Source organism: Rhodobacter capsulatus SB 1003, from assembly GCF_000021865.1.
Classification (GTDB): domain Bacteria; phylum Pseudomonadota; class Alphaproteobacteria; order Rhodobacterales; family Rhodobacteraceae; genus Rhodobacter; species Rhodobacter capsulatus_B.
The window spans coordinates 1,337,173-1,394,843 of record NC_014034.1; the positions used below are offsets into that span (position 1 = coordinate 1,337,173).

The 57,671-nt window shown below is 65.0% G+C and carries 44 protein-coding genes and 2 pseudogenes (2 of these 46 only partly in view); 33 read left to right on the forward strand and 13 right to left on the reverse strand.

Annotated features, from left to right (window positions below):
* On the forward strand, positions 1-170 hold the end of the coding sequence (locus RCAP_RS06295; RefSeq protein ID WP_013066996.1) for a site-specific DNA-methyltransferase. 1,624 nt of this gene lie to the left of the window's left edge; only the last 170 of its 1,794 coding nucleotides appear in the window; its start codon lies off the left edge, out of view; it ends in the stop codon at positions 168-170.
* Positions 170-2,779: a DEAD/DEAH box helicase gene (locus RCAP_RS06300; protein ID WP_013066997.1), complete on the forward strand. Its 2,610-nt coding sequence runs from the start codon at positions 170-172 to the stop codon at positions 2,777-2,779. The genes RCAP_RS06295 and RCAP_RS06300 overlap by 1 nt, the downstream gene beginning before the upstream one ends.
* A gap of 52 nt (positions 2,780-2,831) precedes the next feature.
* Here RCAP_RS06300 and RCAP_RS06305 read toward each other — a convergent pair whose 3' ends face one another.
* Entirely contained in the window at positions 2,832-3,467 is a 636-nt protein-coding gene (locus tag RCAP_RS06305; protein WP_013066998.1) for a recombinase family protein, read from the reverse strand.
* Between the two features lie 365 nt (positions 3,468-3,832).
* Here RCAP_RS06305 and RCAP_RS20160 point away from each other — a divergent pair, with 365 nt between their 5' ends.
* The 5 genes from RCAP_RS20160 (at position 3,833) to RCAP_RS20110 (ending at position 7,913) form a co-directional block, all read left to right on the forward strand.
* Positions 3,833-4,483 (forward strand): SLATT domain-containing protein, encoded by a 651-nt coding sequence (locus RCAP_RS20160; protein WP_013066999.1) that lies wholly within the window; start codon positions 3,833-3,835, stop codon positions 4,481-4,483.
* A gap of 9 nt (positions 4,484-4,492) precedes the next feature.
* Entirely contained in the window at positions 4,493-5,836 is a 1,344-nt protein-coding gene (locus tag RCAP_RS18830) for an RNA-directed DNA polymerase (RefSeq protein ID WP_013067000.1), read from the forward strand.
* 461 nt (positions 5,837-6,297) lie between these two features.
* The gene (locus RCAP_RS06310; protein ID WP_309473934.1) at positions 6,298-7,305 is read left to right on the forward strand and encodes a DUF6538 domain-containing protein; all 1,008 of its coding nucleotides are present in this window, start codon (positions 6,298-6,300) and stop codon (positions 7,303-7,305) included.
* Between the two features lie 45 nt (positions 7,306-7,350).
* Complete coding sequence (locus RCAP_RS20105) at positions 7,351-7,563, forward strand: site-specific integrase (protein WP_309473933.1); 213 nt, start codon at positions 7,351-7,353, stop codon at positions 7,561-7,563.
* 23 nt (positions 7,564-7,586) lie between these two features.
* Positions 7,587-7,913: a hypothetical protein gene (locus RCAP_RS20110; protein ID WP_023911226.1), complete on the forward strand. Its 327-nt coding sequence runs from the start codon at positions 7,587-7,589 to the stop codon at positions 7,911-7,913.
* Between the two features lie 454 nt (positions 7,914-8,367).
* On the opposite strand, the gene RCAP_RS18375 is transcribed toward RCAP_RS20110, so the two are convergent.
* Entirely contained in the window at positions 8,368-8,769 is a 402-nt protein-coding gene (locus RCAP_RS18375; RefSeq protein ID WP_013067002.1) for a DUF6634 family protein, read from the reverse strand.
* 349 nt (positions 8,770-9,118) lie between these two features.
* Between RCAP_RS18375 and RCAP_RS19235 the strand changes: the two genes are divergently transcribed.
* Positions 9,119-9,328, forward strand: coding sequence for a hypothetical protein (locus tag RCAP_RS19235; RefSeq protein ID WP_131618292.1), 210 nt, complete (start codon positions 9,119-9,121; stop codon positions 9,326-9,328).
* 137 nt (positions 9,329-9,465) lie between these two features.
* Here RCAP_RS19235 and RCAP_RS06325 read toward each other — a convergent pair whose 3' ends face one another.
* Positions 9,466-9,777, reverse strand: a complete 312-nt coding sequence (locus tag RCAP_RS06325) for a hypothetical protein (protein WP_013067003.1) — start codon at positions 9,775-9,777, stop codon at positions 9,466-9,468.
* A 78-nt stretch (positions 9,778-9,855) separates the two neighbouring features.
* Here RCAP_RS06325 and RCAP_RS06330 point away from each other — a divergent pair, with 78 nt between their 5' ends.
* The 5 genes from RCAP_RS06330 to RCAP_RS06350 all read left to right on the forward strand — a co-directional run bounded on the left by RCAP_RS06330 (position 9,856) and on the right by RCAP_RS06350 (position 18,493).
* Complete coding sequence (locus RCAP_RS06330; RefSeq protein WP_013067004.1) at positions 9,856-10,113, forward strand: helix-turn-helix domain-containing protein; 258 nt, start codon at positions 9,856-9,858, stop codon at positions 10,111-10,113.
* Positions 10,114-10,309: 196 nt separating this feature from the next.
* Positions 10,310-12,112: a hypothetical protein gene (locus RCAP_RS06335; RefSeq protein ID WP_013067005.1), complete on the forward strand. Its 1,803-nt coding sequence runs from the start codon at positions 10,310-10,312 to the stop codon at positions 12,110-12,112.
* A gap of 647 nt (positions 12,113-12,759) precedes the next feature.
* Positions 12,760-14,226, forward strand: a complete 1,467-nt coding sequence (locus RCAP_RS06340; RefSeq protein ID WP_013067006.1) for a hypothetical protein — start codon at positions 12,760-12,762, stop codon at positions 14,224-14,226.
* Positions 14,223-15,869, forward strand: coding sequence for an RAMP superfamily CRISPR-associated protein (locus RCAP_RS06345; protein ID WP_013067007.1), 1,647 nt, complete (start codon positions 14,223-14,225; stop codon positions 15,867-15,869). The genes RCAP_RS06340 and RCAP_RS06345 overlap by 4 nt, the downstream gene beginning before the upstream one ends.
* Entirely contained in the window at positions 15,866-18,493 is a 2,628-nt protein-coding gene (locus RCAP_RS06350) for an RAMP superfamily CRISPR-associated protein (RefSeq protein WP_013067008.1), read from the forward strand. The genes RCAP_RS06345 and RCAP_RS06350 overlap by 4 nt, the downstream gene beginning before the upstream one ends.
* On the opposite strand, the gene cas2 is transcribed toward RCAP_RS06350, so the two are convergent.
* The 4 genes and pseudogenes from cas2 to cas6 all read right to left on the reverse strand — a co-directional run bounded on the left by cas2 (position 18,490) and on the right by cas6 (position 22,701).
* Entirely contained in the window at positions 18,490-18,780 is a 291-nt protein-coding gene (cas2, locus tag RCAP_RS06355; protein WP_013067009.1) for a CRISPR-associated endonuclease Cas2, read from the reverse strand. The genes RCAP_RS06350 and cas2 overlap by 4 nt on opposite strands.
* Before the next feature lie 573 nt (positions 18,781-19,353).
* Positions 19,354-20,424 carry a CRISPR-associated endonuclease Cas1 gene (gene cas1 / locus RCAP_RS20115; RefSeq protein ID WP_337999036.1) on the reverse strand — a complete coding sequence of 357 codons (1,071 nt, stop codon included), beginning with the start codon at positions 20,422-20,424 and terminating at the stop codon, positions 19,354-19,356.
* Between the two features lie 78 nt (positions 20,425-20,502).
* Positions 20,503-21,006, reverse strand: a pseudogene (locus RCAP_RS20120) (reverse transcriptase domain-containing protein); the annotation flags it as partial.
* Positions 21,007-21,792: 786 nt separating this feature from the next.
* On the reverse strand, positions 21,793-22,701 hold the full coding sequence (gene cas6 / locus RCAP_RS20165) for a CRISPR system precrRNA processing endoribonuclease RAMP protein Cas6 (RefSeq protein WP_013067012.1): 909 nt from the start codon (positions 22,699-22,701) through the stop codon (positions 21,793-21,795).
* Between the two features lie 112 nt (positions 22,702-22,813).
* On the opposite strand from cas6, the gene RCAP_RS06370 reads away from it, so the two are divergent.
* On the forward strand, positions 22,814-23,458 hold the full coding sequence (locus RCAP_RS06370; protein WP_013067013.1) for an NYN domain-containing protein: 645 nt from the start codon (positions 22,814-22,816) through the stop codon (positions 23,456-23,458).
* 3 nt (positions 23,459-23,461) lie between these two features.
* Here RCAP_RS06370 and RCAP_RS19790 read toward each other — a convergent pair whose 3' ends face one another.
* Positions 23,462-23,932: a 3'-5' exonuclease gene (locus RCAP_RS19790; RefSeq protein ID WP_013067014.1), complete on the reverse strand. Its 471-nt coding sequence runs from the start codon at positions 23,930-23,932 to the stop codon at positions 23,462-23,464.
* A 298-nt stretch (positions 23,933-24,230) separates the two neighbouring features.
* On the opposite strand from RCAP_RS19790, the gene RCAP_RS06380 reads away from it, so the two are divergent.
* The gene (locus RCAP_RS06380; RefSeq protein WP_013067015.1) at positions 24,231-24,443 is read left to right on the forward strand and encodes a hypothetical protein; all 213 of its coding nucleotides are present in this window, start codon (positions 24,231-24,233) and stop codon (positions 24,441-24,443) included.
* A gap of 92 nt (positions 24,444-24,535) precedes the next feature.
* On the opposite strand, the gene RCAP_RS06385 is transcribed toward RCAP_RS06380, so the two are convergent.
* The 4 genes from RCAP_RS06385 to RCAP_RS06395 form a co-directional block, all read right to left on the reverse strand.
* Entirely contained in the window at positions 24,536-26,656 is a 2,121-nt protein-coding gene (locus RCAP_RS06385) for a relaxase/mobilization nuclease domain-containing protein (RefSeq protein ID WP_013067016.1), read from the reverse strand.
* Entirely contained in the window at positions 26,653-26,946 is a 294-nt protein-coding gene (locus RCAP_RS19240; RefSeq protein WP_013067017.1) for a hypothetical protein, read from the reverse strand. The genes RCAP_RS06385 and RCAP_RS19240 overlap by 4 nt, the downstream gene beginning before the upstream one ends.
* Entirely contained in the window at positions 26,946-27,413 is a 468-nt protein-coding gene (locus tag RCAP_RS06390) for a hypothetical protein (protein WP_013067018.1), read from the reverse strand. Before RCAP_RS06390 ends, RCAP_RS19240 begins: the two co-directional genes overlap by 1 nt.
* Positions 27,414-27,666: 253 nt before the next feature.
* Positions 27,667-28,674 carry a helix-turn-helix transcriptional regulator gene (locus RCAP_RS06395; RefSeq protein WP_238530227.1) on the reverse strand — a complete coding sequence of 336 codons (1,008 nt, stop codon included), beginning with the start codon at positions 28,672-28,674 and terminating at the stop codon, positions 27,667-27,669.
* A 173-nt stretch (positions 28,675-28,847) separates the two neighbouring features.
* On the opposite strand from RCAP_RS06395, the gene RCAP_RS06400 reads away from it, so the two are divergent.
* From RCAP_RS06400 to RCAP_RS06420, 5 genes are all read left to right on the forward strand, one after another.
* Positions 28,848-31,265 carry an AAA family ATPase gene (locus tag RCAP_RS06400; protein WP_023911230.1) on the forward strand — a complete coding sequence of 806 codons (2,418 nt, stop codon included), beginning with the start codon at positions 28,848-28,850 and terminating at the stop codon, positions 31,263-31,265.
* A complete protein-coding gene (locus tag RCAP_RS06405) occupies positions 31,262-32,569 on the forward strand; it encodes an McrC family protein (RefSeq protein ID WP_013067021.1) in 1,308 nt (435 codons plus the stop codon). Before RCAP_RS06400 ends, RCAP_RS06405 begins: the two co-directional genes overlap by 4 nt.
* 60 nt (positions 32,570-32,629) lie before the next feature.
* Positions 32,630-33,352, forward strand: coding sequence for a hypothetical protein (locus tag RCAP_RS06410; RefSeq protein WP_013067022.1), 723 nt, complete (start codon positions 32,630-32,632; stop codon positions 33,350-33,352).
* Between the two features lie 96 nt (positions 33,353-33,448).
* Positions 33,449-36,064, forward strand: coding sequence for a PD-(D/E)XK nuclease family protein (locus RCAP_RS06415; RefSeq protein WP_013067023.1), 2,616 nt, complete (start codon positions 33,449-33,451; stop codon positions 36,062-36,064).
* Positions 36,057-39,206 (forward strand): UvrD-helicase domain-containing protein, encoded by a 3,150-nt coding sequence (locus tag RCAP_RS06420; protein WP_013067024.1) that lies wholly within the window; start codon positions 36,057-36,059, stop codon positions 39,204-39,206. The genes RCAP_RS06415 and RCAP_RS06420 overlap by 8 nt, the downstream gene beginning before the upstream one ends.
* Here the strand turns inward: RCAP_RS06420 and RCAP_RS19550 are convergent.
* Positions 39,188-39,409: a hypothetical protein gene (locus RCAP_RS19550; RefSeq protein ID WP_131725994.1), complete on the reverse strand. Its 222-nt coding sequence runs from the start codon at positions 39,407-39,409 to the stop codon at positions 39,188-39,190. The genes RCAP_RS06420 and RCAP_RS19550 overlap by 19 nt on opposite strands.
* On the opposite strand from RCAP_RS19550, the gene RCAP_RS06425 reads away from it, so the two are divergent.
* The 13 genes and pseudogenes from RCAP_RS06425 to cas1c all read left to right on the forward strand — a co-directional run.
* Entirely contained in the window at positions 39,408-41,453 is a 2,046-nt protein-coding gene (locus RCAP_RS06425; RefSeq protein WP_013067025.1) for a hypothetical protein, read from the forward strand. The two genes, RCAP_RS19550 and RCAP_RS06425, sit on opposite strands and share 2 nt — an antisense overlap.
* Entirely contained in the window at positions 41,453-42,457 is a 1,005-nt protein-coding gene (locus tag RCAP_RS06430; protein WP_013067026.1) for an OmpA/MotB family protein, read from the forward strand. The genes RCAP_RS06425 and RCAP_RS06430 overlap by 1 nt, the downstream gene beginning before the upstream one ends.
* Positions 42,454-43,788, forward strand: a complete 1,335-nt coding sequence (locus tag RCAP_RS06435) for an EH signature domain-containing protein (RefSeq protein ID WP_013067027.1) — start codon at positions 42,454-42,456, stop codon at positions 43,786-43,788. The genes RCAP_RS06430 and RCAP_RS06435 overlap by 4 nt, the downstream gene beginning before the upstream one ends.
* Before the next feature lie 2 nt (positions 43,789-43,790).
* Positions 43,791-46,883: a DEAD/DEAH box helicase gene (locus RCAP_RS06440; RefSeq protein WP_013067028.1), complete on the forward strand. Its 3,093-nt coding sequence runs from the start codon at positions 43,791-43,793 to the stop codon at positions 46,881-46,883.
* 115 nt (positions 46,884-46,998) lie between these two features.
* A pseudogene (locus RCAP_RS06445) lies at positions 46,999-48,028 on the forward strand (IS5 family transposase).
* Positions 48,029-48,067: 39 nt separating this feature from the next.
* Complete coding sequence (locus RCAP_RS06450; RefSeq protein ID WP_013067029.1) at positions 48,068-49,306, forward strand: DEAD/DEAH box helicase; 1,239 nt, start codon at positions 48,068-48,070, stop codon at positions 49,304-49,306.
* A 284-nt stretch (positions 49,307-49,590) separates the two neighbouring features.
* A complete protein-coding gene (locus RCAP_RS06455) occupies positions 49,591-50,217 on the forward strand; it encodes a WYL domain-containing protein (protein WP_013067030.1) in 627 nt (208 codons plus the stop codon).
* Between the two features lie 58 nt (positions 50,218-50,275).
* Positions 50,276-52,540: a CRISPR-associated endonuclease Cas3'' gene (locus RCAP_RS06460; protein ID WP_013067031.1), complete on the forward strand. Its 2,265-nt coding sequence runs from the start codon at positions 50,276-50,278 to the stop codon at positions 52,538-52,540.
* Between the two features lie 121 nt (positions 52,541-52,661).
* Positions 52,662-53,360 carry a type I-C CRISPR-associated protein Cas5c gene (gene cas5c / locus RCAP_RS06465; RefSeq protein ID WP_013067032.1) on the forward strand — a complete coding sequence of 233 codons (699 nt, stop codon included), beginning with the start codon at positions 52,662-52,664 and terminating at the stop codon, positions 53,358-53,360.
* Positions 53,357-55,096 carry a type I-C CRISPR-associated protein Cas8c/Csd1 gene (gene cas8c / locus RCAP_RS06470; protein ID WP_013067033.1) on the forward strand — a complete coding sequence of 580 codons (1,740 nt, stop codon included), beginning with the start codon at positions 53,357-53,359 and terminating at the stop codon, positions 55,094-55,096. Before cas5c ends, cas8c begins: the two co-directional genes overlap by 4 nt.
* Positions 55,093-56,043: a type I-C CRISPR-associated protein Cas7/Csd2 gene (gene cas7c / locus RCAP_RS06475; RefSeq protein ID WP_013067034.1), complete on the forward strand. Its 951-nt coding sequence runs from the start codon at positions 55,093-55,095 to the stop codon at positions 56,041-56,043. The genes cas8c and cas7c overlap by 4 nt, the downstream gene beginning before the upstream one ends.
* On the forward strand, positions 56,043-56,693 hold the full coding sequence (cas4, locus tag RCAP_RS06480) for a CRISPR-associated protein Cas4 (protein WP_013067035.1): 651 nt from the start codon (positions 56,043-56,045) through the stop codon (positions 56,691-56,693). Before cas7c ends, cas4 begins: the two co-directional genes overlap by 1 nt.
* Positions 56,690-57,671: the 5' portion of a type I-C CRISPR-associated endonuclease Cas1c gene (gene cas1c / locus RCAP_RS06485; RefSeq protein WP_013067036.1), read on the forward strand. 53 nt of this gene lie beyond the right edge of the window; the window shows 982 of its 1,035 coding nt (coding positions 1-982); it begins with the start codon at positions 56,690-56,692; its stop codon lies off the right edge, out of view. The genes cas4 and cas1c overlap by 4 nt, the downstream gene beginning before the upstream one ends.

Genomic DNA, 57,671 nt, shown 5'->3' on the forward strand with positions numbered 1-57,671 from the left:
CCGCGCTGACCCTTTCCTTCGCGCGCGGCATTCACGAACTGCGTCCCGACAAGAAGCACCTTGTCTTCGCGCCCGCCCGCCATGTCAGCCAACGGATGCTGGACAGTGAGGGCTTGGGGGTAGAGTTCGCGCCCTTGCCCTTTGCCCTTTACCGGGTGGAGCGGGGCTGATGCGGACGCTTGACTATCAGGAACGGGTTCTGCGCACGCTGGACGACTATCTGGACGAGTTGAAGGCGCAGAAGGTGCAGGCCGACCAGATCGACGCTGTGCGCGCGGCCAACCCGAACTTGGCCATCCCGCCCTTGGATTTCTGCGCAAAGGCTTGGGAGAACCTGAACGCGGTGAAGCCGCTGCCGGTGCGAAAGTTCAAGGACGGCACGGTTGTTCCCTTCTCGCCGCGTGTCGACGGTATCGGACGGGCGGTGCCCAATGTCACCTTCAAGGTGCCCACAGGCGGCGGCAAGACATGGCTGGCCGTGAATGCCGTTTCCCGCATCATGGGGCGGTATCTGGGCAAGAACGAGGGCTTCGTGCTGTGGGTGGTGCCGAACGAGGCGATTTACACCCAGACGCTCAAGCGCCTGAAAGACCGGCAGCACCCCTATCGTCAGGCGCTGGACCGCGCGGCGGCGGGCCGGGTGAAGGTGATGGAGAAGGGTGACCGGCTGGACGCGCGGGATGTGGAAACGCATCTGTGCGTCATGGTGCTGATGTTGCAGGCGGCGAACCGGCAGACGCAGGAAACCTTGCGGATGTTCCGCGACCGGGGCGATGTGCACGGGTTCTTCCCGCCCGAGGGGGATCAGGCGGCCCATGCGGCAGAGTTGAAAGCAGTGCCCAATCTGGACGGCTATCAGGGCATGTTCCCGATGGTGAAGGACAGTCTGGGCAACGCACTGCGGAAAATCCGCCCGGTGGTGGTGATGGATGAGGGGCAGAAGGCTACTTCAGACCTCGCCAACAAGACGCTTTACGACTTCAACCCGCTCTTTGTGCTGGAACTGACCGCCACGCCCAAGGATGTGACCGCCAAGGGCGGCGGGGCGCGCTATGCCAACCTGTTGGTGGAGGTGACGGGGCGCGAGTTGCACGCCGAAGACATGATCAAGATGCCGCTGAACCTTGAACCCCGGCAGGGCACGGATTGGCGGGGCACGCTGACGGCGGCGCTGGACCGGCTGAACACCTTGCAGGCGGCGGCAGACGCCTACCGGGCCGACAGGGGCGAGTTGGCCTATATCCGCCCCATCATGCTGGTGCAGGTGGAGCGGACGGGAAAGGATCAGCGCGACGGGGTGCATATCCACGCCGAAGACGTGAAGGAATGGCTGCTGCAAGCGGGGCTGGACGAGGCGCAGATTGCCATTAAGACCGCCGAACAAAACGACCTGAGCCAGCCCGAGAACCAAGACCTGCTTTCGCCAGCGAACCGAGTGCGGGTGATCGTCACCAAGGCGGCGCTGCAAGAGGGCTGGGATTGCCCCTTTGCCTATGTGCTGTGTTCGCTGGCCGCAGCATCGAACCTGTCCGCCATGACGCAGCTTGTGGGCCGCATCCTGCGCCAGCCCTATGCGCTGAAAACCAAGGTGTCCGCGCTGGACGAATGCTATGTCATCACGCACCATGCCGGAACGCGCGAGGTCGTGGAGGCCATCAAGGCAGGGCTCGAAAAGGACGGCTTGGCCGATCTGGTCATCGAAGTGCCAGCGGGCACGGGGGCTACAGCACCCGGAACGCAGCGCCGCGTTGAACGGCGGGCAGAGTTCAAAAGTCTGAAAGTCTATCTGCCCAAGGTCCTTTGCGACGATGGCGGAGCGTTGCGCGACCTGGACTACGAAACCGACATCCTGTCGGCCATTGACTGGCGCGATTACGACCCAAGCGCAGTGGCACAGGCCATCCCAGAAAACCCGTTGCTGGCCGCAGCGCAGTTGCAGCGGATCAGCCTGACGGATGGGGGGTCCGATTACTTCCGTCAGGAGGAAATCGCCGCCGCATCAGAGACGCTGCGCTACGATCCATCCTATGCTGTGCGCGTCATCTCCGACCTTGTTCCAAACCCGTTTGTGGCGCGGTCGATACTCGGTCGCTTGGTGGACGTGCTGAAGGCGCGCGGCTTTGACGACAAGAAGCTTGGGGCCGCGTCGGGCGTCATCGTGGATGCCCTGCGGCTTGCGCTCGATAAGGAACGCACGACACGGGCAGAGGCGCTGTTCAAGGCAGGGGTCAAAGCGGGCCGTATTCAGTTCCGGCTACGACTGGATGGCAACAACTGGGTGATGCCCGAGACAATAACGACCTTTGAGCCGGACCTTTCCCCGCACATGACAGGGGGCGATGGCGGGCCTCTGAAACGCAGCCTGTTCTCGCCAGTGTTCCGCAACGAACTGAACACCGAGGAACAAGGGGTTGCCGTCCATCTCGACGGGGAGGCCGCTGTGAAATGGTGGCATCGCAACGTCGCCAAGACCAACTATGGCATCCAAGGTTGGCAGCGCGGGCGCATCTATCCCGACTTCATCTTTGCAACGGGTTGCGCGGGCGGTAATGGGCGCATCGTGATGTTGGAAACCAAGGGCGACCATCTTCAGAACCCGGACACCGACTACAAGCGCGAGGTTCTGGACTTTTTGACGGAGAACTTCTCGTGGGATCAAGCCGTGCCCGCCGGTCAACTACAGATTACCCAAACAGGCGAAACTCTGGAGTGCGCGCTGGTATTGATGAGGGACATCCCGGCGCGGCTCCCCGTTCTGATTGCTGGCCACGAACCGTGATGTTGTAGGCCAGAACTGACACCCGAAGGGATGCAGATGCGCAACTTTCGCCTCACATCCCCCACCGTGCTAGAGCGGCCTCGGCCTGCGCCGGGTTCTCTCTTATCCGCAGGATGGCTTGCCGCGAAATTCCGGTCGCCTTGCTGATCTCGGACGCTCCCGCGCCGTTGTCGAGCATGTCTCGCACGACGATCAGCTTGCTGCGATCGAAGGTCGGCTTCTTGCCACGGTAGCGGTTGCCATTAGCCTTCGCCGCCTCGATACCAGCGCGCTGCGCCTCTCGCAGCGCCTCTGCTTGGGCTTGGGCCGTGGCAGCCATAAACGCGATCATCGAGTCCCGCACCGCCTGCTGCACCGGATCAGAGGTAGAGCCGTCGAAGGTCATGTTGTTGATGACCGTCCGGACGATGACCCCCTGCTGCATGAAATGCCGCACGACTTCGGTGACATCGGTGTAGTTGCGGCCAAGCCGGTCGAGCCAGCGCACGACCAGCACGTCGCCCTTCCGAAGGAGATCGAACAATCGACGCCCCTCGGCTCGCTCGCGCAATCGAGTGCTGACGCCGGACACACCGTGGTCGGCAACCACTTCGTCGATCACGAAGCCTGCCATCTCGGCTTGGGTGCGCTGGTGAGAGAGCGTCTGATCCGCAGTGGACACGCGGGCGTAAAGAACGGTGCGGCTCATGTTCCTCCGGATGTCCGTTAAGGTGATGTCCGTTAATTCGCATGTCCGTTGATGCGTGTCAACCTCTATGGATACCCCAGTTGGGCGGCTTCGGGGTGACCGTTGGGGTATGGTTGAGCGGACGACCGAATGCGAGGAGGATTGTAGGACGCGCTGTGTGCGAGAAGCAACGAATGTTCCATATTTGAAGACGCGTCGCTTTGTGGCTATGGACAGTTCATGAACGATGAAGCAAACAACTCCAGCGTGCGGGGAGACTCTGCAGTCGGTCCATGCGGGCTTTACTTGTGAAGGATAGGCGCTCAGCCTAGCTGGCATGCCTATAGGTTAGCTGATCCGTTTCGGAAAGGCCAACCTACTCTCGTATGAGGGGTAGATTATCTGATTTCTATGCCCCGCACGCACAGAGCTATTGGAGATTAAAGGTGACGAACGTTTCCGGCATAAACTCGCCGACCCCGGATAAATCCCTTGCAGATAAGATTTGGTTAACCTCTCATTGCAGAATGAACGCGGAGAGGAGGAATCGACGCTACGAAATTTGGGCTACAATCGAGTTGTCGTCGGTTTCAGTTGGAATAATTGGCCTGACCACATTCCGCGATCGACTGGGTGCCTTCCCTGTGGACGAATATACTTTGATACTTTCAATTATGACTCTTGTAATATCTACGCTGATTGCCGGAGCGAAATTTGGCGAGCGAGCGGCTACGTTCAGGGAATGCTACCTTCAACTTGAAAGGCTGAATGCCAGCAAGCAAGACCTGCAAGAAAAAACCTCAGAGTATAATGCGATACTGGCATCATACCCGAACCACTCGGACATTGATTACACATCTCTAATCATATCGAGAACTCTGTGGCGAAATCAGGAACTATGCGACCCACGAGGCAGATCAATCACATGGACGTGGGGAACTCTTGGTTCTTGGATATTGTATATTTTCGTGGAGGTGCTGGTATATTTGGTTCTTCCTGCCTTGGTTTTTCTGCCTGCCGCCGTTCTCGCTTGGTGAGTGCTGCAGATGGGGTCAAAGGAAACTTTTTGCGCGCTGTTTAACCCAAAGGAACTTCAAGACATATTTGATAAGTCTGTTGCGCTGAAGGGGGCCATCGGGCGCGATGGCCAATCAGTGGAAGCATTCAGAGGGCGCATAAAGGACGAGCTTTCCCTCATCGAACGGAAGGCGCTGAATTGCACATACAAATTCACCGCCTACAGTGAAAAATTGGTTTCCAAAGGTGCAGGGAAAAGGCCGAGACAGTTGTCTAAGCCGACCGTTCGAGACAAGGTAACACTCAAGGCGCTATCGAAGATACTGGTCTCATTATTCCCTTCTGCCATTCCCGCAACCCCCCACTCAATAGTGAGGGATGCTTTGGGCATTATAAGGGGTGAATTCGGTGAATTTTATTACGTTCGACTTGATATTCAAGAGTTCTTCCCGTCAATCGACCACGACATACTAATGCGGCTACTTAGGAGGCGCATTAGGTATCGCCCTATTCTTCATTTGGTTAAGGATGCAATTAGAACGCCAACAGGCGTGAAGAAAAGTGAGGGCTCGCTTAACCAAGTTGGCATCCCGCAAGGCTTGAGTATATCAAGCGCTTTGGCGTCAATATATTTGGCTGATATGGATGAGGAATTGAGTTCCCTATGCAGCGGTCGCTACTTTCGTTATGTTGATGATGTGCTGTTCGTGTGCAAGCCCTCGGAAGCTGAAGAAATAGCCAGACGCGCGACCGAAATATTACAAAAAAAACGCAAGATCAGTTGTCATCCTGTCGGGACTGGCGGCAAGAGCGTAATTGTTCCAGGTGCTCAAGGCATCGATTACATAGGCTATCACTTCTCGCCCGGTCTCCTGCGTGTTCGAACCTCGTCAGTGCGTAAGTATTTGGGCGTAATGGTGACGGAGTTCTCGAAGTGCAAACAGGCAGGACTTGCGGGGAGCAGGTTGTGGCGACTGAATCTTCGGATCACTGGCTGTATTTTTGATGGAAAACGAATTGGCTGGATGTTTTTCTTTTCTCAGACGGAGGACGTGTCACAGTTGAAGCGGATTGATGCGTTCATCAAGTCGCGTGCTGGTTTGGTTTCGGGTCAAGCGGAGGCTTCTAGGGTCAAAAGACTTGTTCGAGCTTATCATGAAATTAAATACAATCTGCACGGGACTAAATACATCCCCAATTTTGACAAATATGGGCTTGAGGATAAGAGGCGAGATATTTGTCTGCTGGCCCCCCACTTATTTTCTGCTCGTGTTGAAAGCATGACGGCAGACGAAATAAACGCTGCATTCCGAACTTGCATTAACAAGGAAATCTCGGATATCGAGAAAGACCTGCTTGAGGCATTTTCGTAATGTTCGCCAGAATGACGTAGGGCGTTGCCCGACGTCCATTTCGCGTCTGCCGCACATATTCGGTGTATGGAACCTGGCCATAGCAATTTTCTAATCGGACTTAGCCTAAATTCTGAATGCTACCGGCTTTTCCATCGGGCGGGGATGTCATCTCGTTCAGGAGCGCCCCGCCCATCTGGCCCGCCGAAGCGCTTCCGGTTGGGCGCTCAGGGGCATCGTGTGCGTATGACATCTTGCGTGACATTTTGGAGGGCGGGCGAACGATAACCTTTTGAAATATAAAGGAATCGTTGGAGCGGCGACGTCCACCGCTTCCGCCACCTCACATTGCCGCGCAAGAAAATAAATCACTATAATTCATATGCTTAGACAATAATTCAATCTCGCGGAAATCTAAGTCCCCTTGATATCGCTCCGCAAAACGCCACACAATATGCTCCACATTGATCTGTGAGGGCATCATGACGATCATGCGGCGGGGCAAGGGGTTGAGTCTGCGCAGGCGGGTGCCGCAGCGCTATCGGCCGGTCGAGCCGCGCACCGAGATCTGGCTCAGCCTGCATACGGATTCCGAAACCATCGCCAGCCAGAAGGCGCCCCGGATCTGGCACGAGCAGATCGAGGCCTGGGAAGCGAAGCTCGCGGGCGACAGCGCGGAGGCCGAGGCGCGCCATGCCGCCGCGCGGCGCCTCGCAGAGGTGCGGGGCTATCGCTATCTGACCGCGGACAAGGTGGCGAGCCTGCCGCGCAGCGCGCTTCTCGAGCGGGTCGAGGAGGTGGCCCGGCGCGGTGCCGATCCCTCCGAGGCGTCCGCCCTTCTCGGCGGCGAGGCCGAGCCGCCGATCACCGTCAGCCGGGCGCTCGAGCTTTATTGGGGTTTCGCACGCGATCTGGTGCTGAACAAATCCCCCGATCAGCTCCGCCGCTGGCGCAACCCGCGCATCAAGGCGGTGAAGACCTTCATTGATGTGATCGGCGACAAGCCCCTCGCCCAGATCACCCGCGACGACATGCTCGCCTTCCGCGAGTTCTGGCTCAACCGGATCGAAGAAGAGGGCGTCAAGCCCAATAGCGCGAACAAGGACCTCACCCATCTTGGCGGCGTTCTGCGCATGGTCGTCGAAAAGAAGAAGCTGGCCATCGTGCTGCCTTTGGGCGGGCTTGCCCTGAAAGAGGGAGACAAGGCGCAGCGCCTGCCGTTTTCGGACGGCTGGATTCGCGATCGCCTCTTGGCCCCGGGGGCGCTCGACGGGATGAACGACCAGGAGCGCTGCATCTTGCAGGTGGTGATCAACACCGGAATGCGGCCCAGCGAGGTTGCGGCGTTGCGGTCCACAGAAATCGCGCTGGATGTCGCCGTGCCGCATCTGTCGCTGCAGCCGATCGGGCGGGAATTGAAATCGGCGTCAGCGCGGCGGGTGATTCCGCTCTTGGGCATTGCCCTTGCCGCGATGCGTGCCTTCCCCTAGGGGTTTCCGCGCTATCGGGAAAACTCTGCCAGCCTGAGCGCCGCGATGAACAAGTACCTGCGCGGCAACGGGCTGATGGAGACGCCTCGGCATACGATCTATTCGCTGCGCCACGCTTTCGAGGACCGGATGCTTGCCGCGCGCATCGACGAGCGGATCCGGCGCGATCTGATGGGCCATTCGCTCGGCCGCGAGCGCTACGGCTTAGGTGCCTCGCTCGAGCATGCCGCCGAATTGCTGGTGCCGATCTCGTTCTGATCGATCAGCGCATTGCTCTCGTTTTGCGCGATTACCGCGCGGGCGCGGGCGATCACATCCGCGGCCTGCGCCTGTTTCTCAAGTGCGATCTCTCGCTCGAGACGGCGGAAGATCGGCGCATAAACCGGGTTTTCGATGACGAGACCGGCAACGATGCGCAGTGCGGCCTCCAGCCGTTGCAGATCGCCCTGCCCGGGACGCAAGGCCGGGCGCGCGGGCGGCACGCTGCCCCCCGCCTTTCGCCCCGTCTGTTGCCCGCCGTCCATGCCGCTTTGCGCTCCCGTCTGCCCAAGATCGCGCCCGACGAAAAATCTGGGCCAATGATCTGGATCCGCCGTCTCAGGCGGTGACACGAGTATAGGGCGGATGCGGTTTGGCCCCGAGCGTGCTTTCGGCGGTCGAGGGCGCGCAACGGCAGAAAGATGTTGATAACCCCCTGTTCTGGAAGAGATTTGCGAAAAAGAATTGGACATCCCGTGGCCCGGTGGAGCTGCCCTCCCCTTGACCCGGACGGTGCGGCCCGAAAATCCGGAACTTTTTTGCGAGAGGGGGCTGAAGAGGGAAAAGACCGAAAGAGAGGTCAAGGGGAAAAGAAGAAAGAGCGCCCTTGGCGCGGCGCAGATCGGGAGAGATGGAAAAAGAAGAAAAGAGAAAAGACGGCGCAAGAGCGCCGGGGGAAAAGGTGGGAAGAAGAGAGAAGAGACCCGGCAAAGGCGGCGCCTGTTTCGGGGCCGGTTCGACCCTCGGCCTCCCGGACAGTCGGCGATCCGCGCACCGGGGGACACCGCCGGTACGACAACAGGTTCAAACCCAGGAAATGGCGTCTCGCAACCTGTCTGGCCCAAGGATCAGATCGCGCGGAATGCCGTAGCGCAGCGCATAAAACGAAACTTCGCCTGGGTCCGCAGGGACACCCAGCCGATACCACCGCGTCATCGTGCGCGCCCACGTCAGATCGGGATCGAGACCGCACAAACGGGAAGTGTGGCTCACCGGACCTCGGCACACGGGGTGCCCCTCCGGCCGCCCCATCAAGATTGCGCCACCAAAACGGGTGTCCTGCACGCCGATCCACGCGTGCATGGTGGGCGCCGAAATCAGATCGGTCGCGCTCGGCCCCGCTTCCGCCAGAGCAGTTGCGACACGCTGCGCCTCGCGCAGCGCGTGGTTGCCAAGGTCATTGGCATGAAAAGGCTTAGCGCACATGATCTCCGACGGTCATTCGTGACCCTCGCTTGTGCGAACGATGCCGTTCGGAACAGCCCCCGTGGTAAGGGAGACTCCAGACTGCCACGGGGCGGGGTAGTGCCAGCCACACGTCCTTCAGGAAACCGACGGACGCTAAACCATCGGAACCGGCAGCGGGGGCTTGCCACCTTCAGGTCCAGACGTTGTAGGCACCCTCGCTATGGGGCGGGGGTGCTTTCACCTGGTGGAAATTGAAGAGGGAGGCGCCTAGCGCCTCCCTCCCTACTCAACTTAGTGGGCCGGCCCAAAAGAACAGCCGGATTAGCCACCAAATCAGTCTCAGAACCGCCCAAACTAGGTGGTTCTCTTGCTTGCGATGCATTTCCCTTCTCCCCAGCCGATGGAAGTCGGTTTGGAAAGAAACGGTGAGGCGGCTGTAGCCTCACAGGAAGATTGGCAGCTCCGCAGTGCTAGCAGCTATGGTCCGTTACTGGGCGGAGATTTCTTCTTCAGAAAGCAGCCTTACAACTTCGATATTGGAACGGCGAAAGCCGAATTCAAGATGGAAGCGGATTAGTGGACCAATCTCACCTAGGGCCAGCGTTAACTGCGAGTGACTGACTGATTCACCTAGCATCCGCACTGCTTATCACTTGCTTATGGAATCGGTTCAAGCGCTTTGCAGCGCGTAAAGAATCATCTCTAATAAGTTGTTTATATGCGGGAAATTTGTCTGAGCGAGAGGATTCGAACCTCCGACCCCCTGCGCACGAAGAAGCGGGCCGGCCGCACCAGACCCGCGCCGCGCAGCATCAGTCCGTGCTCGAAACTGGTCGCGCCGTTGATGTGCAACTCGACCAAGCCGCGCCAGATCGGATTGTCGAGATACCGCGAGACCCGTTTGCGCGCGAGCGCGCTGAAGCCCGGTTCCCGCGCGACACGCGCGTCAAACGCCCGCCGCGCAGCGATCTCGGCTTCGACGAGAAAGGTGACCGGTTCAAGGTCGAGGTCGTCTGTGTCCTGCATTTCCGCCCTCCATTATCTAAATTTTAGATAATCTACTTTCCGCATTACCGCCAGCCCCAAAATGCAGGGCGGAGCGAGATGCCGAGAACGATCCACACCGAAGGCCAGCGGGCGCTTTGCGAGGCGATCGCCGCCGCCCGCCGGGAGAAAGGGCTCAACCAGGCCGATCTCGCCCGCGAACTTCATTGCCAGCAATCGCTGATCGCGCGCATCGAATCCGGCGAACGGCGGATTGATGTGCTGGAGTTCATCAAGATTTTCCGCGCGCTTGGTGTGTCTCCGGCGGAGGCGCTTCGGCGTGTGGGCGAGCAGATTCCTGCGGATCAAGGCATCTGAAGTCGGCGCTTCCGGCATTGCAGAACGCCGTTTGCGGCGACGCAGGGCTTTGACGCTGCCCAGATCCATCGGGTCTTGCGCCCGACGGGGGGACGGAGGTCATCCACGACGGCGGCTGCAACCGGGGCGCATTGCGCTGCGGCGGCTTTCCTGTAACCTGCGGCAAATTCTTGTGTTGCCGTCAGGTGTTCCGCGCATGACCATTGATCTCGGCCCCATCCAGACCAGAGCCGCTCAGGAGATTGCCGTCGGCGGGCTGCGCGTCTGGTATCATCTGCCCTTTGCCCTCCTTGATGACGGCATCGATCCGGCCCGGCACGGCTGGGTTGCGGAAAAGCCCAAAGGCACGCTGCAACAGCAGTTCTACTTTCATCCTTTCGTGTCGAATGCGCTTTGGGACCGGGCCGATGGCGGCGTCTCGGCGTTGTTCGACCTCTATCGCAAACCGGCGTTCGAGTTCCGGCATTTCACCGCCGACTTCGACTCGACCGACTGGAAAGAGATGCAAGATGGCAAATCGGAGCAACTGCTGTGCCGTCGCACCTTTCGCGGCACGGTGCGCACGGTTGAACTGCGGCGCCTGCGCGAACCGGCCGGGTCCGGGCGGCAGAGCGGTTTGCACGGCTTTGCCATGCTGGTCGTCAGCGTCGATTTCCTTTGTGCTGCCTATGGCGAATATCCGCGCGACAAGGTAAAGGACCCGGCCCCCTTCGCCCCGCTGACGCTGGCCGATGCGCAAGATGCGTTGGATCTGTCACGGCGCATCTTTCCGCGCTGGCATTTCTACGGCGAGGATGCACTGCCGGGGGATGCGCTGACGAGGGTGCCCTGTTTCGGGCCTGCCCCGTCGCGTCCCGAAATGGACGAAGGGGTGCGCAAGGGAAAGACGCAGCTGATGCCCTGGGTGCGCGAACTTGTTGCCCCCTTCACCCTCTCGGAACCGGATTCGCGCCATTTCGGCGACGAACGCGCCTTCATCACCTCGGCTGTGCTCTTGGGCGATGGCAGCGAACAGGAGGCCGAGGCCTTCACCCTGATGACCCGGGTCAAGGACAGCGACCTGATGCGCTTGGCCGAGGTGGACCGGCGTGGCACGGGCTACAGCTACAACAAGCCCTTCCTCGACGCACTCGCACCGGGGTATTTCTACACCCGACAGGCCCCCGATGGCCCCACCGGCACCGGCAATTCCACGCTTTACATCACCGCCTCGCACCATTTCTGCGCCCTAGGCGCGGGCGGGTACATGCGCAACGTGATCCTGGGCAACGGCATCCCGGGCCATCACGACATGGGCCATGCCGAGGAATATTACCGCCACATGCAGTTTCTGTGCGTGTTCGAATTCTTCCGCCTGCTGCAATTCTCCCAGACCCTGTCGGAACTGGTGCGCAGCCAGCGCGAGCGCGGGGCGATCGGCGACAAATCCCGAACGGCGGTGGCGGATTTCGGTCAGCGGCTGATGCGGATCCGCGACGAATTCCTTGACTTCACCCACCTGCACCACTTCTCCAACATCTCCTCGCAACTGCAACCGCGCGAGATGTTCGACCGCCTCTATGCCGCCTTCGGCATTCCCGCGATGTTTGCCGAGGTCGAAAAGGAACTCGAGGCGGCGACGAGTTTCCACGAGATGCACACCAATGCCGAGGCGCGCGAGGATGCGGCGCGGCTCAACAAGCTGGTGTCGGTCGGCGTGCCGTTGTCGCTGTTGGTCGGCGCGGGGGGGATGAACATCTTCATCGGTGACAAGGCCCCGTTCGGGTTGCACGCGATCGTTCCGGCCCTCCCGGGGCAGACCGATGCGGCGGGGCCGCCCGATGGCTGGCTGCAACTGCTGCAACTCTCGGTGCTGGTGGCGATCATCGCCGGGATCTGGGCTTTGGCCGAGCGGGTCTATTTCCGCGACAAGCGGTCCTTCTGGGGCTGGCTGGCCTATGGTGCGGCGGCGGCGGCCTTTGCGGGCAGCGAGGCGCTGCATCTGTGGCCCGCGCCTTGAGGGGCTGCGGCACCCTGTCTTGCATCCCGGAAACTTCGCGGTGGACAGGGGAAATTTCGCCTGCCAATCTGACCTTGACGGCGGGAAAGCCGGGCCAAAAGGCCGATTCACTGTTGGAAAACCTGCCATGACCTTGAAAATCAAGGATAAAGGAGGAAAAACACGCGCAAAAACCGGGCTTGCAAGGGCTGTTTCGGGGCGTCGGGCACATCACGGTTGGAAAGCGGACCAAAAAGCGCTTTCGGGTCTTGGGTTTGCAGAGGGTGAGCCCAGATACCTCTCCCGCCAGTAAGCGGATTGAGACGTCGATCCGGTCTCAAGCTGCGCCTGCGTCACGGCCCAGATACCTCTCCCGCCAGTAAGCGGATTGAGACACGGGGGCGGCGGCGAGGCAGGCGAAGGCGGCGGCGCCCAGACACCTCTCCCGCCAATAAGCGGATTGAGACTGCGTCACCTCCGATCAGCGCGAGGATGCGATCAGGCCCAGACACCTCTCCCGCCAGCAAGCGGAGTGCGTGGGGTGTCGGTGTATGGGCCCGCCTGCGTGCGGATGTGGCGTGGTGACGCATCCTTGACGGCTGAAACATCAGGGCTTGCCGGGAATCATTCCTGCCCCTCTCATGTCCCCATTCATGCAGGGGGGCAGGATGTTCCTTTATCTCGAGGGCGTGAATCTTTACGCCACGATTTACGATACCGAAGACCTTTCCACGATCCGCGGCGGCTCGATGGCGCTGGAAACTCTGGCGCAGCGGGCGCAGGCGGCGCTTGGCGGCACGCTGCGCGGGCAAGGCGCCTCGATAGCGCTGTTGGAGTTTTCCGGCCCGCCCCCCGAGGAGGACAAGATCCGCGCCTTTCTGAGCGCCACGCCGCAATGCCATTTCACCCTCACCTGGGGCACGGGCGAGACCGAGGCGCAGGCGATCAAGGCGGCGCGAGACCGGCAGTTTTCGCAGCTTGCCACGGTGGTGCTGCCTGCGATCATGGCGGGGGTGCGCCCCTGTGCGATCGATCACACGCGGCCCGGCACGATCAGCGATTTCGACCTCAAGGAGCAGAAGGAACGTTTCCTTTGTGCCTCGGTCGCGGACCGGCGCAAGATCGGTCGGGTCGGTCGGCCGCAATTGTTTCGCAAACGCCAGCCGCAACCGCCGCAAAGTTTCGAGGACATCGCGCCCGAGGACGCCCCCGGCCTCAAGCCAAATGTGCGGGGCAAGATTGCGGTGATCGTCGCCGATGGCATGGGGGGCGGCGATCTTGCAAAGGCCTATGGCACCGACACCGCAGGGTTCAGCACTGCGATGGCGGCGTTTCGGGCGCGTCTGGCCGAGGCGATCGAAGATTGGGCTAGCGCCGAGGGGCTGATTTACACCGACAAGGCGGGCGTGGCCCATGCAAGGGTCGATGTGCTGATGTGGGGCGGCGATGACATGACCTTTGTCGTGCCCGCTTCGCATGTGCTGGGGTTTCTGGCGGCGCTGCAGGGGGTGCTGGGCGCGCCCTTCGACAAGGACAAGGGGACGGCGCGGTTCGGGCACCGCATCGGCTGCGTGATCGCGCAGCGCAAGACGCCGATCCGGCTTTTGAAGAAACTGGCCGGCAGCGCCGAGGCGGCGTTGCGCGATGCGGTGACGCCCGAGATGCGCAAGGCGGGGGTGTCGGTGGTCTCGCTTGACGTGTTCGAAAGCGCGCCTTTGCCCTTTGCCTCGATCCTCGATCATCGCCGCACCGTGTATGGGCAGGGCTATCGCTCGGGCGCGGATGCGGTCTTGCTGTCGCATGTCGCCAAGATGGCGGCGGCGCTGCGGGAGCTGGACGACGAGGAAGGGGCGATCCTGAAGATGTCGCAGATTTATCGGCTGCTCGATGTCGCGCGGCTGTCACGGCGGGACCTGTGCAGCAAGGCGGCAGATGAGGCGATTGCCGAGGCGATGAAGGGGCATTTCGAGCGGGTGAAGGGCACGCCACCCGATATGGCCGCGTGGGAAAATGGCTGGACCGGGCAGGCCTCGCGCGGGTTGGCGCTGCTTCTGGCGCAGGTGGCGCAACTGCAACCCTATGCGCAACCCTTTACCGACGAACGCGCCCGCGTTCTTTCGGAGGCCGTGCAATGACCGCGCCACTTGTGTTTGATGTCACGCTGTCGCTCAAGGCACCGTTCCTGTTTCCCGGCCAGGATCCCGGTCGGTTCGGCTATGACCGGGTCGCGCTGCGCGATCTGGACGGTCGGCCGATCATTCCGCAAGACCAGATCAAGGGGCTGATCCGGCATGGTCTGACGATCATGGGCGAGACCGAGCTGGTCGAGGGGCTGATGGGCAAGGGCTCGGCCGATGCGCGCAAGGACAGCGGCGGGGCGTTCGAGCCCGCCAAGGGGCGGATGTTCCTGACCGATCTGCGCTGCACGATCGAGCCCGATCTGCGCTCGACCGACTACCACCGGGTGCAGATCGACGACGAGAGCGGGGCGGCGAAACAGGGGCATCTGTTGCGGATCGAGCAGGTCTTTGCGCCCGAACGGGAGGTTGCCTTCAGCGGGCGGATCACCCTCTTTCCGACGGCGAAAGCGCCCGATGCGCAGGCGCTTGCTCTGCTGCTCGCGGCGGCACTGCAGTGCAAGCGCCATATCGGCGCCATGGCCTCGATCGGTTTTGGCGAGGTCAGCGGCTGCTCGGTGGAGCCGGCCCTGGAAGCCGAAGAGGCCTGCAAGTTGCCGGCCGATCCGGTCGGGCGGTTCCTGTGGCGGTTCCGCGTCGATCGGCCCTATCTGGTCGATGCGATCCGCACCGACAACGGCTATATCGGCCAGCCGACGATTCCGGGCGGGGCGCTGAAGGGGCTGGTGGCGCGCTGTGCCGAGATGCGCGGCAACCCTCTCGATGCCCAAAGCCTGTCCGACACCGTTTTCGGCCATGCCACGCAACATGTGGCTCAGGCACTGCCGCTCTCGGTGGTCTGTCTCAAGGAAAAGGGTGCCGAGACCTGCCGCGATCTGGCGGGGAAGGGCGCTTTGCCCGATGGCGTGACCTTGCAGATCGACTGGAAGGCGGTTCACGAGGCGGCCTGTGTCGCGGGTTTCAAGCACTGTCTTGCGCCGCCGCCGCGCCATGTCGAGCGGGTCCACACGCAGATCGATGCGACAACCGGGGCGGCGCAGGATGAGAACCTGTTTTCGACCACCGCTGTGGTGCCGGGGAACGATGTGTTCACGGCCCTCGTCGATACCTCGGCGCTGAGCGCAGAAAATGCCCGCGCCGTGTTGAGTGCGCTTTGCGCGCCGATGCCGGGATTGGGTCGCACCGATGCCCGGGTGGAGCCGATCGACTTCGTGACGGACAAGGCACCTTCTCCGGTGACGGGCACGGTTGCGCTGGTCCTGCAAACCAAGGCCTGGATCGAGGTGGATCCGGCGCTGCTGCGTCACGATCCGCTTGCGGCCTATGCGCCCGCGTTCAAGGCCTTCTTGCCGAATTCGACGCTTCTCGAGGTTCATGCGGCTCAGGAATTGCTGGGCGACTATCTGGCACGGCGGTTCACGGGCCAAAGTGGCTACATGCCTTGGCTGGTCACCAGTCGGGGGTCGGTTTTCGTGCTCGATGTGGCGCCGAGCGATCAGGCCGAACTGGCGGCGCTGCAGCGCAAGGGGCTTTGTTCGGCGACGCGGGACGGCACCGCGCTTGACTGGCAAAGCTGCCCCTTCGTCGCGGAAAACGGCTATGGCGCATTCCTCCTCTCATCGGTCGGGGGTTCTCGATGAAACATCTCAGAAGATACCGCCTCGAATGGACGGTGCTGACGCCGCTGCATGTGGGGGCGGGGCAATCCGAACTGCGTGCGCATGACGAGGAAGACGCGTCCGAAGTGGCGCTGATCGCCCGCGATCATGCGGGCAAGCCCTGGATTCCGGGCAGCACGATCAAGGGGGCGCTGGGAGCGACCTGCACCGATGTAAAGGTGCGGCTGTTCGGCAAACCGCATGAAAAGGGATCGCAGCAGGCCCGCGGTACCCTGACTTTTTCCGGGGCGCGTTATGTGTCGAAAGCGGGCAGCAGCGCTAGTTTCGAACTCGCCCAAACCAGTGTCGCCGTAGGCACCGGCGTTGCGGCGGCCAACAAACTCTATCGGCGCGATTTCGTGCCCGAAGGGGTGACCTTCACCTCCGATATCGACGTTGAAAGCGGCGACGAACCGACGGTGCAGGCCGATTGCGCCGCGCTTGAAACGCTGCTTGCGCTGGCAGCCTCGTCCGAGGGGCTGAACCTCGGGGCCAACAAGGCCGATGACCTTGGACGGCTGCAGATCACCCGCATCGAGCGTGCCGAGAGCCGCTTTGGCCCGACCGGCTGGACCGCACAGACCTTTGCCCCGCACACGATCGCCGCCTCAGCCCCGGTCCGGGCCCCGCTCTTCGGTCTGCGCATGGTTTGCCCCGGCCCGTTCCTCTCGAAGGGCGGGCAGACGGACAACGAAACGCAGCCGCTGATGGATGCTGCGGGCAAGGCCCCCCGCATCATGGGGACGGCGGTTTCCGGGGCGCTGCGCAAACGCGCCGAATGGCTTTGGGCGCTGCACCTGCATCGCGGTGGTGGTGCCGAGATGAAAAGCTGCAAGACCTCGGCCGGACCGCGCGACCTTGATCCTGTCCAGCGCCTCTTCGGCTACGAAGGCCGCCGCGGCCTGTTGCAGGTCTCGCCGCGCAATGTGTCGGCCAAAGGATCCTGCCAGATCCCCGGCGTCAGTCTCGATGCGATGACCGCCGCGCCTCGTGATGGGCTCTTGTTCTTTTACCACGCCCATCACGGCGTCACCTTCGATCTGTCCATCTCCACCCGAGCCGACCTTGACGCAGCCGAGACCAATCTTTTCGACTTGCTCAAGGCTGATCTGGAGGCCAATGGCCTCAAGCTTGGCATGGGCACCACGAAAGGCTTCGGGTGGTTTTGCTCCGATCAAGACCCTATCCTGAAGCACTATTCCGAAAAACAGACGGAAGCGTTGAAGCTCAAATCGAAAGAGGATCCCGCGGACCATTACGCCGAAGCGGAATTGCCATCGAACCTCGTGACCATTCCCTACCGTCTCAGCCGGATCGACCCGAACGTGATACAACTCCCGGAGCAACGGGTCTCGGATCGCTTCTCGAACCATGCGCTGTTGTCGAAGCCGATGCCCGCTGCCGCCTCGGGCCATATCGATCTGGTGTGGCATGTCGAAACCCCGGTTCTGGTCGCGGCGCAGACGCATGACCATACCAAACCGCCCAAGGATGTGCCTTTCCAGAAGATCGGAGATACCTTCGCCATTCCCGGTTCTACGATCAAGGGCATGTTGCGCGCGGAACTGGAGCGCCGGGTAAATGCCCGCGCCTATAGAATTATCGAAAACCTGCTTGCAATCACTGACGACCCCGAGGCGGAAAGGCCGCATCTCGATGCGAAGAAGCAACTGGCCGCTTTCAAGGCGCATCGGCCGGATGTGAACGAAAACTACACTCCTGATTTCGCCGAAGCGCTCTTTGGCTTCGTGCGCGAACCCGAAAGCGACGACAAAAGCCGCAGTCGCCATGAAGCCCTGCATCTCAAGGCGCGTATCTCCTGTGGCATGGCTTGGCTGGTGTCGGAGTACGACGCCGACAAATCCAGAGACGAACTCTACGTCATCGCGGCTGCCGAGCCGCGCCCGATCTCGAAGTTCTACGATCACTTCGGTCGCAAGGCCTATCTTGTGGACAACGCGTCGGCCGCCGATGTGGTGGCGCGTTTGAAAGCCGCAGAAAGGAAGCTCGACAAATACGCCTCCCCCCTGAAATTGCTTCATCCGAAACAAGGGCAAAACCTTCTCTTTGCGCAGCGCATCTATCTGCACAACATGACCGAAGCAGAAATCGGAGCCTTCCTGACCGTGCTCACGCTTGATTTCACCCTGCGCAACCGCTTCCTCATCGGACGGGCCCGGGCGTTCAATGCGGGCAAATGCTTCCCGGCGAAGATCAAACTGACATTGACGCCGAACGATGCCGGGGCAGATTACCCGGCAAGGGGCGGCAGCAAAGCCGATATGCGGATGATCGGACAATCCGCAACGCCCTTCCTGTCTGCCTTCGGAAAATTCGTCAACTCTGGCGAAGATCCGAGCACCGCGCGAGACCCGGCTCTCGCACGGTCGATGGGGTTTGCCGCCAAAGAGTTCAATGCCGCGCATGACCCGCTTTTCGGGGATTATCTGCGCAAGCGTTCGCGCCTCGATGACGGCAAGATCTATTACCAGCAGACGAGTGACGACCCGAAGAACCGGAATTTCTCCGCTTCGGACCGCCAAAAGGCCTTCGAGGCGAACAATGGCCGTCTGGCCGCCGTGTTGAAAAAGACATGGCGGGACTAGACGATCCAGTAGTTCCCCGGCGGCTCGATGGGGGCGGCGTCGTCGTAGGTGCGGGTGCGGGTTTCGCCGCTGGCGCCGATGGCATAGACGCGCAGGCTGTCGCCGGGGGCAAGTTCGGCCGCGACGCGTTGGGCCAGCGCCGCCGCGCGCTGCTCGCTCAGCCGCGCCTCGAAGACCGAATATTGCACCCGCGTCGCGGCCCCTTCCAAAATCCGCGCCACCCGACGCCGCTTGCGGTCTTGCGACACGTCATAGGTGAAGACCATCAGCATCTCGGCGCGCGGCATGGCAGACCCTTTTCGGTGCAGATTTCGGGCCTCAGTCTGCCGCGAAACGGGGGGCTGCGAAAGCCCTTGCCGGGCGGGCGGCCCTGCGGCGGTCTGTCGTGGCGCGGGGCAATCTTGACGGTGGACAGGACGGATTTCGCCTGCCAGTTTGAACTTGAGAGGCGGAAAATCGGGCAAAATCGCCGATTCACCGTTGGAAACCCTGCCATGACCTTGAAGTCACAGGATAAAGGAGGAAAAACACGCAGCAAAACCGGGCTTGCAAGGGCTGTTTCGGAGTGTCGGGCACATCACGGTTGGAAAGCGGACCAGAAAGCGCTTTCGGGTCTTGGGTTTGCAGAGGGTAAGCCCAGACACCTCTCCCGCCAGTAAGCGGATTGAGACACCCAGAACAGGTGTTTGAGCGGCCCACCCGCGCCCAGACACCTCTCCCGCCAGTAAGCGGATTGAGACGAATGACAGCAACGTACAGCATCGTTTGCCTTTGCCCAGACACCTCTCCCGCCAGTAAGCGGATTGAGACATGCCCTATTCAACGAGGGCGGCGCCACGGGACGGCAATCCTTGGCGAGTTCAGTAGTCCTGCAGCTGCGGCAGGTAGGGGACCGTTTCCGGGCTGCGGCAGTGGCGGGCGAGCGCGCGGGCCTCTTCGAGCATGATCCGGCGCAGGGCGTGGCGCTGTCCGGTCTGGCTGGAGCGGATCACCCGTTCCAGCGCCTCCTCGTAGCCGGTGATCAGCGCGCGCCGACCGGGGGTGAGGAGGCGCAGGCTGTCGCCCTGCGGCTCGAACATCTCCTCGCGCAGGCGGCGGCGGTTGAAGAGGCTCACCGCCAGCCCCTCGGAGAGGGTGGCGCGGAACACCTCCATCAGGTCATAGACGGCGGCGTCGCCCCGGTCCTGCGCCTGATGCAGCACGCCAAAGCCGGGGTGCAGCCCCGCGCCGATCAGCGCGGCGCGGATGTCGCGGGCCAAAAGCGCGGTCAGGTAATTGATCGCGGCGTTGAGGGGCGTTTTCGCCGGGCGTTCGCACAGGAACGGCCCCTTGTGCGCGGTGCAAAGCCGCGCCAGCGCGGGCCAGTAGATCCGGGCGGCCCGCCCCTCATGGCCGCGCAAGGTGTCCAGATCGGGCATCGGTGCGGCAAGGCCCCGGATCGCGCGGCCAAGGGCGGCGATGGCGCGGTCCACCTCGGTCGCCTTGGCGGAGCGGTTGAGCACGGCAAGCCGCGCGCGCTGGTTGCGCAGCCGCGCCCCGACCAGAACCCGCGCCAGCGCCAGACGCCGTTCGGGATGCAGCACAAGCGCGGCCTGCGCCAGCTGCAGCTGCGCCTCGGCGGGCTGCGGCGGGGCAAGATAGCCCTGCGTCTTGCCATGGCCATCGAGAAAGGCAAGCGTGGTGTCGGTGGCCAGCGCATGACGCCAGACCGGGTCATCGACCACGGCGCCCGGGCCCAGCTCGATCCGGTTCACCCGCGCGGGCGGCAGCGACAAAAGCAGGCTGCCACCGCCATCGAGCACGGCGAAACTTTCGGCGCGCAGGCTCAGGCGGCGCTCGGGCTCGACCAGATAAAGCACCCGCGCCCCCGGATCGTAACCCGCCGCCACCGCCTCGGCCGTGGCCGCGTCGGCCTCGGCCAGTTCGCGCATCACGGCGCTGGCGTCGGGGTCGGGCTCGTCTGGGGCGGGCAGCACGAGCGAGCGGACGAAAAGCTGGCCCAGAAACTGAAAGCCGCGATCGAACCCCACCACCCGCGTTTCGCGCGAGACCATGCGCAGGCCGTGACCGGCGACGAACTCCTCGGCGAGCGCGCGGGCTTCCTCGGCCCCGGCCTCGCTGCGGGCGAGGATGACGAAATCATCGGCAAAGCGCACGATCCGGGCGGCGCCGCTGTCGAAACGGTCGTCGAGCCCGTCGAAGAAGAGGTTCGACAACAGCGGCGAAAGCGGCGAGCCCTGCGCCAGACCGCGCCCCGGCGTGCCAAGCTGGCCCGAGCCATGCGCAAGCCAAAGCCCGACAAGGTCGATCAGCGCGCGGGTGCCGGGGGCGGGATCGAGCGCGGTATCGAGCGCCTCGAGCACCGGGTCATGCGGGATCCGGTCAAAGGCCTTTTCGATATCGGCCTCGACCACCCAGGTGTAGCCCATCCGCCGCAGGGCCGAGATCCGGTCCACCGCCATCGCCACCGAACGGCCGGGGCGGTAGCCGTAGCTGTCGGGGGAAAACAGCGGCTCGAGCCGGGGGTCAGCGCGGCGGCGACGGCGGTTTGCACGATCCGGTCGGAGACGGCGGGGATGGCGAGGCGACGGGTGCCGCCGTCGGGCTTGGGGATCTCATGCAGGCGCAGCGGCCGGGGTGCGTAATTTCCGTTGCGCAACAGCCCCGACAGCCGCGCGATCGCCGCCGCCCCCTTGGCGGCAAAGGCTGCGATGCTTTGCCCGTCGCCCCCCGCACATCCGTTGTTGCGCCGCACCTTTTCGAATGCCAAGGTGAGGGCATGGGGGTCGGAAATCTGGCCAAACAGGCCCGAAAATCGGCCTTCGTCGTTGGAAATCATGCCATGCCCCTGCGGGATAAGGGAAAAAGCGAGGTGAGAGACACAGGAAACCAGAAAATCGGGCCCGAGTCGAGGGATGCGGCACGTCACGGTTGGAAAGCGGACCAAAAAGCGCTTTCGGGTCTTGGGTTTGCAGAGGGTAAGCCCAGACACCTCTCCCGCCAGTAAGCGGATTGAGACTCTTCCATCGAGCACTTGCAACCAAACACCCCGTGCCCAGACACCTCTCCCGCCAGTAAGCGGATTGAGACCTCCTTTCTCCACCCCGCGGGGTGTGCGCACGTGGCCCAGACACCTCTCCCGCCAGTAAGCGGATTGAGACGGGCGTATTCACGGCCCACCAACGCCCCCCATGCGGTGCCCAGACACCTCTCCCGCCAGTAAGCGGATTGAGACGGAAGATTTTCGGTCATCTTACGCGATCCGCATAGCCCAGACACCTCTCCCGTCCATAAGCGGGTCAGCCGAGGGGCGTCAGCCGCACCCTTCCCGCGCCGATGGTGGTGTCGGCGCCGATGTGCAGCGCCTCGGCCAGCGTGAGCAGGCGGCGCAGCTCGGGCGGGGGCGCGGAAAAGGCGATGCGGCCGGAAAAGCCCGGACGCGGTTTCGTGCCCCGCGCCAGCGCCCGCCGTTCGCCCGCAACGGCCGGGGGGGCGGCGCGCAGCGCCTCGGCCAGCTCCGCCTCGGGCAGATCGAGCGCAAAGCCGTGCCACTGCGCGATCCCCTTGGCGCGTTTGGCAAATCCTGTCAGCAGCGAGGCGGGATCGAGGCCCAGCCCCGCGTGATCGGCGCGCAGGCGCTGGATGATCGGGGTTTGCGTGCGCAAAGCCAGCGCCCCCGCAGGCGGGGGGGAAGCCGTCAGTTGCGCATGGGACACGGCGGTGATCTGCATCGGCACCCGGCCCGCGCGGCCCAGATCAAGGCCGCCGCGCAGCCCGGCAATCAGCGCGGCGCGAAACTCGGGCGCCCAGTCGCAGGCGGCCCCGAAAAGGCGCAGCGTGATGGTCAGATCCGCGCCTTGCGCATCGGCGCGCAGCACGAAAGGTTTGGGCAGCTCGAAGCCTGGGTTCAGCGCGCCTTGCGGGTTGTGAAACAGGTCGTAAGCGCAGGGCGGATCATAGGGGCAGGGCGCTCCCGCCAGCGCCTCGGGCGAGGCGGAAAGCGCCAGCGCATGGCCCATCGCGCCGCGCACCCGGCCCAGTGTGGCCGTGCCCGCCGCAAGCCCGCCATGCCCCGCGATCTGAACCACAAGGTCGCGGGCACACAGGGCGGGAAGGAAGTCCTTGAGCGAAATCGGCTGCATGGCGCAGTCTTTCGCCGCGCGGAGGCAAAGATCAAGCCCGGCGTGTTTGCCGCGGCGAAAGGCCATTGCGAGGGCGGCAAAATGCGCTCAGGAAGGGGGAGAAAAGAAAAACCCCCGACCGGGGTCGAGGGCCTGCTAGCGGCGTACCGCTTCGCGTGGATGTTCGCGAGGTAGCAGATTGAGCGAAAAAGATCAACAGGAAACAAGGGCCGCGCGCGCGGCGCTTTATATCGACGGGTTCAACCTTTATCACGCGATCGACCGGCTGGGGCAGCCGCATCTGAAATGGCTCAGCTATTGGCGGCTCGGTCAGGTGATCTTGCCGCAAAAGACGCAAAAGCTGGTGCGGGTGGTCTATTGCACGGCGTTTTATCCCGGTTCGGCGGGCAAGCGCTGGCGGCACGAGCAGGTGATCGCGGCGCAGCGGGCCGAGGGGGTGGAGGTGGCGCTGGGCCATTACGTGCATGAGCGGATGATGTGTCGCAGTTGCGGCGATCGCTGGGAGAAGCCGACCGAGAAGGCGGGGGATATCAACCTCGCCATCCATCTGATGCATGACGCGTTCGAAGATGTGTTCGACCATGCCTATCTGCTGACGGCCGATTCCGATCAGGCGGCGACGGCGGCGATGTTCGCGCGGCACTTTCCCGAGAAGCGGCTGACGACGGTGGCGCCGCCCGGCCGCGACCCTTCGGTGCATATCCTGCGCCACGCCTCGGGCGGCAAGATCAAGCTCAATGCCGGGCATCTTGAGCGCGCGGTGATGGGGGCCACGGTCGGCAAGGCGCGGCGGCCCGACGAATACGCCCCGCCCGAGGGCTGAGGCTCAGCGGCCTTGCGTCAGTTCAAGCCAGACCTGTGCCATCGCCTCGGCATCCGGCCCGGCCCGGTGCGGATGCGGCAGCGTGGCGAGCAGATCCTGCGCGCGGCCGAGCGCCTCTGCGCCGAAAGTATCGCTGACCGCATCGTCGAAATGCAAAAGCTGCACCGGGCGGCGCAGCAGCATCGTCAGCCATTTGCCGTCGAATTCGGGGCAGTCGGAAAGGACATGAGCCCCAAGCCGCGCTTCGACCGCCTCGGCGACGATCTCGGCCGCGGGGGCGGTGTGCAGTTGTTCCCGCGCGATGCCGTGGATCTCTGCCGAACGCGGATCCCAGTCGGCCTCGCTCCAGCCCGGGCGAGGGTGAATGAGGCAAGACCATGTCTCGATGCCAAGGGAGGAGAGCCGCGACAACCCGATTTCGATAGGCCAACCCGTCAGGCTCGAGGCTTCGATGTCGATGAAGATCGGGGTCATGAGGATATCACCTTGAGGGCAGGCTACGGAATGTCATGTGAGCACGTGCTCTGCTTTTGGCGCAAAATACCCGCCGAGGATAGGAGTGGCATGCTGTAACCGAGCGCCTTCGAGCCGCAGACACTGAAGCAGAGAGGCGTCGATCGAACCAGAATCTCTTCAATCCTTGTCCGCTGGCGCGCAGACGTACGCAGCGCCGTCTCGCCTGACAACTTTTCATGCACGTAAATGGACGCATTCCGACTGTCGCCCCGCGCTGCTATCCTGCGGAGAAACTCTTGGCGCAAACGGCGGTTTCATGGACGATGGCTCGGGCGTTGCCCTGATCGGATTGATCTTTTCCCTCTTCCTTCTTTGGTTCGTCCTTTGGGTCGTTATCCTCCTTCCGGCGCGCATGGCGCGCAAGCGCGGGCGCAGCGCGGTTGGATGGGTGCTCGTCAGCCTGATCTTGTCGCCTCTCGTTGCGATTGTTCTCCTTGTTCTGCTGGGTCGAAGCTGGACCGCCCGCTGACGGATCGGTCCCCCAAGGGAAAACGCATCTTCCGCCCCGCGCGCCACGCCCGACCCGGAGGTGCCGGACCCCCAAGGCTGCGCCTTGACGGCTCATGGCTCTCGCCCGAAATCCTCGCGCGCCGAGGGCGCCTCTGGCATCCGGGGCGCCACCAGCCCCGCCCGCAAAATCTCCTCGGCATCGGGCGAGGCCCGCGGCCCCGCAAGCGACAGCAATTGCGTGCCGGTGCGGGGGACCGCCGAAAGTCGCCTGATCGCCACGGCGAGGGTCGGGACAAGGTCGTGATCTGTCTTTCTGGCCGGCTCCGGCAGCTTGCCGAGGCCCCGCGTGCTGCCGGCGACCATGCCGGTGCGCACCGGCTCATCGGCCCAGAGCGCATATTCGTAGCCGCAAATCGTGCCCGTCCGATCCCGGTGCGCGAGCAGCCAAAGATCGGGGCGGGGGTGCAGCAGATCCTCGAACACCACCGGCTGACCTTGCGGATCGTCCTTCGCCCGCCGCGCAAAGTGTTCATGCAGGGCGCGGACCATATCGAAGGTCATCCGCTTGACCGTGATCCGTTCGGGCGCAATCTCGCGCGCGGAATGGAGCGCCGGGCGCAGCTGCGGGAACAGGTCAAGCGGGGCGGCTCGGGTCAGGCCGCGCCGCAGGTCGGTTTCGGACCGGGCCCGTTCGCGCAGGGCGGCGTTAGCGGCGCGGAGCAGGGTTTTGCGGATGTCCGAGGGCAGGTCGGCAAGATCATCCGCAATCCTTTCCGTCCAGTCCTCGGCCTCATGCATTTTCTCCGCACGATCCTTGCGGCGGGCGGTGCGGCTCAGGTCGTTGCGATGCATTTCCTCGGCCCGGGCGGCAAGTGCCGCCGTGATCGGCGGGGGCAACACCGGAGGCCCGGACATTGCCGCCGCCCGCCGAAGCCGGACGCGCAGCAGTGCCCCGGTCGGATCGGGCGGCATCAGCGTGGTAATGCCGCGATCTGCCGCAGCGCGCATCAAAGCGCGAGAAATCGGGGTATCGTCGGTGATGTCGAGCGTGGCCCAGCCCCGCGCCGCGATCATCTTCAGTGCGATCTCGATGCGGGGCCGGATCGCCCCCGGCCCACCCATGCGGATGACCTCGCCCAGATCGGTCACCCAGCCGCCATCGCGCAGGAAGACCATGCGGCGAGGGGCGGCGAGGTTGATGACGGCGATCTGATCCCTCAACTGCAGATCGTCTAGCAAAGCCATGTGCAAGGCACCGACCTGCGCGCGGGCGCCTGCGGGGCGACGCCCGATCCGGGCCGATTTTCCGCGGCCATAGCCCCGGATCGTCAGCCGTGTTTCGCCCGGTGGCATCGGCGTGGGCGTCATGTGTTGATCAGGCAGCGGCCCGAGCCGCGCCACAAGCTCCGCATGGCTCTCCCCCGGGATCAACCGGCTGACCGCCACCGCCTCGGACCCGCCGCGCAGATGGATCACCGCGCCCCGCGGGGTCTTGCGATATCCAAGCCCAAATCGTCCAAGGCGCGCCAGCACCTCGGCCCATGTCTTCGCGCTTTCCACTCCCTGCCGGAGCGCTGTCATCGCCTCGATGGGTAACCGCAGGTGCAGCGGGAGGTGCCCGCTGATGCGCGCCTGATCGATATCACCTTGCCGCAGGTCGGCTTGGACCTTTCGTCGTGCCTGTTTCAATGCCCAATCTTCGGCTGGCCGAGGCACGAGCCGCACTGCCGGGACGGGGCCGGTGTCGTCGATCTCGACCCGAAAACGGCCATTGTCGCGTGCCCATCCCTGCAGGAGTTCAATCTCGCGGCAGGCCAACTCAAGCCGGGTGTAATCCTGCCACCTGTCCACCAATCGTCCGGTGATCGGATGGACCCGGCTATATATCGTGTGGACGTGGATGTGCGCGGTGTCGCGATGCACGCCGATCACGGCTTCATGCCCCTCCGCCCCGAGCCGTGCCATCGCATGTTTGGCCGCCACCCGCGCCTGATTATCGCTCGGGACTTCGCGCGCGGGCCATGACAACACAATGTGGACATGGGCCGTGCGCGGGTTGCGGCGATGCCGCTGGCAGGTCGCGGCCATCTGCGCCGCCGCGACGTCGATGCCCCCAGGGATGCACGGGGTGTCGATGTAAGTCGCTTTCGCAGCAACATAATCGATGCGGGCCGCGAGCCCATGATCAGCGGACCGGATTTCTTGCCTAAGAGCGATGATTTTGCCGATCATGTCCCAGCTTCATCCAGATGCTCGATCATCCGCGCAAGGATCGAGCGTTGCGCCGGTCTCGGATTTTCTGCAGCGAGTTTCAGCGCCAGATCGCGTAACAGCGCAACATCGATCCCTGGCCGCGCGAGATGATCGAGCAGAAGCCGTCGAGCCAGCAAACCGGACGAGCGTAGCCCCGAAGCCAGGGCCGCTGCCTCGACGGCCCGGAACTCATGCGGGTAGAGTCGGCAAGCGACGATCTCCGTCGCTTTCCGCTTTTCCGAGCGCGCTTTAGTTGCGCCCTCCTTCATCACACCGTTCCGGTCTGATGAGCCGAGGGTTGCGGCAGAGGCGCGCCCGCAGACATCATCATTTCGGGCGTGCCAGAGCCGGACGGATTGACCGCGATTAGCGGTTCGGCAGGCACCGCCGGGATCACCGCAGGCTCGGACGTTTGCGGGGCCTTCGTCGCGTCCATCTTTGCCTCGGTCTGATCCGCTGACGCGGGTTTGCCGCTCTCGCGCATGTATCCTTTGAGCGTCTCCGTCGTCAGTTCGACTCCCAGTTCGCGCAACAGGGCCACGAGCTGTGCATAGCTGACACCGCGCTTGAGCGCCGATTTGATCGGCTTTTTCAGCGCGCCCTTGATCGCCGCCGCAGCGGAAACGGGCTGGCGCCCGTCGGGCTTAATGTTCTTGAGCGCTTCGATGATCTTTGCCAGATCACCAACCGGAATCTGGTTGACGTGGCGGGCAGCTTGCGGGTTTTCAGTTTCCATGGTCACCTCGGAATGTTGCGGGTGACCCTAATAATATGCAGGTTTTTCGCGCTGTCGTCTGCTATTGATTCGTAATCCACAATTTTCGGATGGTCTGGGAGACGGACAAATCCCGGCCTTTAGCGCGCTGTCGAGTGGTTCTGTGTCGATATTCCAATACCGTGATGTCGGCTTTCGATCCGTCCACAGCACGGAATTTCCGATCTGATCCCGGTGCAGGGTATCGCGGCGGTTAACCGCCGTTTCTTCCCGCTCAGGGCATCGAGCCGAAATCGCCCCGCCTGTGGCCCTCGACCAGCGCGCGCAGGCCCTTGGGCTCCAGCACCTCGACCGCATCGCCCCATTGATAGAGGTGCCACGCCATCTCCAGCCATCCGGCCGCCTCGAAGCGTACGATCAGGCCGCCGTCCGCCTGCCATTCCAGCCGCTGCGAGGGGTGGAAGCGGAACCCCGCCGCGCGCTCGGCGGCATGGGGGGCAAAGCGCCAGGCCACCGGGCCGAATTGCGCCGGGTCCTGCCAGACGCCGAAGGAGCGCGCGGCAAAGCGTTCCATCGAGAACGCCGGGTCCATCGCGAAACTCTCGTCAAGCACCTCGGCCGACAGGATCTGATCCAGCCGGAAGGTGCGGATCAGATCGCCCTTGGCCGGGTCGCGGGCGACCAGATAGGTGCGATGACCAAGCAGCACCCCATGCGGTTCCAGCACCCGCGCGGGCGCATCGTCGGATTTGTAGCGCACCCGCAGCCGGAACGGGCCGCGCAGGGCCTCGGTCACCGCGTCGAGGATTTCGGGCGCAAGGCTGACCCGAGGCCCCGGCCGGGTCACCGTGGCCAGCGCCTGCAGCACCGCCTCGGCATCGGCTTCGGCGCGGGCGGCATCGCGATTGCTCAGCCGCGCCAGAAGGCCATCGCGCAGCCCCGCCAGCGCCTGGCGGTGGCGCAGCCGCCCCTCGGCCACGGCCTCGCGCCCGGCGATGTCGAGCGCCTCGATCGCAGTTTCGGGGCGCAGCTGCAGCCGGTCGAGCGCGCCCGGGTCGATCCGCCAGCGCCGCTTGCGATCCTCGCCATCCTCGGCGGTGACATTGGCGAAGGTGGTCTCGAGCGCCTGCGTCATGCGTTGCGCCGTGCGGTGGGAAATCGAAAATTCCTCAACGATCTCATCGAGGCTGACCCCCGTGCGCCGCGCCGCCGCCATCTGCGCCAGACGGATCAGATCCTGGGCCTTGGAAAAGGACATCGCCACCCCGACAGCAATTGACACCCCGCGACGTTAGGAATGATCTTGCGATCTGTCGAGGCGATTCCCTCGGGGGTCGATCACCAGACCTTTGGAGCACCTATGCGTTTTCTTGGCAGTCGCACCCGATTTCCCTTCCCCGATCCGATGTGGTCCGGGCAGGCCCTTTTTGTTTTGGAGGATTTTGCGTGACAGGAGTGACCGATACCCGTCGCCTTGTGTTTTACGACGCTGAGGGGGCACTGTATTTTCCGGTGCGTGACGGCGGCACGGGGAAGTCGATCTTCAAGATCAAGCCCAAGGGGGCCAGCAACCGCGCCGAGGACGCCATCCATCTTGAGGATTGGCTTGACGTCGCGCGGGCGATGCTGATCGACGGTCTGGCCGCGCGCTGCAGGGCCTTGTCCGGTGGACCGATCAATTACCTGCGGTTCGGGGCGCAAAAGCTGGTGCGCTACGAACTCGACCCGGAGTTGGCGGAAGCCTTGGGTATTGCGCCCACGGGTGTTGCCGGAGAGGAGACATCCGAAGTCTCCCGCGCCGCCATCGAGGCCGCGATGGATGCTTTTGACGCTTGGCGCCAGACCGGCGCGCAGGATGAGATCTTCGGCGCCTTTGGTGAGCCGCGCGACTATTGGGTGCGCTCGACGCGGGACCGGGAAAACCGGGTCTATCCGACGAAACCCCTCGTTGGCTACCTGCGCGGCAAGACCGATCTGAGCGGCGGTTGGGGGCAACGGAACGACGCGGCGTCCTTCCTGCACAATGCAGGCTTCATCATCGTCGATGCCGAGGATCGGCCCGTGCCCCCGCCCGAGCGTTACGACCACCTGATCCGCGATGCCGAGCGTGTCCGGCTGTGCGCGCGCAACTATCACATCGAGCCGGGGCGGGAGCAGGGGGCGGCCGAGGTCTCGATCCGCTCCGGCGATCTGGCCCGCGAAATGGGGCTGGAAAACGCCTTTCCGACCATTTGTGACGCGCTGGGCGGCGCGAAATTCCAGACGCTTTGCGCCCTGCCGCCGCCCCGGTTCACCACGCCGAACCCGAGCAGCACCACAACCTTCACCTATGCCCTTGCCGCAGATGGGATCACGCCCACCATGACCGCCCCCGATCAAGCCCCCGTTCCCCCCACCAACCTGATCCTTTACGGCCCGCCCGGCACCGGCAAGACCTATGCGACGGCCTGGGAGGCGGTGAAGCTCTGCCTTGGCGCGGCGGCCGATCCCCTGCGCGACGATCGCAAGGCATTGATGGCCGAATACAAGCGGCTCTGCGAGGAGGGCCGGATCGAGTTCACCACCTTCCACCAGTCGATGTCCTACGAGGATTTCGTGGAAGGGCTCAGGCCGGTGACGGACGAGGGCGGATCGGGCTTCCGGCTCACACCGCGCGACGGCATCTTCAAGGAGATCAGCCGCCGGGCTTCCACCCGCCCGGATGATGATTTCGACCTGCCCGAGATCGACCGCAGCCGCCCGATCTTCAAGCTGAACATGATCGGCAAGGGCTGGCGGCCCGGTTACGATGTCTCGATCGCGACGGGGCGGATCTATTGGCTGTTCGGCGGCAAGCTGGATTGGTCCGATCCCCGGTTCGAGGACAAAGAGGCACTCGCGGCCCGTTGGCGTGAAACCTATCCCGAAGCGACGCTCAACCATGCCAGCATCGGAGGTACGCATTATTTTCGTTACGGTGCAAAAATCGGCGATTACGTTGCGCTGACGCATGGGCTGGACAGGGTGTTCGCCTTCGGGCGCATCACCGGGGATTACGAATATCGCCCCGATCTTGCCCGTCCGGAGGTGGAAGACAGCCCCAACAGCCGGACCGTGGACTGGCTCTGGTCTGATCCCGTGGGCGTCGAGAGGGCGGCTTTCTACTCCGGCGCCTTCAATCCTGCGCACCCGCTTTGCGTGCTGAACGACAGTTTCGACCACGATGCCTTCGAAGCCGCGATCTTCGGAACCAAGGGCATTGCCGAACCCCATGTCCTGATCATCGACGAGATCAACCGCGCCAACATTTCCAAAGTTTTTGGCGAACTGATCACGCTGCTCGAAGCCGACAAGCGGCTTGGAGCGGCAAATGAAATCCGTCTGCGGCTGCCCTATTCCGGGCGCAACTTCGGGGTGCCCGCGAACCTGCACATCATCGGCACGATGAACACCGCCGACCGCTCGATCGCGCTTCTGGACACCGCGCTGCGTCGCCGTTTCACTTTCCGCGAACTCATGCCCGACGCCTCGGTTCTGCCTGTCGATTGCGGCGGAGTGAACTTGCAAAAGCTGCTTGCCACGCTGAACGCCCGCATAGAATACTTCTTCGACCGCGAGCATCAGATCGGCCACGCCTATTTCACCGCCTGCACCACGCGCGACGACGTGGCCGAGGTGATGCGCTTCAAGATCATCCCGCTTCTGGCGGAATATTTCTACGAGGACTGGGGCAAGGTCGCGGCCGTTCTGGGCGATGGCTCGGGGCGCCCCGAGCGGTTCCTGCGCGCGGTGCCTCTTGAGCCGCCGTTCGGCTTGGGCGAGGAGGACATCGACGACAAGAAGGTCAGCTGGCAGATCCTCGAAACGTTCGACTTTGCCGATTGCGCCGCATGACCCAGTTTCACCTGCGCGAATGGGACCGGCTGCCCTTCGGCTCCGGGCCGGGGCAGATCCCCGAGCCCTTGGCCGAGCGGCTGGTCACTGTCGCCAAGGCCTCGCCCTTCGCCGGGTCGGGCGAGGGCGGGGTGCTTGAACATCTCCGCCATCACATCCGGGCGCGCGGCGTGGTGGGGGTGATCGCGGCCCCCGGGGTCAGCCTCGAGATTTTGCCCAAGATCGACCTGCCCCCGGGCGAAGCTGGAGAGACGCGCGAGACGGGCGATGCGGCGGTGCGCAGGCGACTGATCCACATGCTGGCCGTGGCGCTTGATCTGCGGCTCGATCTGGGCGCCGTCACCGGGCTCTCGTGGCAAAAGGAAACGCTCCTCGACATCCTGATCCGCATCTTCGCCGACAAGCTGACCGAGGCTTTGCGCCGGGGGATGCCGCGCCGCTACACCGGCCTTGAAGACGACCTGCCCGCCCTGCGCGGGCGACTCGACGTGACGCGGCAGTTCACCGCCCATGCCGTCAACCCGGCGCGGCTTGCCTGCCGCTTCGACGCGCTGAGCGAGGATATCGTGCTCAATCGCATCCTCAAGGCGACAGTCACGCATCTGGCGCGGATGACCGGCTCGGGTGCGCTGCGGGGACGGTTGCGGGAACTGGCCTTCGTCTATGCCGACATCGCCGATGTGGCCCCGGCGGCGCTTGAATGGGACAAGGTCGTGCTGGATCGCACCAACCGCGCCTGGGCCGAGCTTCTGGCGATGGCGCGGCTCTTTCTGCAAAACCGCTATCAGACTACCTCGCTTGGCCGGGCCGAGGGGACGGCGCTTCTGTTCGAGATGGATGCGCTGTTCGAGGATTACATAGGGCGGCTGATCCGTCGGGGCGTGCAAAGCAGCGGCTTGAAGGTGACCTTGCAAGGCGGCGGTCTTTATTGCCTCGACGACGCGGGGCGCGGGCTTTTCCGCACCAAACCCGACATCCTGATCCGGAGTAGCGGGCAGGTGGTGCAGGTGATCGACACGAAATGGAAGCGAATTTCGGCGCGGATCGAGGATGCGAAACAGGGCGTCTCGCAGGCCGATGTCTATCAGATGATGGCCTATGCCCAGCTTTACCGCGCCCCCCGAGTAACGCTGCTTTACCCCCATCATCAAGGGCTTGCGACGCCCGAGGGGGTGCAGGCGCGGTTCACGATCTCGGGGCGCCCGACCGTGGTTGAGACCGCCTCGATCGACGTGGGGCAGGGGGCTGGCATGGCCGCGCGGCTGGCCGCGCTGGTGCTGCCGGAGGCGGTGCTGCAAGGGTGACAGGTTTTGGCGCATCTCTAGATCAATGTGGGGCAAGCCCTTTTGATCCGGAGATATGCCATGCAGATGAATCACCTTGCCTTTGCCCGTTCCCCCTCGCTGCGTGTGTCGCTCAAGCGCGGTCTGGCGCGGCAGGCGCTGTCCGAGGCCGGAGCCGTCCCGATCGACATGGCCCGGCTGATCGCGCTGGCCAGCGACTTTCGCCCCAACCGCAAGGCGCTTGATCGGCTGGGGGGGCGCATCGGCCGTCTGCCCGGCGTGGTGCGGGTGCGGCTTTGCCCAGATCCGCTGCGCCTCGTGGTGGTCACCCGTGCTCCGCATGGCGTCGTCACCTGCCACGCGGGCGTCGAGCAATTCCGCGAGGAGAGCCTGCTTTATGTGCGCATGGAGGTCGGGATCGAGGCCGGGCGGGTGATGTTCGGCTTCACCGCCCTGAGCTATTGCCTGCATGCGATCGAACGTCTGGTCGAACGCACCGACCTGCCGCTGCATCAGCCGCTGTTGCCCGTTCTGGATGCCGAAGCCTGCGCGGGCTTTGCCGATCTGATGGCCGGGCGGGAATTGACCGAGGCCGAGGCCACATTCCTGCCGGCGCAGGCCGAAGGGGTTTGGGTGGTCTCGTCCGACTGGATGGCCTTCGACACCGACTGGGGGCTGACCTGCCTCGAGCCGCGCGGCATCCCGATGCACTCGATCCGCACCTTCCTTGCGCCCGAACAGATGCGCCCGACGCTCTGGCTGCGCTGGCGCGACAACCCGACCTGCCGGATGGCACAGGGCTGAGCAATGCGCCGGCGCCGATCGCCTTGGGGCGGGGTGTCACGTTTTATCAGCTGCCTTTGCCATGCTATTGCCAAATCTGTATAATTTGTGAGCGCCATGAGACTGAGCCCGTTGCAGACTGCCTCGCCGGTGACCGGCGCCATCCGCCCGCTGACCACGGGGCTCTTGCGCGACAGCTACCTTGTGCCCCGTGCTGCCTTCGATCCCGATGCGGTCCTTGCGGCGCGGCCGGGTGCGCCCTGGGCGCAAAGCCTGGCCGTCGCGCCGGTGGAAACCGCGCTTGCGGTGCGTCGCGCGCTTGAGGCTCTGGCGCGCGCGACCGAGACCCTGACGCCTGCAGAGGTGCAGCCCGACCGCCTGCCCGAGGGGCGGGCGCGGGCGCATCTTGGCGCGCTCTGCGATCTCTGGTCCGATCTGGGCGGCGCGCTGCCCGAGGATTTGCACGTCTGGCGCCATGTGATCACGGCCGAGGCCGGGGCGGCGCTCGAACCGCTGCCGCTTCTGGCGCCGATCGACTGCCCCCATGCCACCGCTGCCGAAACGGCGTTGGCGCAGGCGCTGGTGCGCCAGCACGGGTTGGCCCCCGAGGCAGTGTCTGCGGCGTGGCTCGCCCGTCAACCGTCGCAATCGGCCTGTGCTACTGGCGCGCTGGGCCATGTGCAGGCCAACCTGACCGGCCTTGCCGCGCCCATTGCTCCCGACACCAGCCTGCAGATCTTCGGCTTGCGCGATCCGATGGAAGAGGCCGATTTCGCCGCTGCCACCGTGCAAGGCTGGCTTGACCGCGGCACCATCGACCACGCCGCGGAGGTGGGGCTGCTCGTGCCCGAGGATCCCGCCTATGCCTGCGCGCTGGCCGAGGCGTTCGAGCGGGTCGGCCTGCCGCTGTCGGGGGCTCCGGTGGGGGCGATCCTGCGCGACCCGGCGGCCGATCTGATCGCGGCGCTGCTGCCCGTGTTGCGCGGCCCCGCGCCGCGCACGGCGCTGGCCAGCGTCGTCATTTCGCCGCTGATGCCCTGGCCCGCCGCCACCGGCCGCGCCATTGCGCGTGATCTGATCGCGCGGGGGTATTCGCGGCTCTGGCGCGAGCTTGACGGCGCCGGTGCCGCGCTGCTCAATGCGCTGCGCCCGGTGGCCAGCCTGCCCGCGCTCTTCGCGCGGCTGGGCGAGATCGACACGCTCATCACCCCGCCCGGCAGCCTGCGCCTGCAGATCGCGCTTTTGCGCAGCCAAGGCGGCGAGCGCCCCGATTGGCCAGCACTTCTGGCCCTTGTCGCGCCTCTGCCGTTGCCCGGGATCGCCGCGCCGCGCACCGTCGAGGGGGTCAGCGTGTTCACCGAGAACGACCTGCCCTGGCGCTCGGTGCGGCGGCTGATCGTCCTCGGGATGCAGGGGCGCAGCTGGCCTCGGCCGCAACCTGCGAACCCGTTCTTCACCGAGACCGAGATTGCGTTGATCGGCACCGCCACCGGGCTGCATCTTCCCGGCCGCGCCCGAGAGACCGCGCGTCGGCTGGAACTCTTTCGCCGCCAGCTTTGCGCTGCGACCGAGGCGGCGGTGCTTCTGGCCCCGGCGCGCGATATGGCGGGGGCACGGCTGCCGCCCAGCACGGCGCTTGCGCTGATCGCCCGGCTTCTGGGCCAAACCGATCCGGCGCATCTGGTGGTCGATCCGCGCCAATTGTCCCCCTCCGCGCAGCCCTTCGCGCTGACCCCGCGCACCCCCGACGCGCACGCCGGGCGCCCCGATCTGCCTGAGAGTGGCGATGTCACGCTGGGCCGCGATCTTCTGGCCTTGAAAGGCGCGGCCGGGGCGGATCCGCCGCCGCAATCGCCGAGCCAGCTCGAGACCCTGATCGTCTCGCCGCTGGCCTGGCTTCTGGCCGAGATCGACGCGCGCGATCGCATCTGGTCGCCGGAAACGCTGGATGTTCTGGTGCTGGGGACCGTGGTGCATGGCGTGCTCGAACGCGTTTTTCCGCCCGAGACGCCGCCCCCCGCGCCCGAGGACATGCCGCGCCTGACCGAGGCGGCCCTGGCCGAGGTGATCGCGCGCAAGGCTTCCTGGCTTGCCGAACCGGCCTGGGCTGCCGAACGCGCGAGCCTTGCGCGCGAGGCGCTGCGGGTGGTGCAGGGCTGGGCGCGGTTTCTGACCGAGACCGGCGCGATGACGCTGGCGAACGAGATTTCGCTGGCGGGCGATCACGGCGGGCTCCTCATGGCCGGTCGCGCCGACGGTCTGTTGCGCCTGCCCGACGGGCGGCATCTGGTGATCGATCACAAGCGCGGCACGTCCGGCAAGCGGCGCCGTCGGATGCAGCTGGGCTGGGATCTGCAGGTCGCGCTCTATCGTGCGATGCTCGAACGTCCGAGTCAGACTTCGGCCCTGACCGACGCGGTGGCGTCCGGTTCGCCGATCGTCACCGCCTATCACACAACGCTTGATGGTGCGGTGCTGACCGACGGGGCCGGGGCGGGGCTGGCGCGTGCCGAATGCCCCGCAACCGACCCCGCACGCGAAGCGCTGGCGCATCTGGTCGAGGTGACGGCCGAGGTCGGCGCTGGGCGGCTGCGGCTCAATACTGCGAGCGATGCGGTGCGGTTTGAAAAGGAGCGCGGCATCACCGCCTATGCTCTGGCGGGCGATGAGCTGATTGCCGCGCTCATGCTGCCCGAGCCGGAGGACGCGGCCGAGGAGGGGATCGATGACTGATCTGACGCTTGTTCCTGCTGGCGCCGGGGCCGGCAAGACCACCCGCATCCAGCGCACCGTGGCGGGCTGGGTCAGCGCGGGTCTGGTCGCGCCGGGGCGCATTCTGGCGGTGACCTTCACCGAGGCGGCGGCGGCGGAACTCAAGGCGCGCATCCGCGCCCAACTGATCGCGCAAGATCAGGTCGCCGAGGCGCTTGAGTTGGAACGCGCCTACATCGGCACGATCCACGGCCTTGGCCAGCGGCTCTTGACGGAACATGCCTTCGGCGCCGGGCGCGCACCGGTCAGCCGGCTGCTGACCGAAGCCGAACGCGATCTGCTGATCCGGCTGCAGATGGGCGGCTGTGGTCCGCTGCAAGAGGTGATGGGCGATCTTGCGCGGTTTGGCTACGCGTGGAACCGGCAGACCGGGGCCAGCGCCGAGGATCAGTTCCGCGCCGATGTGCTGCGCACGATCGATCTGTTGCGCGGGCTTGGCGCGCGGGGCGCGAGCCCCGATGTGCTGGCGGGCGCGCTTGCGGCGCTTGACGCCGGATACGGCCCGCGCGCAGCTGAAGGTGCCCCCCTGACTGACGCGTTGCGCCGCGCCGCGCAGGCATTGCTGGCGCGGTTTCCCGAAGGGATCGCCGATCAGGCCACGAGCGATGCGGCGATCAAGGCCTTCCGCGACGACCATGCCCGGTTGCGCCGCGCCGCCGAAACCGATGCGCTCAACAGCGACTGGGGCCTGTGGCAGAAGTTGCGCACGCTGCGCCAATCGAAACGCGGTGCCCCCACGCCCGAGGGCTATGACGCGCTCGCGCAGGGGGTGATGGAGGCGGCCGAGGCGCTGCTGATCCATCCCGGCCCGCTCACCGATGCCCGCGCGCATCTGGCCGCGCTGATCCACGGCGCGCAGGCTCTTATGGCGGGCTATGACGCGGCCAAACGCGCGGGCGGGCTGATCGATTTCGCCGACATGATCACCGAGACCGAGGCGCTGCTCGCGGCCCGCCCCGAGATCCTTGCCGCGACGCTGGGCGAGATCGACTGCGTGGTGATCGACGAGTTTCAGGACACCAACCCGGTGCAATTCTCGCTGCTGTGGCGGCTCGCGCGGGGGGCGGCCCGCGCGCTGATCGTGGGTGATACGAAACAGGCGATCATGCGGTTTCAGGGCGCCGATCCGCGGCTTTCGGGCGCCCTGCACGCGGCCTGCCCCGAGGCGGTCGATCCGCTTGATCACAATTACCGCTCCGATCCGCGGATCATGCGTTTCGTCAACGCGCTTGGCCCGGTGCTGTTTCCCGAAGGCTACGACGCACTTGCGCCCCATCGCGCCGAAACCGGCGTTCCCGCGCTCGAGGCGCTGGTGCTGCCGAAGGCGAAAAAGGATGTCAGCGCGCCGTGCATCGCGGCCCATGTCGCGGCGCTGCTGCACGAGGGGGCGCAGGTGAGCGACCGTGCCACAGGCCAGTTGCGCGCGGCGCAGCCCTCGGATGTGGCAGTGCTGTGCTACACCGCCGCCAAGGCGGCCAGCGTCGCCAAGGCCCTGCGTGCCGAAGGATTTGCGGTGCGAATTCAAGCCGATGGCTGGCGTGCCGCGCCGATCATCCGGGTGGTGCGGGCGGCGTTGGCGCTGGTGGCTGACCCCGAGGACAGCCATGCCGCGCTGCGCTATCTCACCCTTGGTCCGGCGCGCTTGCCGCTGCAAGCCGCGTTGACGCTTGCGATCGATGGCGCGCTTGCGACCCATGCCGGGCTGGCGCCGCTCTTGTCGCTGGCCGAGGACGCCCCGCATCTGACCGTCGCGGCGCTGCTGTCGAAAATCATCCCGGCGGCGGGTCTGCGCGACTGGGCCGCAACGCTCGAGGCGCCCGCGCAGGCGCTGGCCGATCTGGCCCGGTTCGAGGCCGAGGCGCAGGCCTTCGACGCGCTCGCCGCCGATCTGAAGGCGGCGGCGGGGTTTCATGGCGCCTCGGCGCAGGTGTTTCTGGGCTGGCTTGCGGCACAGACCGGGCGCGATGTCGACCGCCATCCCGATGCCGCCGGCTGGTCCGCGCCGGGGATCGAGATCTGCACCTGGCATGCCGCGAAGGGGCGGGAATGGCCGATCACCGTGGTGGCCGGGCTCGATTACAAGTTCATCGCCCGTCCCAATACCCTGCGCGCCGAATTCGACGGTTTCGACGATCTGGATGCGGTGCTAGATCATGCCGGGCTCGGCTGGCTGCCCGATTTTGCAGCGCCCGAAAAGCAGGCGGCCTTTGCCGAGGCGCTGGTGGCTGACGACGAACGCGACGCTGCGCGTGAACTCTATGTGGCGCTGACCCGGGCGCGCGACCGGCTGATCCTCGCCCTGCCGACTGCACCCTCGAAGGAAAAGCCGCGCCCGGAGCGGATGGTCGATCTGCTGCGCGCCCGCAGCGGGCTTGCTACCACCACCGACGGCACGGGCCTGACGATCTGCGGCGAAAGCTTCCCGGCGCGGGTGGTGATGGCCGCCGATCCTGACGCTGGCGCCGAGGCTGCCCCCGATCCGCAGCCGGTGCCGCGCTTTGGGCTTGCCCGCCCGCATCCCGGCACGCCACTGCGGCTTTGGCGCACCACCCCCTCGGGTCTCATTGCGCCCGCAGATGCCGCCCGGCCCAACCTGCGCCTCATCGCCCTTGGCGCAGCGGTGCGGCGTCAGCGCGACGGCTTCGATCTGGCGACCGAGCGCGGTTCGGCCTGGCACCTTGCCTTTCGCGTCGCCGCCGAGCGCCCCGAACGTCTGGCCGAGGTCGGCCCCGCCACCGGTCTTGCCCCCGACACCGTGGCCCAGATCGCGGCGCAGGCGGCGGCTCTGCGGCACTGGCTTCTGGCCGAGGGGTTTGACCGGCTGCATTTCGAACTGCCCTTGCAGGAAATCGCTGCCGATGGCTCGGAGATCAACGCCATCGTCGATCTTCTGGCCGAGGGGCCGCAGGGGCTGTTGATCGTCGATCACAAATCCGGCGCCTGTCCCTACCCCGAGGCGCGCTTTGCCGGCTATGCCTCGCAGCTGCAGGCTTATGCCGGTCTGGCCGAACGCGCCTTTGCCAAGCCGGTGCGGGGGCTTGCGGTGAACTGGATGAACGAGGGTGAGGTCTCGGTGCTCGATCTTCAGGAGGTCCCGGCCTGATCGTTGTGCGGGTACGAAACGCCGCCGCAGGCTGCCGTCTTGCCGATCCTGCGTGACTGCGCATCTTGTGCCTGATAAAAAAGGAAAATCCGCAGATTCGAGCGGCGCTTCGACCAATCCTCGTCGGCGGCCGGGTCCCCTGGTCCGGACGCCAGCATGAGTGCATTTTCCGCTGCATGAATAGAAAGCTGACCCGATATCATGTCTTCGATTGCCGATCTTGTTCTTGACCATCTGGGCCAGCCTGTCGAAACGGCTGTCTTGTTTCTGGCCGGTTTGCTGAGATCCGAGGGCACGCCCGGGGTGGTGGTGGTCTTGCTCTTGGCGGCGATGCTGGGGTTCCTTGCCTTTGGAATTGGCCGGATGAGAGGCCAGGCGGTGCTCTTGCGTCGGTTCGCGGAGGTTTTGGACCAGGTTCCGGTCGAGGAGATTGCCCAAGGCGGGCTTGAACGCGTCGCGCCAGAACTTGGCCGGGTGGCTGCGGGCAACTCCGGCGCGACCTTGCGCGAAGCCTGGGACGAGTTCAGCGAGACGTTGATCATCGACGACCGCGCAGAACCGCCGGTCGTGCGCAACACCGCGCGCCCGGGGGTGTTCTTCAACATCGAGGATCTGGGCTATGGCCCGGGGTTCCTGCGCATCCTGCCGGGCATGTTCGTCTCGGTTGGCCTTGCGCTGACCTTTTTGGGCCTGATCGCCGCCCTGCATCAGATGTCGGATGGCCAGATCACCTCTGCCACGATGCAAAACCTGCTCAAGATCGCCTCGGCGAAGTTCATCATGTCGCTGACCGGTCTGGTTTGCTCGATCGTGCTGACCATTCAGCTGCGGATCAGCATGGGCGGTGTCGAGGCCGCGTTGCACCGGCTGGTGCGGCTTTTGGAAGAGCGGCTCAGCTTTGCCAGCCTCGAACAGATCGCGCTGGAACAGTTGCGTGCGCAAAGCAAGGCCGAGGAGGCAAACCGCAAGCTGGGCTGGGAACTGGTCGCCGAATTGGGCCGCCCCCTGCGCGAGGAGCTGCCGTTGGCGATTTCCACCTCGATCAGCGAAGCGATGCAGCCGATTTTGGACAAGGTCAGCGCGCAAGGCACTTCAAGCGTCAGCACGATGGCGCATGATCTTTCGCAGCAGGTGTCAAACGGGGTGGAGCGCGCGCTCACCGTGGCCAGCGACCGGATCGCGCAGGCGGGTGATCGGATCGCGCAACTGGCGGAACGGATGGATCAATCCTCGGGCCGGATGGGCACCGAGATGGATCAGGCGGTGCAGCGGGTGGCGCAGGCTGTCGACGACTTGCGCGGTGCGATGAGCGCCACGGCGCAATCCACCAGCGGGGCCTTTACCCAGGGCGCCGAGCAACTGCTTTCGGTGATGAACGCGACGCTGGAGGGTATTCGCCAGAACACCGGCGAAGGGGCGCGGGCGATGTCGGAGGCGGCGGCGGACATGCGCAGCGCCGCCAGTTCGATGCGGGAGGAGATGGAAGGGGCGGCGCGCAGCGGGGCCGAGGCAGCGCAGGCCCGGATGCAGGCGGCAGGGGTCGAAGCGGGCGCGGCCATCGACGGCGCCAGCCGTTCGGTGCTGGAGGCCTTTGCCTCGGCCAGTGGCAAGATCACCACACTGACAGACGAGATGTTCGTCAAGGCGGGGGCGGAACTCCTCTCGCCGATCTCGAATGCCGCCGAGCAGCTTGATGCGTTGGTGGGGGCACTGGAAGAAAGCGCAGCCAATGCCCGCCAGACCGCCGAGAGTTTGCGCGCGGGCGCACAAGCCGGGGCCGAGGCTGCGGGCACCTTCCGCGGCGCCTCGGCCGATCTGGTAGCCGCCGCCGGTCCGGTTCGCGCCACCACCGAGCGCATCGAGGGCGCGATCCGCACGCTGTCGGACAGCACGGCGCAGGTGGCCGGCACGGTGAGCCGCAGCGCCGAGGCCACGGCGACCTCGGCGCGCCAGACCCTTGAGGCCGCGCGCGAAACTCTCGGGGCGCAGCAGCGTTCGATCGAGGCGGCGTTGCAGGGGGTGGAATCGCTCGTGCGCCGGATGCAGGGGCAGGGTGAGCGGCTTGATACGCTGGACGAAAAGCTGGGCCGGGCCTTCGAGCTTTACGCCAATCAGACCGAGGGCGCGATGCAGTCGATCCGCGCGCATGTGGTCGACATGTCGAAGGGGCTCAATACGGCGCTGGCCACCCTGCAGACGATCGTCGATCAGCTGCAGGAGTTCCAGCCGCAGCAGGGGCGTAGGTGATGCGCTTCGCGACCCGGCGCCGTCGCGAGGAGGAAGAGGCGGAATCGGCCTTCGTGTCGATGACCGACATGACCGTCAGCTTTCTCTTCATCGTGATGATCCTGCTTGCCTTTTTTGCCAGCCAATACAACGACAAGGAAGTTGTGCCGCGCCCCGTCCATGAAACCGTGGTGCAGGAGCGAGACTCGGCTAGGCAAGACGTCGAGCGGTTGTTGCTGTCGATTGCCCGGCTTCAGGCACAGATCGAAGACCTCAAGCAGACGGTCGCGACAAAAGATGCCCGCATCGCCGAACTTGAGCGTCAACTGGCTGAAGCGCTGGAAAAGCTGAAGCAGCGTGATCCGCTGGAGGCCTATAGCGCCCGCTCTACCAAGGCGCGCCATGAGATGATCGAGCGTCTGGCCAGCGCGGTGAAGGAAGATATTGCCCGCGAGAAGATCGAGGGGCTCGATGTCAGCGCGCAAGGCGATGCGCTGCGGTTTCAGGGTTCCGGGCTCTTTGCCTCGGGGCAGGGCGGGCTGAGCGGCAATTCGCTGCGGATCATCCGGCTTCTGGGGGCGCATCTCGAGGGGCAGCTGCCCTGTTTCACGGTCGGGCCGCGGGGGGCGATTGCCGCAAGCTGCAACCCGGATCTGGTGCTGATCGAGACGGTGCAGGTTGAAGGCCATACCGATGCCGATGCCTCGCAGGCGTCGAACCTTACCCTGTCGATGCTGCGCGCGACCTCGGCCTTCAACGCGATCGCGCCCGATGCGGCGCAGGACGACGCCCCGCCGATGCTGGCGTTCCAGAACCTGCTCGGTCAACCGGTTCTGGCCGTTGCGGGTTATGGCGAGATGCGCCCGATCGGCCCCAATGACAGCCCCGAGGGCAAGGCGGCCAATCGCCGGATCGACCTGCGCTTCATCATGTATGTGCCGCCGGGCCGCGATCTGATCCCGCAGACCGTGGCCGATATCGGCCGGATCTCGACCGAGTTGCAGCGCCGCCGGGGACAACCATGACCGGGCAAAACGGAGGGATTTCGCTCTCGGAGGTATTGGCGTCGCGGCGCAGCCTGCACCTGCCGCCCGCGCCCTCGTTCGAGATCCTTGACCGGACGATCGAGCGGGTGATCGAACGCTTCGGGGCGCACGCGCAGATCGCCGAGAGGGATCCGGAGCGCTTGATCTCCGAGATGCTGGCCCGTATCCGGGCCTGGGACTGGCAAAAGGTGCCGATGAGACACGTTAACGCTGTCGGTCGGCTGGTATTTGCCGCCCCTTGGCGGGACCGCCCGGATTGCGACCCGATCCGAACCTTCCTGCTCGACGAGGTGGCGGTTTCCACCCGCTCGGGGTTCCTCAATCCGCTGGTGCAGACCTACATCACCACCTTCTCGACGCAATCGGCGGCCTGTCGGCGGCTGGGCCAGGCTTTGGCGCGGGCACGGGAGCGGTTGGGGGCGCAGTGGCGCGCGCTTCTGACCGAGGTGCCGGAGTTTTTCGATACGGACAGGGCGCCGCAAGCGTTGGCGCGCAAGATGATGCAGATGGAGGATATATGGCGGGGACTTCGCAAACTCGGGCTCCGTCACTTCAATGAGCTGGGGCTGATGGACGCCGCGCATCTGGCTTATCTGGAACAGATCGGGCCGAAGCTGACCGACCGCGCCGAGATCGAGCGGCTTCTGGCCTGGCTGCGCCCCGCAGGTCAGCCGCCGCGCGCCACCGGCGCCGCCGAGGCGATCGCGGCGCTGCTCCGGCCTTGGGCCGGGAAAGCCGTTCCGGAGGATCTGCGCGCGTTGATCTGCGAACGGTTGATCGAGATCTACGGCGATCCGAGACCGGTTCCGAACGCCACATGGCTGGCCGTTGGCGAGGACAACCTTGCCCTGTTCCGGCGCTGGCTGACGAAAGCGGAACTGACCTTCTTTATCGGCGTCGTGAATGCAACCCAGAACAGCGACATGTGGCCTCCACGCCGTGATTTCTGGGAACTTCTCTATCGTCAGGGCCGCATTGCGGAGGCGTGGGTGGCCTTTCCCAAGCCGGCCCGGGATTACGCCCGGCGCAACCTTCAACTCTGGGGACAGGGGAACGACCGCAGGTTCGGTGAGCAGATCGCGGGCGGATCGCGCACGAATACCTCGCTTCTGATCATGCGGATCGGCGACAAGATCGTGGTGGACGGATGCCATTCCTACAAGACCCACATCTTCGATGCGAAGGATCCGCAGGCGCCGAAACTCTATCAACGCAAATATGACTGCGAGGACATTCGGTTGCGATCCCGCGTCTCGCGGGCGCACAACCCCATCCCGAACTGGTCCGACTGGGTCCTGAGGCATATCTGACGATGAACCTGACCTTTTCCCATACCCCCGAGCAGATCACCCTCACCGCCACGGCGTCCCGCGGCGGGCTTCTTAACCGGCTTCGCGCCCGCAAACCGGCCGATCTGACCCTGTTGCCGCCCGAGGAACGGCGCCTTGCCCTGGCGCTCGCCGATCTGCGGGCGCTGGCCGACGAACACCACGAGCCCTTGCAGATCGAAAGCGACGGCATTCGTCTTTCCCATCGTCTTGCCGCCGCGCTTGATGCCGATGCCGCCGAGGCGCTGGGCCTGCCGCCGCTGACCGATCTGGTCTTGCGCACCGATGTCGAGGGGATCGTCGGCGAAGCCGGGTTCCGGTTGCGGGCCGAGTGGATGCGCGCGGGGGTGCGCAAGCTGCCTCGCCGGGTGGGGGCGATCCTCGAGACCGATCGTGGGCCGCAGCGGATCCCGCTCTGGATGATGGAGGCGCTCGATCTGGCCGAAAGTCATCGGTCCGGCGCGGGGGACGCCGCCGACTGGGAGGCGCTGGCGCGGTTTCGTCGCGCGCTCGATCCCGGTGTGGTGCAGGCAGGCAATGTCCGGGCAGCACGGCTGTCGCTGACCGATTTCCTGGCCGGGCTCGAGGTGTCGCTTGCGGATCGCTTCTCGATTTCGCCCAACGCCTCGGGCAGCGATTTCGAGGTGGTGCCGTTTTCCGGCCAGCGCATCGCGGATCTCGAAACGGTGCCCGAGACCATGGCCGAGCTGTCCGGCCCGGAACTTGGGGATTTTCAGCGCAAGCTGCGCATGCGGGGCGCGCTGAACGCCTTTCGGCTGGCGCCGGGGCGGTTTCTGGTGATCGACCGCGCCGCCGCCCCCGTGCTGGGGGTGATGGCCGAGATGCAGCGCGCCCCGCGCGAAGAGCGTGCGGCCTTCATCCGCAATCCGCGTCCGCGCCTCACCGCCGCGATCGAGGCAGCGCTTGAGGCGCGTGGCGATCTGGCCGGGCTCGATGATGCCGCGCGCGAAGACAGCATCGAACGCGCCGCCGGGCCGGTGCTGGTCGAAACCGCGGAATACGAGGCGTTTTCCGCTCGCGTCACGGGAATCGAGCTGTTCGAAAAGCCGGCGCTCGACCTGTTCACCGGCAGTGGCACCACCTGGTTGCCCGAAGTGTTTGCGGCCGATGTCGCGCGCCAGATCGCGGAACTGCCGGTCGAGCGGCTGGAAACCCTTGCGCAGGACCTCGAACGGGCGATTGCGGCGGGAGAAGTCAGCGTCGCGGCGGGCGATGTGCAGGTTCCGGCGCGGCCGGAGGCATTGGCCGCAGTGCAAGGCGAGATCATCGCGCGCCGAGGGCAACCCGAGCCGACAGAAGCGGCGCTGCAGGAGCACGCTCCGGGGCCGCTGGTTCTGCAGACCGCCGACAACTTCGAAGAGTTGCATTGGCGCCCCGCGACCCCGCCCCGGTCCGCCGTCCTTCCTTTGCGTCTGCCCCATACTCTGCGAACGCCGTTGAAGGATCACCAGATCGAGGCCTTCGACTGGCAGGGACAGGCCTGGCGAGCCGGTCTGCCCGGGGTGCTGAACGCCGACGAGCAGGGGCTGGGCAAGACCTTGCAGACGATCGCCTTTCTGGTCTGGCTGAACGAAGAGATGACGGCCAATCCGATCCGCCGTGGCCCGGTTCTGGTGGTGGCACCGACCTCGCTTTTGCAGAACTGGGAACAGGAAGTGGCTCGCCACGTCGACGCTCCCGGCCTTGGCCACCTGATCCGGCTCTACGGCACCGGGATTGGCGCGCGGCGCAAGGCGGGGCAGCGCGGCATGGATACGCAATCGGGCGAGGCGCTCTTGGATTTTGCCGATCTCGAGCGGGCGGCCGCGGCGGGGGCGGGGCATCTGACCTGGGTTCTGACCACCTACACCACACTCACGAACTATCAGCATTCTCTGGCCCGTATCCCCTTTGCCGCCGCGGTCTTCGACGAGATTCAGGCGATCAAGAATCCGGCCTCGCTACGGGCGGCGGCGGCCCGCGCGGTCAAGGCGGATTTCCGCATCGGCCTCACCGGCACGCCGATCGAGAATTCCACCGTCGATCTCTGGGCGATCATGGATCAACTCGCCCCCGGGGCGCTGGGCACGCTGCGGGAGTTCCGCAGCCGTTACGGCGAACCGGACGAGGCCAACATGGCCGAGCTGCACGCGCGGGTATTCACGCCGCAAGGCGGGTTGCCTGCGCTGGCCCTGCGGCGGATGAAGGACAAGGTCGCCCGCGATCTGCCCGCGAAAACGCGCGTTCTGGTTCCGCGCGAAATGCCCGCGCTGCAGGCGCAGGTTTACGATGCCGCGCGGCTTCAACTTGCCAGCGGCACGCCTGGTGCGGCCTTGAAGCTCTTGCATCACATCCGCACCGTCTCGGTGCATCCCGCGCTGGGCAGTTACGGCGCGGATGCGGAGTTCATCGCCGCTTCGGCGCGCTTGTCCGCAACCTTCGACATCCTGCGTCAGATCCGGGCGCGGGGCGAACGTGCGCTGGTCTTCATCGAGAACCGGCAGATGCAATATCGCTTCATCGAGATCGCCCGCGCCGAATTCGGCCTTGCCCGGATCGATCTGATCAACGGGGATACCCCGATTGCGCAGCGCCAGCAGATCGTCAACCGCTTTCAGGCGCATCTTGAGGACGGGGGCGGGTTTGATCTTCTCGTGCTGGGGCCGAAGGCGGCGGGCACCGGGCTGACCCTGACCGCTGCGACGCATGTGATCCACCTCTCGCGCTGGTGGAACCCGGCGGTCGAAGAACAATGCAACGACCGGGTGCATCGGTTGGGTCAGACCCGCCCGGTGCAGATCCATGTGCCGATGGCGATCCATCCCGGCTATCGCGCGCACAGTTTCGATTGCCTTCTGCACACTCTGATGCAGCGCAAACGCCGCATGGCCAGCGCCGCGCTTTGGCCGATGGGAGACACCGATACCGACGCGCAGCATCTGCGGGGCATGGTCGCGCAGGACGTCATAGGGCAGGGTCGAGGTCAGATCGTCCCGCAGGCCATGGCCGAGACATTCGCGCGGGAGGGCGTCGCATGTCCGGAGCCGGGTGAGGGCGGGAGGTACGCTTTCGAGTAGCCCTGGTGATGCTGTGAGGCAATTAAATATTATTAATTAAATTCATAGACCTGAAATGGTCATTTCTCTTTGAATTGAATTGCTCAACTGGGATGGGGCAATCGATGGCGGTTGCTTGAGCGAGCCTGCACCCGCGCGCTACCGCACGACGACCTGGTCCAGCTGGTGAGCCATTGCGGCGCCATTGGTTCGAGCCCAATGGCGAACGCCTCGCTTCGCAAGCGCGGGTCGCTGCTGATCTGGTTGGACAAGGACATGGCTTGGGAAGCTCCTCGTGATGGCAAGCCCGGTCGCCCCGCGGTGTTCTCTGAATGAGGAGGATCAGAAAACAGTCCGGTGGACTGTTTTCCCGACGAATGCGATCCAGTTCTGCCTGTCGATCAAGGTCCTGTTCAGGCTGCCGCTGCGGCAAACGACCGGAAGGGTGGCCAGCCTGCTGAAGTTGGCGGGCCTGGACCGGGCGGTGCCGGACGACACGACCCTGTGCCGTCGGCAGAGTGAGATGGGACCGTGGCCCCAGTGGGGCCGCGTAAGCCCATCGAACACTCGCCGTCCAGATCCCCTATCGACGCGCCGATGGCCCCCTGAACCTGCGGGTTGACAGCACCGGTATCAAGTTTCCGGACGATGGCGAATGGCAGGCCCGCAAGCATGGTGTTCAGGGCAGACGCCAATGGCGCAAGGTGCATCTGGCCATGGACACGGCCACGTCTGACATCCGCGCCGTGGAATTCACTCCCAGCAGCGATGGTGACAGTCCTGTCTTGCCGGAACGGCTCAACCAGATCCCCGAGGGCGAAGAAATCGGCACCGTGACCGCCGATGGGGCCTATGACACGCGCCGTTGCAACGCCGATCATCCCCATCCGCAAAACGGGCGGCCGTGGAAAGAGGACTGCCCGGCGGCAATTACCCGTAACGAAACCCTGCGCGCCACCCGGCACTACGGACGAGCGTTTTGGAAACGCTGGACCGGATACCACGTTCGAAGCCGGATCGAGGCCAAGATGCGCTGCCTCAAAGCCTTCGGCGAACGCATCGCCGCAAGAGACCCGGACCGACACACCGCCGAAATCCAGATCCGCTGCGCCCTCATCAACCGTTTCAGTGCGCTCGGCACTGCTGAGATCCTCCGCGTCGCCTGACGTCGAAGGGGAAAGGGGCAATCATGCCTCAGGCATGAGTTGCGCAACGATGCCGTTCTGACGACCTACACCACGCTGACGAGTTATCAGCATTCTTTGGCCCGCATTCCCTTTGCCGCCGCTGTGTTCGACGAAATCCAGGCGATCAAGAACCCGGCTTCGCTGCGGGCGGCGGCGGCGCGCGCGATCAAGGCGGATTTCCGCATCGGCCTGACCGGCACGCCGATCGAGAATTCCACCGTCGATCTCTGGGCGATCATGGATCAACTTGCCCCCGGTGCGCTGGGCACCTTGCGGGAATTTCGCAGCCGTTACGGCGAACCGGACGAGGCCAATATGGCCGAGCTGCACGCGCGGGTGTTCACGCCGCAAGACGGGTTGCCCCCGCTCGCGCTGCGACGGATGAAGGACAAGGTTGCCCGCGATCTGCCCGCCAAGACACGCGTTCTGGTGCCACGCGAAATGCCCGCGCTGCAGGCGCAAGTTTACGATGCCGCCCGCCTGCAATTGGCCAGCGGCACCCCGGGCGCGGCCCTGAAGCTTCTGCATCACATCCGCACCGTCTCGGTGCGTCCCGCGCTGGGCAGTCTCAGTGCGGATGCGGAGTTCATCGCGGCGTCGGCGCGGCTGGCCGCAACCTTCGACATCTTGCGCCAGATCCGCGCAAAGGGCGAACGCGCGCTGGTGTTCATCGAGCACCGCCAGATGCAATATCGCTTCATCGAGATTGCCCGCGCGGAATTCGGCCTCGACCGGATCGATCTGATCAACGGGGAGACCCCGATCGCGCAGCGTCAGCAGATTGTCAATCGCTTTCAGGCACATCTGGAGCAGGGGGGCGGGTTCGATCTTCTGGTTCTGGGGCCGAAAGCGGCGGGCACCGGCTTGACCCTGACCGCTGCGACGCATGTGATCCATCTCTCGCGCTGGTGGAACCCGGCGGCCGAGGAGCAATGCAACGACCGGGTGCATCGGCTGGGTCAGACCCGCCCGGTGCAGATCCATGTGCCGATGGCGATCCATCCGGGGTATCGTGCGCACAGTTTCGATTGCCTTCTTCACAGCCTGATGCAGCGCAAACGCCGCATGGCCAGCGCCGCGCTTTGGCCGATGAGAGACACCGATGCCGACGCGCAGCAGCTTCAGGGCATGGTCGCGTGGGAGGTCACGGGGCTGGAACGCGGGCAGAGCGTTGCGCAGGCCATGGCCGAGACCTTCGCTCGCGAAGGCGTCGCATGTCCGGAACCGGGTGAGGGAGGGGCTTACGCTTTCGTTTAGCTGCGGGTCATGTCGACAAATGCACATGGCCGGGTTTGGGGACCGGACATGACCGAGACGATCACCACGGCCGAAGGCCGGGCCTGTCCGCTCACACGGGCCGGTTCTGGTGCAAATCAGCAGCCATGTCGGTCCGCCGGATCACTTCCTGCGCCTTGGCAAAGGACATCACGCACCCCGACAGCTATTGACACCCCGCAAGGCCAAGACTGTCCTTGCGGTCTGTCGAGGCGATTCCCTTGCAGGGCGTCTGCTGGGGGTCGTTGGGTAAGGAGTGTTCGGTCATGGGGGATCTTGACGGCCGCGCCGCCTCGCTGGTGCTGACGCGCCGGGGGCTTGGGGCAAGGCTTGCGGGCGCAGTTCTGGCGGGGGGTGTCGGGGGCGGGTCGGCCGTGGCGGCGGTTCCCGCGCCCGATCCCGATTTGCGCGACGCGGCGCTGCGCGGGCTGGCGCTGGCGCAGCACCGGGGCGATCCGGTGACGGCGGCGGCGGCGCGGGCGGCATTGGCGCGACTGGCCGAGACCGACCCCGAGGCGGCGATCCTGACGCGGCTTTATCAGTTGCTCGATGTCCGCCCCGCCGCCTATTGGCAAGAGGCGGCCGCAAACGAACCGCCCGCCAGGGCCGAGGATCTGGCGGTGCTGCATGGGGCGATCCGCGCCTGCGCGCCGGTCGCCTTCGGCTACACCGACAGGGGCGGCACCGTGACTACCCGCCGCGCGCTGCCCTTGGCGCTGGTGCATCCGGCGCAGGGGGTGAAGCTGCTCGCGTTCTGCGAGACCCGGGAGGGCTTCCGGCAATTCTTCGTGCGCGCGATGACCGGGCTGAGCCTGCAGCCGGGCGATTTTTCGGCGGATCGTGGCGCACTTTTGCAAGGGCTGCTGGAAAAGGAAGAGGGGGGGCCGCTTTAGCGGGGCAACCCCGCCGGGGCCGCGCCCTGGGGCGCCGGAACGGACGGAGGGAGGGGCGATGACACATTATGCACATTCGGGAACGCAGGCGGACCGGTCCGACTGGCAGACACTGCTTGATCATCTGCGGATGGTGGCGCTTTTGGCGCAAGACCGCGGCGCGGCCTTTGGGCTTGGCGCGGCGGCGGAACTGGCGGGGCGGTTGCACGATCTGGGCAAATACGATCCTGCCTTTGATCGGGTGCTCTGCGGTGAACCGGGACCGGTTGTCGATCATTCCACCGCGGGGGGGCGGGTGCTGCTCGACCCCGCCTCGGGCTGCCCGAAACCCGTGGCCGAGGCTTTGGCGCAGACGATCCTTGGCCATCATGCGGGTTTGCCCGACACCAACAGTCCAGAAGACGGCGGCTGTCTGGTCGCCCGGATCGCGCGGCCGGGGGCGGCGCTTGCTGCGCAAGCCAGTGCGGACATGCCCGAGGATTTCAACGCGGTGTCGGACGAATTTCGTCGCAAGCTGCGCAAGGACAAGGCCGGTTTCGACTTTTCGGTCGCGACGCGGATGGTGTTTTCCTGCCTTGTCGATGCGGATTATCGCGACACCGAAGCCTTTTACGATGCGCTTGAAGGGCGAAGCCGCGACCGCGACTGGCCCGCGTTGCAAAGCCTTCTGCCTGCGTTCCGGGCGCGGTTCGACGCGCATATGGCCGCCTTTGACCCCGGAACCGATCTGAACCGCCTGCGCGCCGAAATCCTGGCGCAGGTCCGGGCCAAGGCCGCACTGCCGCCGGGCCTGATCACCCTCTCGGTCCCGACGGGCGGTGGAAAAACCCTTGCCTCGCTTGGCTTTGCGCTGGATCACGCGGCGTGCCACGGGCATCGGCGGATCATCTATGCGATCCCCTTCACCTCGATCATCGACCAGACGGTGCAGGTCTTTGCCGATCTGCTGGGCGCCGAAAACGTGCTGGAACATCACAGCGCCATCGAGATCGAAACGCCGGGCCCGGGCCGCCGCGAGGCTGCCGATACGAAGGACCGAAGCCGCGACAAGGTCCGGCAGGCGATGGAGGACTGGGCCGCCCCCGTCGTCGTCACCACCAATGTGCAACTGTTCGAAAGCCTGTTTGCCGCGCGCCCTTCGCGCTGTCGCAAGCTGCACAACATTGCCGGATCGGTGATCGTGCTGGACGAGGCGCAATGCCTGCCGCGCAAGGTCTTGCTGCCGACGCTTGCCATGCTGGACACGCTTTGCGCGCATTACGGCTGCACGGTGGTGCTTTGCACCGCGACGCAGCCGGCCTTTGACAGCGCGCAATTGCAGCCGGGCGGTCTGGCGCTGGCCGGGCGGGAACTTGCGCCCGATCCGGGGACATTGGCCGGGCGGTTGCGCCGCGCGCGGATCGTGCAGGGGGGCGCGATGGACGATGCGGGCCTGGTCGCGGCGCTCGCTGCCACGCCGCAAGGCTTTGTCATCGTCAACAGCCGCAGGCACGCACTGGCGCTTTACCGCGCGGCCGAGGCGGCGGGGCTGGAGGGGCTCCTCCATCTGACCACCCGGCAATACCCCGCGCATCGGCGCGAGATCATCGAGCAGATCAGGGCGCGCCTCAAGGCGGGGCAGCCCTGCCGCCTGATTGCCACCAGCCTGATCGAAGCGGGGGTGGACCTTGATTTTCCCTGTGGCTGGCGCGCCGAGGCGGGGCTTGATTCCGTCATTCAGGCGGCCGGAAGGGTGAACCGGGAGGGCAAGCGGCCGCTTGACGCATCGGTGCTGACGGTGTTTTCCGCGCCCGACAACGCCCCGCCGGGGGATGTGGCGCAACTGGCCGGGGCGATGCAATCGGTGGCGCGGGGGTGCGACGACCTGCTTGACCCCGCCGCGATCCGGCGCTGGTTCGAAGAGGTCTATTGGCGGGCAGGGCCGAAGCGGCTTGATGCCGAGGGGCTGATGGACAGGTTCACCTTTGATGGTTCCGCGACGAATTTCGCCTTCCGCACGGTGGCCGAGCGTTACCGGATGATCGACAGCCCGATGGTGCCGGTGATCGTGGCGCGCGACGAGACGGCCGCGGACTGGGTGGCAAGGCTCTCGAATGAGTGGGAGAAATCCGGCCCGCTTGCCCGCGCGCTGCAACCCTTCACGGTGCAGATCCCGCAAAGGGCGCGCGAGACGCTGCGGGCGAATGACAAGGGGGATTTCGAGGCCGCTCCTCTGCGTGGCGATGCGTTTTTCGTGCTGAGCGATGGCGGGCTTTACCGTGACGATTTCGGCCTGTGGTGGGAGCAGGCGGACTATCTGAGCGCGGATCAGAGTGTCATTTGAGGGTGACAAGTTTTGGCGCGGCGCTGTGCCAGACTGCGACTCACACGCTTGATGCGCGCGGCATCTTCCCCTTGCGCGGCTCAACTCAAGGGATAGACTGACCGGAATTTCGAGGTGATGCATGGCTTATGGAATTCGTTTGCACGTGCGGGGGCGCCATGCGCTGTTTACCCGGCCGGAATTGAAGGTGGAGCGGGTCAGCTATGACGTGATGACCCCCTCGGCCGCGCGCGGTATCCTTGAGGCGATCCACTGGAAGCCCGCCATCAGTTGGGTGATCGATCGCATCCATGTGCTCGAACCGATCCGCTTTCAGTCGATCCGCCGCAACGAGGTCGGTCACAAGGCGCCGACTGGTTCGATCAAGCAGGCGATGAACCGGGGCGATCTGGCGGGGCTGCAAATTCTGGTCGATGAGGACCGCCAGCAACGCGCCTCGACCGTGCTCGTCGCCCCCGCCTATGTGATCGAGGCGCATTTCACCCTGACCGCAAAGGCCGGGGCCGAGGACAGCGAGGGCAAGCATCTCGACATCTTCAACCGCCGCGCCGCGCGCGGGCAGTGTTTTCATCAGCCCTGTCTTGGCACCCGCGAATTCGCCGCCGATTTCGCGCTTCTCGCCCCCGATGCGGCCTTGCCCGCGCGCAATCCGCTGGCGGAAACGGCGGATCTGGGCTTTGGCACGCCGCGCGATCTGGGGCTGATGCTGTGGGACATCGACCATGCTGCGCCCGGCCGCCCCTCGATGTTCTTTCGCGCCCGGCTGGTCGAGGGCGTGATGGAGGTGCCGCGCCCCGGATCGCCGGAGGTGCTGCGATGAGCCTGCTTGCGTCCCTGGTGCGGGCTTACGAGCGGATGCCCGATGCGCCGCCCTATGGCTATTCGACCGAGAAGATCGGTTTTTGCGTGGTTCTGACGGCGGCGGGCGAGGTCGTCGAGGTCGCCGATCTGCGCGACACCGACAAGAAGCGCAGCCCGCGCATGCTGATGGTGCCGCAGGCGGTCAAGCGCACCGTCGGTATCGCCCCCAACTTCCTGTGGGACAAGAGCGCCTATGTGCTGGGCGTCACCGCAGGCGAGGGCAAACGCACCGCCGAGGAACATGCGAAGTTCCGCGAAAGGCATCTGACCGCGCTGGCCGGAGCGGAAGATCCGGGGCTTTTGGCCCTTGCCCGGTTTTTGCAGACCTGGACGCCCGAGGCCTTTGGGCCGCCGCTCTGGCCCGAGGAGGCGAAAGACCAGAACCTTGTGTTTCGGCTGGCAGACGAATTTGGCTACCTGCACGACCGTCCCGCCGCGCGGGCGCTTTGGGCGCGGCTTGGGGCCGAGGCGGCGTCTGAGGCGCAGGTCTGCCTTGTGACGGGGGCCTCTGCCCCGGTCGCGCGGCTGCATCCGTCCTTGAAGGGGGTCTGGGGCGCGCAATCCTCGGGGGCCAGTCTGATTTCGTTCAACCTCGACGCTTTCAATTCCTACGGCCACGAACAGGGCGACAATGCCCCGGTGTCGGAGGGCGCGGCCTTCGCCTATACCACTGCGCTCAATCGCTTTTTGGAAAAGGACAGCGGTCACCGCCTCCAGATCGGCGATGCCTCGACGGTATTCTGGGCGGATGCGTCCGAGGCCGAGGCGGCGCAGGCCGAGGGCTTCTTTGCCGCCTTTTTCGATACGGCGGCGACCGAGAAGATCGAGGCCTTGAACATCGGCGCGCAACTGGCGCGCATCCGGGCTTGCGAGCCGCTTGCCGAGGTGGCGCCGCAGCTGGCAAGCGGCGTGCGGTTCTGCGTTCTGGGCCTTGCCCCCAATGCCGCGCGGCTTTCGGTGCGGTTCTGGTGGGAGGACGACTTCGGCACGCTGACGGCGCATTATCAGCGTTACCTTGACGACATGCGCCTTGATCCGCCGCCGCGCGACGACTGGCCGCCGCTTTGGAGATATCTCTCCGAACTGGCGCCGCAGGGCAAACGCGAGAACGTGCCCCCCCTGATCGCGGGCGACTGGATGCGCGCGATCCTGACCGGCACCGCCTATCCGCTGACGCTGCTGTCGACCGTGCTCATGCGCATCCGCGCCGATGGCGAGATCAACGCCCTGCGCGCGGCGATGCTCAAATCCGTTCTGATCCGCAATTTCCAGTCAAAGGAGGCCCCGGTGGCACTTGATCCCGCATCCAAAGACACGGGCTATGTCTTGGGTCGCCTGTTCGCGGCTTATGAAAACATCCAGAAGGCCGCGCTTGGCAAAGGCGTGAACGCGACGATCCGCGACAAATTCTATGGCTCGGCTTCCGCCACGCCCGCGCGGGTGTTCGGCTCGCTCGCCGCCAACGCCTTCAATCACTTGGCCAAGATCCGCAAGGAGAAACCGGCCTTCGCGCATTACCTGCAGGACGAACTGCAGCAGATCGCCAACTTGCTGGAGGTCTCCGCCGAACCTTTCCCGTCTTCGCTGTCGCAGGAATCGCAGGCGAAATTCGCGCTGGGCTATTACCACCAGGCCAGCTTCCGCAAGCCTGCCGACACCGAGCAAGAGCCCCATTCCGAGGAGCAACCGCAATGATCCCGCTTTCCCGCCGCCACGATTTCGTGCTGATCTTCGACGTCACCAACGGCAATCCGAATGGCGACCCGGATGCGGGCAACCTGCCGCGGCTTGACCCTGAAACCAACCATGGGCTGGTGTCCGACGTCAGCCTCAAGCGCAAGCTGCGCAATTATGTCGAGCTGGCCCGCACCGGCGAGGCCGGTCACCACATCTATGTGCAGGAAGGCGCAATCCTGAACGAGAAACACCGGCAAGCCTATGTGGCGATCCGGGGGGACGAAAAGTCGAAAAAGGACGCCAAGCTCAATCCGAAAGACGACACCGAAGCCAAGGCGCTGCGCGACTGGATGTGCGCCAATTTCTTCGACGTGCGGACTTTTGGCGCGGTGATGTCCACCGGCGTCAATTGCGGTCAGGTCAAGGGGCCGGTGCAGATGACCTTCGCGCGCTCGGTCGAACCGATCCTGCCGGTGGAAATCTCGATCACCCGGATGGCCGCCACGAACGAGGCGGAACAGAAGAAACGCGCCGAGGGCGAGGACGGTGACACCCGCACCGACAACCGGACCATGGGCCGCAAGCATATCGTGCCCTACGGGCTTTACGTCGCGCATGGCTTCATCTCGGCCAAATTCGCCGAGCGCACCGGGTTTTCCGAGGCTGACCTCGATCTGCTTTTCGAGGCGCTGGCGAACATGTTCGAGCATGACCGCTCGGCCGCGCGCGGCGAAATGACCACCCGCAAGCTGATCGTCTTCGCGCATGAAAACGCGCTGGGCAACGCCCCCGCCCATGCGCTGTTCGACCGTATCCGCATCGGGCGCGCGGTGGATGGCGAGTTCCGCAATCTGGACGATCGCGGCCTTGGCAACCTCGCACCCGCGCGCAAGTTCTCGGACTACCGCGTCGAGATCGACCGCGAGGGCCTGCCTGCGGGCGTCGAAATCCGCGAGCTGCTCTGATGCCCGCGCCGCCCGCCGAGGAGGAGACGATCCCTCTCTCGGCGCTGCAGCATGCGGTTTACTGTTTGCGGCAGGCGGCGCTGATCCATCTCGAACGGCTCTGGGACGAGAATATCTTTACCGCGCAAGGGGATGTGCTGCACGCGGTGGCCGACAAGGGCGGCAGTCGAAAGGGCAGGGGAGGGCGGCGGGTGCTCTCGTTGCCCTTGGGTTCCGTGCGGCTCAACCTGTCGGGCACAGCCGATCTGGTCGAATTCCAGCCGCAGCCCGACGGCAGCGAACGCCCCTTTCCGGTCGAATACAAGCGCGGCAAACCAAAGCTGCACCGCGCCGACGAGGCGCAGCTTTGCGCGCAGGCGCTGTGCCTTGAGGAGATGACCGGCCAGCCGGTGCCCGAAGGCGCGCTTTACTATGCCCAGACGAAACGGCGCGTCACCGTGCCGATCGATGCCGAGCTTCGCGCCCTCACCATGGCCGCCGTGGCCGATCTGGCAGAGGTCTTTGCCCGCCGCACCACCCCGCCCCCCACGCCGCACCGCAGCCGTTGCCGGGCCTGCTCGCTCATCGACCTCTGCCGCCCCGAGACCGTCGCCCGCCCGGTGAAACGCTGGCGCGACCAGACCCTGGCCCGGCTCCTGGAGGCGCGATGAAGAAGCTTCTGAACACCGTCTATGTCACCACCGAGGGCGCGGCGCTGCGGCTGGAGGGCGAGACCCTCGTGGCCGAGATCGAGGGTGCCGACAAGACTCGGGTGCCGCTGCATATGCTGGCCTCGGTCGTGGTGTTCGGCCCGGTCTTGCTGACCCCCGCGCTGATCGCCGTCTGCGCCGAGCGCGGCATCACCCTTGCCCTGATGGGCCGCAATGGCCGGTTTCAGGCCCGCGTCGAAGGCCCGGTCTCGGGCAATGTGCTGTTGCGCCGTGAACAATACCGCCGCGCCGACAGCCCCGAAGAGATCGTCCGGTCCTTCGTTCTGGGCAAGGTGTCGAACCAGCGCGCGGTGATCCGCCGGGCCTTGCGCGACTACGGCGATGACATGGCGCCCCCGGCAAGGGCAGCGCTGGAGACCGCCGCCGACCGCATGGCGCAGATCCTGCGCCGGGTGCAGCTTGCCGATGCCTCGGTCGAGGCGATGCGCGGCTCCGAGGGCGAGGCCGCCAATCTTTATTTCGCCGTCTTCGATCATCTGATCCGCGCGCCCGATGCCGAATTGCGCTGGACGCTCCGTTCCCGCCGCCCGCCGCTCGATCCGATGAACGCGCTGGTGTCGTTCCTTTACACGCTTCTGACGCATGACTGCCGCTCCGCCTGCGAGGCGGTGGGGCTGGACCCGGCGGTGGGCTTCCTGCACCGCGACCGCCCCGGCCGGCCCAGCCTTGCCCTTGATCTGATGGAGGAATTGCGCGCGCCCCTGGCCGACCGGCTGGCTTTGTCGCTGGTCAATCGTCGTCAGTTGCGGGCGGCGGATTTCCGGCAGATGGAGGGGGGCGCGGTGCTTTTGACCGATGACGCGCGGCGCAGCGTTCTGACCGCCTGGCAGGACCGCAAGCGCGAGGAGCGGCTGCATCCCTTCTTGCAGGAAAAGGCGCCTTTCGGGCTGGTGCCTTTCCTGCAGGCGCAGATGCTGG

Excerpts from the sequence above, each read along its gene's own strand:
- RCAP_RS06305 (WP_013066998.1), bottom strand. The coding sequence starts at position 3,467 with ATGAGCCGCACCGTTCTTTACGCCCGCGTGTCCACTGCGGATCAGACG.
- RCAP_RS18830 (WP_013067000.1), top strand. The coding sequence starts at position 4,493 with ATGGGGTCAAAGGAAACTTTTTGCGCGCTGTTTAACCCAAAGGAACTT.
- cas1 (WP_337999036.1), bottom strand. The coding sequence starts at position 20,424 with ATGCGCGAACTGGCCGAGGCCGACGCGGCCACGGCCGAGGCGGTGGCG.
- RCAP_RS06410 (WP_013067022.1), top strand. The coding sequence starts at position 32,630 with ATGCAGATGAATCACCTTGCCTTTGCCCGTTCCCCCTCGCTGCGTGTG.
- cas5c (WP_013067032.1), top strand. The coding sequence starts at position 52,662 with ATGGCTTATGGAATTCGTTTGCACGTGCGGGGGCGCCATGCGCTGTTT.
- RCAP_RS06385 (WP_013067016.1), bottom strand. The coding sequence starts at position 26,656 with ATGATCGGCAAAATCATCGCTCTTAGGCAAGAAATCCGGTCCGCTGAT.
- RCAP_RS06380 (WP_013067015.1), top strand. The coding sequence starts at position 24,231 with ATGGACGATGGCTCGGGCGTTGCCCTGATCGGATTGATCTTTTCCCTC.
- RCAP_RS06300 (WP_013066997.1), top strand. The coding sequence starts at position 170 with ATGCGGACGCTTGACTATCAGGAACGGGTTCTGCGCACGCTGGACGAC.
- RCAP_RS06420 (WP_013067024.1), top strand. The coding sequence starts at position 36,057 with ATGACTGATCTGACGCTTGTTCCTGCTGGCGCCGGGGCCGGCAAGACC.
- RCAP_RS06345 (WP_013067007.1), top strand. The coding sequence starts at position 14,223 with ATGACCGCGCCACTTGTGTTTGATGTCACGCTGTCGCTCAAGGCACCG.
- RCAP_RS06310 (WP_309473934.1), top strand. The coding sequence starts at position 6,298 with ATGACGATCATGCGGCGGGGCAAGGGGTTGAGTCTGCGCAGGCGGGTG.
- cas6 (WP_013067012.1), bottom strand. The coding sequence starts at position 22,701 with ATGGCCTTTCGCCGCGGCAAACACGCCGGGCTTGATCTTTGCCTCCGC.
- RCAP_RS06455 (WP_013067030.1), top strand. The coding sequence starts at position 49,591 with ATGGGGGATCTTGACGGCCGCGCCGCCTCGCTGGTGCTGACGCGCCGG.
- RCAP_RS06350 (WP_013067008.1), top strand. The coding sequence starts at position 15,866 with ATGAAACATCTCAGAAGATACCGCCTCGAATGGACGGTGCTGACGCCG.
- RCAP_RS19550 (WP_131725994.1), bottom strand. The coding sequence starts at position 39,409 with ATGATATCGGGTCAGCTTTCTATTCATGCAGCGGAAAATGCACTCATG.
- RCAP_RS18375 (WP_013067002.1), bottom strand. The coding sequence starts at position 8,769 with ATGTGCGCTAAGCCTTTTCATGCCAATGACCTTGGCAACCACGCGCTG.
- RCAP_RS20105 (WP_309473933.1), top strand. The coding sequence starts at position 7,351 with ATGAACAAGTACCTGCGCGGCAACGGGCTGATGGAGACGCCTCGGCAT.
- cas2 (WP_013067009.1), bottom strand. The coding sequence starts at position 18,780 with ATGCCGCGCGCCGAGATGCTGATGGTCTTCACCTATGACGTGTCGCAA.
- RCAP_RS06430 (WP_013067026.1), top strand. The coding sequence starts at position 41,453 with ATGCGCTTCGCGACCCGGCGCCGTCGCGAGGAGGAAGAGGCGGAATCG.
- RCAP_RS06330 (WP_013067004.1), top strand. The coding sequence starts at position 9,856 with ATGCCGAGAACGATCCACACCGAAGGCCAGCGGGCGCTTTGCGAGGCG.
- RCAP_RS06325 (WP_013067003.1), bottom strand. The coding sequence starts at position 9,777 with ATGCAGGACACAGACGACCTCGACCTTGAACCGGTCACCTTTCTCGTC.
- cas4 (WP_013067035.1), top strand. The coding sequence starts at position 56,043 with ATGCCCGCGCCGCCCGCCGAGGAGGAGACGATCCCTCTCTCGGCGCTG.
- RCAP_RS19240 (WP_013067017.1), bottom strand. The coding sequence starts at position 26,946 with ATGAAGGAGGGCGCAACTAAAGCGCGCTCGGAAAAGCGGAAAGCGACG.
- RCAP_RS06335 (WP_013067005.1), top strand. The coding sequence starts at position 10,310 with ATGACCATTGATCTCGGCCCCATCCAGACCAGAGCCGCTCAGGAGATT.
- RCAP_RS06405 (WP_013067021.1), top strand. The coding sequence starts at position 31,262 with ATGACCCAGTTTCACCTGCGCGAATGGGACCGGCTGCCCTTCGGCTCC.
- RCAP_RS06340 (WP_013067006.1), top strand. The coding sequence starts at position 12,760 with ATGTTCCTTTATCTCGAGGGCGTGAATCTTTACGCCACGATTTACGAT.
- cas8c (WP_013067033.1), top strand. The coding sequence starts at position 53,357 with ATGAGCCTGCTTGCGTCCCTGGTGCGGGCTTACGAGCGGATGCCCGAT.
- RCAP_RS06425 (WP_013067025.1), top strand. The coding sequence starts at position 39,408 with ATGTCTTCGATTGCCGATCTTGTTCTTGACCATCTGGGCCAGCCTGTC.
- RCAP_RS06435 (WP_013067027.1), top strand. The coding sequence starts at position 42,454 with ATGACCGGGCAAAACGGAGGGATTTCGCTCTCGGAGGTATTGGCGTCG.
- RCAP_RS06440 (WP_013067028.1), top strand. The coding sequence starts at position 43,791 with ATGAACCTGACCTTTTCCCATACCCCCGAGCAGATCACCCTCACCGCC.
- cas7c (WP_013067034.1), top strand. The coding sequence starts at position 55,093 with ATGATCCCGCTTTCCCGCCGCCACGATTTCGTGCTGATCTTCGACGTC.
- RCAP_RS06390 (WP_013067018.1), bottom strand. The coding sequence starts at position 27,413 with ATGGAAACTGAAAACCCGCAAGCTGCCCGCCACGTCAACCAGATTCCG.
- RCAP_RS19790 (WP_013067014.1), bottom strand. The coding sequence starts at position 23,932 with ATGACCCCGATCTTCATCGACATCGAAGCCTCGAGCCTGACGGGTTGG.
- RCAP_RS06460 (WP_013067031.1), top strand. The coding sequence starts at position 50,276 with ATGACACATTATGCACATTCGGGAACGCAGGCGGACCGGTCCGACTGG.
- RCAP_RS20160 (WP_013066999.1), top strand. The coding sequence starts at position 3,833 with ATGAGGGGTAGATTATCTGATTTCTATGCCCCGCACGCACAGAGCTAT.
- RCAP_RS06415 (WP_013067023.1), top strand. The coding sequence starts at position 33,449 with ATGAGACTGAGCCCGTTGCAGACTGCCTCGCCGGTGACCGGCGCCATC.